The sequence below is a fragment of the Aquipuribacter aurantiacus genome, assembly GCF_051216895.1.
In the GTDB taxonomy this organism is placed as follows: Bacteria; Actinomycetota; Actinomycetes; order Actinomycetales; family JBBAYJ01; genus Aquipuribacter.
Map to the genome: position 1 here is coordinate 282,094 of NZ_JBPKAO010000004.1, position 57,671 is coordinate 339,764.

Here is a 57,671-nt window from a genome sequence, read left to right on the forward strand (position 1 = left end):
CACCCGTGGTCGAGTAGACCTGCAGGAGGTCAACGATGCCTGCACTGACAAGGACGGTCGCCGCGACGGCGGGGGGGACGCGCTTCGACGCACGTCCGGGCACCCTCGACCCTGGACGTGCGCCACGGTGGTGGACCAGCGACGCCCCGTCGACGTCTGGAGGGGTGTGAAAATGCGCGACCCGTCCACGCCGCACTGCGACCCCGGTGGTGGGGCGTCGGCCCCTACCTCCGCGTGGTTGCGGGAGCACTTCCGGGCCGCATTCGAGCGCTCGCCGGTGCCGCAGGCCACTGTCGACCGGCTGGGCCGGCTGAACCTGGTGAACGACGCACTGTGGCACCTGCTGGGCCGCAGCCGGCAGGAGCTCGTCGGCCTACAGTCCGAGGCGCTCGGCCATGGTGACGACAGCGGCGAGGGTGCTGTCGTGCTCGCGAGCCTGCTCCGGGGACAGACCGAGACCGGCCGGTGCGAGCGCGTCCTGCGCCACCGCGACGGGAGTGCTGTGCCCGTCGGCATCGACGTGAGCGTCTTGCACGATGAGAGCGGTGCCGTCGACGGGGCCGTCGCGCAGTTCCAGGACCTGCGGGCTGTGCGGGCCGCCGAACGCGCCCGCCTCCGCCAGGACGAGATGACAGACGCGTTCGCCCGGCTGGCGAGCGACCTCGCCATCGTCAGCGACGCCGACGGCATGCTGCTGTACGTGTCACCGGCCGTGACCCGCCTCTTCGGGTACGACAGCCAGGACCTCGTCGCCGGATGCGGCTGGGACGTCGTCCACCCCGACGACCTCGCGGCCGCCCAGGACACCTACCACTCGGTGGTCAGCACGGGCGTGTCCGCGACCATGCTCCTGCGGGTCGGGACTCGCGACGGAGAGTGGCGGTGGGTCGAGGAGACCTGTCACAACGTGCTCGACAGCGGCATCGGCGGCATCGTCTGCAACCTCACGGTCGTGACGGAACGCATCCTGGCCGAGCAGGCCCTACGGCGCAGCGAGCACCGCTACCGGACCCTGGCCGAGACCGCCGAGGAAGGCATCTGGGCGGTGGACGCCCAAGGCCGGACGGGATTCGCGAACGCCCGCGTCGCCGACATCCTGGGCGTCAGCATCGAGGAGATCTACGAGCGGAACGCCCTGGACCTGCTGCAGCCCCAGGACTCCGGTCAGATGGCCCTGCGTCTGGCGACGCGTCACGAGCGCGGCAGCGAGCGGTACGAGGTCGCCTACCGCCACCCGGACGGGCGGACACGACAGCTATGGATCTCCGCGGCGCCGTGGACCGACGAAGCCGTAGGCAGGGGGTCCCTCGCCCTGGTCTCGGACATCACCGACGCCCGACGAGCGGAGGCGCAGATCGCGGCGGCCACGCTCCAGGACCACCTGACCGGACTGGCCAACCGTGCGTTGCTGCTCGACCGGCTCGAGCAGGCCACCCGTCGCACGGAGCTGAGCCCGGTCGTCCTGTCCGTCGACCTGGACCACTTCAAGCTCATCAACGACTCACGAGGTCACGCGGTGGGTGACGCCGTCCTGGTCGCGGTCGCCGACCGGCTGCGCGGTGTCATCGGCCCGCACGACACCCTCGCCCGCCCTGGCGGCGATGAGTTCGTCATCGTCATGGAGCATGGGGACGAGGCCGACGGCAAGCGCCTCGCCAAAGACGTGCTCGACGTCCTAGGCCTGCCTGTCGAGATCGCCGAGGGCATGACGGTCGACGTCGCGGCCTCGGTCGGAGTGGCCGTCAGCCCTGGAGCCGGCGCCGACGACCTGCTGCGCTTCGCCGAGATCGCCATGTACGCAGCCAAGACCGCCGGGCGCGGCCGCGCCCGGGTGTTCGACCATGCCCTCGCCGACGACGCCGGGCACCGGTTCGCCCTCGCCGGCGACCTTCGCGCGGCCCTGGCCGCCGAGGTCCTGGAACCGCACTTCCAATCCGTCGTAGAGCTGGCGACTGGTCGCGTCCTCGGCGTGGAGGCACTGGCCCGTTGGACGGACCCACGGCGCGGTCCCGTCCGCCCGGACCAGTTCGTGCCCGTGGCGGAGGCGTCCGGCCTGAGCGGGGAGCTCGACCGGTACATGCTCGCGCGCGCCCTCACCCAGGTCGGCCGACTCCGCTGCGCGGGGCTGTTCCCCCCTGACGCCTTCGTCGCGGTCAACCTGTCCGCAGGCAACCTGCAGAACAGCCAGTTCGAGACGTTCGCCCAGCAGTGGGCGGACAGAGCCGGCGTCCCGCCCCGCTGCGTCACGCTCGAGATCACCGAGACGGCGATCATGGACGAGCCGGAGCACGCCATCGCGGTGCTGCGTCGCCTGCGTGAGGCCGGGTTCGGTATCGCCATCGACGACTTCGGCACCGGCTACAGCAGCCTCGCCTACCTGCGGGACCTGCCCGTCTCCGCGCTCAAGATCGACCGAAGCTTCATCTCGGACCTCACGACCCACCCGGACGCACCGGCCATCGCCGCGTCCATCATCGAGCTGGGGAAGGCCGTCGGCGTCAGCGTCGTCGCCGAGGGCGTGGAGACCGTCGCGCAGGCCTCCCTGCTCCGCCGCCTGGGCTGCGCCACCGCCCAGGGGTGGTTGTGGAGCAAGGCGCTGCCGATCGAGGAGCTCGCGGCCTCCGGGATCCTCATCCGACCCTTCGACGTCCGTATCCCCGACGACGACCTGCGCGGTGACCGCCCAACGACGGCACCCGCCGCGGCGATCGCGCAGTCGACGGCCTCGGCCCGCTCGGGCCGGATGACGGAGCAGAGTCACTCATGACCGCCGGGACGAGAGGGATCGGACCTGTGGGCGGGCCGGGAGATCCTGGCGTGCCGGCAGGACGGTCGCCCGGTGCTCTGCCGCCCTCGCTGGTGGCTGCCCGTCGGGACCGCTCGCGCCAGTCGTCGTACCTGCTCCGCCCCGGCCGGGCCTACCCGCCGACACCGCCGGCGGCCGACCCGGACGCGGTCGCTCACCAGCTGCAGGCGACCCGCGCGCTGCTGCGCGCCCGCACCCGGAGCGAGGTCGTGGACATCCTCGCCACCTTCGTCCACGACCTCGGCGGTGCGGTCCTCCCGGCCCGGCTCGGCGGCCCCGGGATCCTGCCCGTCGACATCTCCCTCGGCCTGTCCGAACCGATGCTGGTCCGCATCGACGACATCAGCATCAGCGCCATGCGGCTGGAGAATCTGCTCGTGGTCCTGCTCGCGGACGCACGTCACGCAGTCGCTCGTCTCCGGCCCGACGCAGCCCCCGAGCCCCGAGCACGCCCGACGGCGGACCCCTTGAGCCAGTACTTCGCAACAGTCCGGGCCGCCGACGCCGACGCCGCCTGCGCGCTCGTCACGGACCTGCTGGGGCAGGGCCACGACGTGGAGAGCGTGATACGCGAGGTGCTCGCCCCGACCCAGGTCGAGGTCGGCCGGCTCTGGCAGCGGGGCTACTGGTCCGTGGCCGACGAGCACGCGGCGACCGCGGTCACCGACCGCGCCCTCTCCGTCCTGACGTCGACGATCGAGCGGCGTGGGTGCGCAGCCCTCGCGACGGACCGTACGCGGGCGCCGCGCGAGCGGCACGTCCTCATGGCCTGCGCGGAGGGCGAGTGGCACAGCCTCCCCGCTCGTCTCGCCGGCGCTGTGGCGAGCTCCCGGGGTGTCCGTGTCACCGTCCTCGGTGGGTCCGTGCCGGCAGAGCACCTGGGCCGGCGCCTGGCTGCAGGCGACATCGACCTGCTTGCGCTCTCCTGCACCCTGACGACGAACCTGCTCGGAGCCCTGCGCTGTGTGGAGGCGGCCCACGCCGCGGGCGTGCCGGTCGTGGCCGGCGGTCATGCGTTCGGTGGCACCCCGGACCGTGCCCTCGCCATCGGGGCGGACGGCTGGTCCGACGACCCGGCCAGCCTGGCCAACGCCGCCCCGGACCTGCGGGGCCGGCCCGCCCCGGTGCCCCGGGAGGTGCTGCTGCTGGACGCCGCCGACGCCGGACTCGTGGTGCAGGCCGTGGCGCTGCTGGACGCCGCCGCCCCGCAGCCCGGCACCGGGGACGACGCGGGCTCGTCACGGACCGGGACCCTCACGAACCTCCTGCGGCACACGGCTGCCGCTGTGCTGACCGACGACGTCGGCGTGCTGTCGGCGATCCTGCAGTGGCACGGCGAGCGGGACACGCGCGTGCTGCCCCGCCACCTGATCGAGTCCGTCGTCCTCACCCTCGCCGAGGCAATCTCTGAGATCGCCCCAGCGGGGGCGGCGGCCCTAGGCGCAGCCGCGAGCGACATGCCGACGCCCTGACACGAATGTGCGTCCTTGCCGCCCCCGTCACGGGCAGACCGCACGTTGAGCGCTGCATGCGTCCCGTGCTGGGATGGGCGGGCGGTCCCTCGGGTCCTTCGCCTCGCTCGGCCGGGGCTGGGCGTAGCCGTGCTGAGGTGGGGCGTGGCACCCGCGACCGTCCGTATCGACGAGGCAGCTGCCGCCGGGCGCCCTTCTCCCGAGTTGTCCGGCCACCTCTGACAGGTGAACGGACCCTGTCGTCGTGGCTGTCGCGCCACGACACCGTCCGGGGTGCGGGTGTCAGCGGACCTCTCAGCCCACGAGCCCGTGACCGCGTTCCTGATCCGGATGAATAGCGGTCCGCCGAAGCGCGTACCGCGTCCCAGATTCGCTCAGCCCTCTCCTGCGGCCGCAGCGCGTCTGACCTGTTCGGATGAAGCTCCGGATCCCCCACGGGGGCGGGAGTGGGGACGTGGACTTCGGCGGGGCGGGCGGCCACCCACGACCGAGCCGGTCGCCGCCCTGGCCAGAACGGTAGTGGTTACCCCGACCGGGTGTCCCGTGCCGCGGCGGGGCGACGACGCCGGACGGCCCCGCCCGACCGCCGGTGAGGCGGACGAGCGGGGCCGTCGGTCGTGCCTGCTGCGGTGCGTCGGTCAGGCGTCAGCCACCTGACGGCGACGGCCGGCGAGCATCGCGCCGACGCCCATCAGGAGCAGCAGCACGCCGCCCAGGGCGACGGTGCCGGCCTCGGCGCCCGTACGGGCCAGGGCGGCCGGAGCCGCCGTGGTGTACGTGGCTGCGGGGGCGGTCACGACCGTGCGGACCGGGGCGTTGACGACGAGGGGGTCGTCGTCGGGGACCGGCTCGTCCGCGGGGGGAGCGGGCTCGCCCTGGACGACGAGGTCGATGTCGAACGGCGCGCCGTCGGCGCCCTGCTCGTTGACCGCGAGGAGTCGGAAGGCGTACTCACCGGGCGGGAGGTCGTCGATGACGATCTCCCGGGTGTCGGCGTCGAACTCCTCGTAGCCGCCGAAGTCGGGACCACTGAGGCCGAGCACGTAGCCGACGATCTCCGAGGTGCCCGAGTCCTCGGGCGCGCCGAACCGGACCGTTACCTGTCCGTCGCCGGTCTGGGTGACCGAGACGTTCGTGGGCACCGACGGGGCACGCCACTCGTTGGTCTGCTCGTCGTCCGACCCGGGCTCCCCGACACCGTCCTCGGTGATCGCGGCGACGGAGAAGGTGTACTCCGTACCTGGGCGGAGCCCGGTGAACTCGTGGCTGCGGACGCTGGCCCCGACGTCCTGGGTCAGCACGTCCGGGGCATCAGCAGCGAGGACGCCGTCGAGGCGCCCGAACAGGGGCCTCGGCGAGGCGGTCACCCGGTAGCCGATGATGGGGGAGTCGCCCTCGGTGGAGGGGGCGGTCCAGAAGACCAGGACCGAGGTGGGGCCGGTCTGCTCGGCCTCGACCTCGATCGGCTCCGAGGGAAGGGCAGGCAGGTCGAAGTCGTACCTGGCGGCCGCGCTGTGACCGAACTCGTTGTTGGCGACCACCGTCACCGTGTGCGCCCCGAGGGCCACGCCGGTGAGCGTGACCTCGCGCTGGGTGACCCGCTGCGGCGTGCCGCCGTCCAGCGTGACGTCGTAGCTGTCGAGCTGGGGGTGGCCCAGGTTCGACGGAGCTGCCCACCGGATGGTCACCCTGCTGCTCCCCAGGCGCTCCGAGGTCACCTGGAGCGGTACGGAAGGGCTGGCGCCGACGTACACCTGAGTGGACGCCGGGGCGCTGTCGCCGTACTCGCTGATGGCGCGGACGCTCACGGTGTGCAACCCGGGGGCGACGCCCGTCAGCGTGGTCGACAGGTCGCCGACGGTCACAGGCACTGCTGCGGCCTCGTCGTCGTCCAACCAGACGGAGTAGCCGTCGAGACCGGGGTGACCGGCGTGCTCCGGGACTGACCAGGAGACGCTGACGCCGTCCTCACCGTCCTGGGTCGCGGTGACCGCGACCGGGGAGGTCGGTGCGGCGGTCACGCTGAAGGCGTCGGAAACCGCACCGCTGATGCCGTGGTCGCTGACCGCCTGGACCCGCACGGAGTGGAGCCCGGGCGCGAGGTCGGGGAACGAGGCGCTGCTGGTCGGGGCCTGGACCTCCTGCGGGGCGCCATCGTCCACGAAGACCAGGTAGCCCGTGACGCTGCTGGTCCCCGGGTCGCTCGGGGCGGACCAGGTGATGACGGCGGCCCGGTCGTCGACGACCACGTCCAGGTCGGTGGGCGGCTGCGGTGCCACGTGCTCCTCGCCCTCGATGGTGACGGTGGTCTGCTCACCGGGGTAGCAGTTGGTGGACAGGTTCACCATGTACTCACCCGCGGGCATGTCTTCGAAGGGGTGCGTGGTGGTCCCGCGTGGCAGCTCGACGTTGAAGCTCGGAGGCCCCTCGGTCTCCGTAGGTCCCTCGATGTACAGAGGTTCTTCGTTGCCCGGAAGACCTCCGATGTACAGCCACATCTGGTAGGTGTCGCGGCACGGGTAGTTGAGGGTGGCCCAGTGGTCGATGGTCCAGGTGACAACGACGTCACCGTCGGCGCTCGCGGTGGCGAGCAGGTTGAGCGGGCCCGCCGCCGCTTCGACGTCCTCCTGGGCCGTCACCGACCCGTCGGGCTCCGACCCCCCTCCACCGGCCTCGTCGGCGGCGTCCACGCCACCCGTCTCGGTGGGAACGGGCGCGTCCGGACTGGTCGCCGGTGTGTCGAGGCTCGGCTCGGCGGCGACGTCCGGCTCCTCGACCACCGCCACCTCGGGGTCCACGGCCGGGTCGGTCTCGGTGGGCGCCTCGACGGGCTCCTCGGGCTCCTCGATGACGGGCACAGGGCCGGGGTCGACGTCCTCGGTGGCGTCGGCCGCCTCAGTCACCTCCGGCGCGGCGGCGACCGCCTCGGGGTCGACCGTCCCGGCCAGCGCGCTGGGGATCCCCGAGGCGCCGACGACGACGACCGCAGCCAGCGCGGCGATCGTCCTCACCCGTCGGGACGACCGGCCCGGCTTCGTAGTTCTAGCGACCATTGATGCGTGTCTCCTGAGTCCGGGGCCCGGCACGGGACCAGGGCCGGGGGGCTCATCGACATCCGCCCGGAGCACCTGAGCGGTCCGTGACGGGCCCCACCCGCTCGGAGCAAGGGGTGGCGCTGCTCCTGGCGGTGTTACGTCATCGGTCGCGGCCCGAAACAGCGGTGACACCTGACGCGGGTTGTATCGGGCACCCCACCCCTGATCACCCGGAGGAACCCGTGGCACCCACCCCACCCACCGATGCCGAGCTCGACACGATGATCATCGCCCGCCTGGCGTCGATGGGCCTGGACATCACCCAGCTCCCGCCGGGCTCCACGGCGGACCCGGTGACCGGCAGCCCCGGTCAGCTGTCCGTCCTGGCCAGCCTGCGCTCGTTCGTGCGCGGCACCGTCACCACCCTCAGCGCCTACACCGTGCCCGGCCCCGGGGGCAGCCTCGACCCGCGGCTGTCCCAGCAGGGACCCGCGCCGCTGCTGTACCCGTCCGTCACGACCGCCTGGACCGACCGGTGAGCGCCCCCACCGTCGGGACCGGCGGCGGCCTGGACACCGACCAGCCGACCGACCGTCACGTCGACCGTCGCTCCTTCCTGACCCGGATGAGCGTCCTGGCCGCGGTCGGGGCCTCCGCCGTCTCGCTGCCGGCCGTCGCCCACGCCGCGCCGACGGCCGTGCCCAGCGCGGTCGCCGCGAGCATCCGTCCCGAGGCGCTGGCCGACATCACCGAGCTCACCCTGGCCGAGGCCGCGACCCTCATCAGCCGGGGACGGCTGACCTCGGAACGGCTCGTCGAGGCCTACCTGGACCGGATCGGCGCCTTCGACGACACCTACCAGGCGTGGAACACCGTGGTCGCCGACGCCGCGCTCGCCCGCGCCCGCTCGCTGACGGACCCGCCGCGGCGCTCGCTGCTGTACGGCGTGCCCCTGGCCGTCAAGGACAACTACTTCACCGCGGGGATCGAGACCACGGCCAGCTCGTTCGCCTTCGAGGGGTTCGTGCCGGACTTCGACGCCACGTCGGTCGCCAAGCTGCTCGACGCCGGGGCGGTCGTGCTGGGCAAGACGCAGATGGGGCCGCTGGCGACGAGCCGGGCGACCACGCCCGCGGGTGTCGTCACCACCGTCAACGCGTGGACGCCGAACAACCCCGCGACCAACCCCGGCGGCTCCTCCACCGGCTCCGCGACCGCGGTCGCCGCCCGGATGGCCGCCTCCAGCATCGGCACCCAGACCGGGGGCTCGATCACCGGCCCGTCCAACGCCCAGAACCTGACCGGTCTGAAGCCGACCATGGGCCGGGTGTCGCTGTACGGCATCGTGCCGCTCACCTACACCCGCGACCACCCCGGTCCGCTGGCCCGCGACGCGATGGACGCCGCGATCATGCTGCAGACGATGGCGGGGGAGGACCCGGCCGACCCGCGGACCCAGGGCCTGCCGCCGGTGGCGGACCTGGTCCGGGCCGCGACACCGGTCAACCGTGGTCGGCGCGTGCGCTGGAGCACCCGGGTCGGGGTCATCCCCGGCTTCACCTCGGGCACCAGCGAGACCGCGCAGGCGCGCACGGCGTTCCTGGACGCGCTGGCCGACGTGTCGGGGATCGACGTCGTGGACGTGACCCTGCCGGAGGAGTGGGACCTGCTCACGGGCGGGGCGTTCAACAACGTCCGCCTGCCGGAGCGGACCGAGCCGTTCCTGCAGATCATGCGCCAGGACCTGCGCCTGCTGGGCGTCTCGGTGACGAGCTGGCTGCAGGGCGCGCTGCTGGGCGGTGTCGAGTTCATCACCGGTCAGCGGGCCAAGAACCTGCTGCTGGAGCGGGTGCTCGACGACCTCTTCGCGCAGTGCGACGTCGTCGTGCAGACCAGCCCCGTGCCGTTCGACATCCTCGGCCTGCCCGAGCTGGCCCTGCCGATCGGCTTCAGCGGCGGCGGTGTTCCGATCGGCACCATCCTCGGCGGCCTGCCGTTCGCGGAGGACCGGTTGCTGGCCGTCGCCGCCGCCTACCAGGCCCAGACCGACTGGCACCTGCGGCGTCCGGAGGACCCGGACGCCGACGGCCCGGCGCCCACCCCGCTGGGGACCCCGCGCCGCCCGTACACGCAGCGACCCGCAGGGGTGCGGACGGCCGCGCGGCCCCGTCCGGAGCGCGGCCGGCTGAGCGCGGACGAGGTGGCCACCCGGACGCAGTGACGGAGGGCCACGACCAGGGTGCCGTGACGCCGGTCCGCCCCGCACGACGGGGCGACCGGGGTCACGGCGCCCGTGACCGGACCTGCCCGGTCCCGTGCACAGCGGGGCGGGCCCCACAAACTCTCCGTGATCTCCAGCGAGTCCATTCGCCCTGGGAACGCGCTGCGGGCAAGGTGTGAGGGTGACCACCGGTGACGGCTCCTCGCTTGTCGGCGCCCTGGGGGCGCTGCGTGCCGAGCTCGACACCGTCGACCTCGCCTACGAGACCCCGGGCGTCGCTGCTGCGCGCGCCCAGGTGGTCGGTGTCTGCCGCCAGGTCGACGACTACCTGCTGCCCCGCCTGGAGCGCCTGGACGCCCCCCTGCTGGTCGTGGTCGGCGGGTCCACCGGCGCCGGCAAGTCGACGCTGGTCAACAGCCTGCTCCGCCGCGAGGTCTCCCGCTCCGGCGTGCTCCGACCCACCACCCGGGCCCCTGTGCTCGTCCACCACCCCGACGACGCGCACTGGTTCACCGACCAGCGGGTCCTCCCGGGCCTGGCCCGCGTCCACGGCCCCGAGGAGGACCTGCCGCCGGACCGGCCCATCACCACGGTCCGCCTGGTCGCCGACGAGGGCCTGCCCACCGGTCTGGCCGTCCTGGACGCGCCCGACGTGGACTCCGTCGTCGACTCCAACCGTGAGCTCGCCGCCCAGCTGCTCGCGGCCGCCGACCTCTGGCTGTTCGTGACGACCGCGGCCCGCTACGCCGACGCGGTGCCGTGGGGCCTGCTGCACGAGGCCGCCGCCCGCGCGGCCGCCCTGGCCATCGTCCTCAACCGGGTGCCGGAGAAGGCGCTGACCGAGGTCCGCGACGACCTGGCCGGGATGCTGGCGGCCAACGGTCTGGGCGCCTCGCCGATCTTCTCCGTCGTCGACTCCGAGGTGGAGGCGGGCCTGCTGCCCCGACGTGCCGTCAAGAGCCTGCACGCCTGGCTCACCGGTCTCGCGTCGGACTCCGCCGCCCGCGGCGTCGTCATCCGCCGGACCGTGACGGGCGCGCTCAACACCCTGGACGAGCGCGTCCGGGGGATCGCCGACGCCGCCGACCAGCAGAACGCCGCCGCGACCGAGCTGCGGGCCGTCGCCCGCGACCGCTACCAGCTGGCCCGACGCAACCTGGACACCTCGCTGTCCGACGGGTCGGTGCTGCGCGGCGAGGTCCTGACCCGCTGGCAGGAGGCGCTCGGCACCGGTGAGCTGTGGCGCGGGTTCGAGGCCGGCGTGTCCCGGGTCCGCGACCGCCTGGTCGGCCTGGTGCGGGGCAAGCGCGCCCCGGTCGAGAAGCTCGGCGAGGCCCTGCAGTCCTCCACCCACGCGCTGCTGCTGTCGGAGATCACGGCCGCGGCCGGGGACGTGGCCAAGGAGTGGCGCGGGCGTCCCGCCGGTGCGGCGCTGCTGCTGCGCGACCCGTCGCTGGCGCGGCCGGCCGACGGCACCGACGAGAAGATCCAGCGCCTGGTCCGGGACTGGCAGGGCTCGGTCATCGAGCTGGTCAACGACCTCGGCGAGGGCAAGAAGACGCAGGCCCGGGCCGTCAGCCTGGGCGTAAACGGCGTCGGGTTCGTGCTCATGCTCGCCGTGTTCAGCCAGACCGCCGGCCTGACCGGCGGCGAGGTCGCCACCGCGGGCGGCACCGCCGGCCTCAGCCAGCGGCTGCTCGCGGCCATCCTCGGTGACGAGGCCGGCCGCACCCGGGCCGCGCAGGCCCGGGCCGTCAGCCTGGGCATAAACGGCGTCGGGTTCGTGCTCATGCTCGCCGCGTTCAGCCAGACCGCCGGCCTGACCGGCGGCGAGGTCGCCATCGCGGGCGGCACCGCCGTCCTCAGCCAGCGGCTGCTCGAGGCCATCCTCGGTGACGAGGCCGTCCGCACCCTGGCCGCGCAGGCCCGGGCCGACCTGCTCGACCGCGTCAACGCCCTGCTGGAGTCCGAGCGACGACGGTGGGTGGAGGCCGCGCCCGTGGCCGACGCCGGCGCCCGCATCCGGGTCGCGCTGGAACAGCTGGAGGAGGCCCGGTGAACGGGGCCACCCCGACCGACGACGACACGACCACCCGCCGCGGTCGGCTGCGTCGGGGGGACCGCAAGCAGCGCACCCCCGAGGTCGACCCGGCCGTCGAGGTGCCCGACCTGATCTCGCGCATCGACGACGCCCTCACCGTCGCCGGCGACCGGTTCGACCCCGATCTGGTGGAGGCCGCCCGGGCCGAGATCGCGCGGACCGGGGTGCGCGCCGGTCTGGGCACCCAGCACACCGTCGTGGCGCTCGCCGGGGCGACGGGCTCGGGCAAGTCGAGCCTGTTCAACTCGGTCGCCGGGTTCCAGATCAGCACGGTGGGGGTCCGCCGACCCACGACCTCGCACCCGGTCGCGTGCGTCTGGGGCGAGGGGGCCGACCCGCTGCTGGACTGGCTGGAGGTCCCGTCACGGCACCGCACGGTCCACGACAGCGAGCTGGGTCGTGGCGGCGGGTCGGCGCTGGAGGGCCTGGTCCTGCTCGACATGCCGGACCACGACTCCCGCGAGACCGCCCACCGGATGGACGTCGACCGGCTGGTGGACCGGATCGACCTGATCGTCTGGGTCGTCGACCCGCAGAAGTACGCCGACGAGACCCTGCACGCGGACTACCTGCGGCGGCTGCGCGGCCACGACGACGTCCTGCTCGTCGTCCTCAACCAGGCCGACCGGCTCACACCCGAGGACCGCGACGCCGTCCTGGCCGACCTGCAGCGCCTGGTCCGTGAGGACGGGTTGCCGCGCGCGACGGTCATGGCCACCTCGACCGTCACCGGTGAGGGCGTCGAGGACCTGCGCGGCCTGTTCGCCGACGCCGTCGCCTCCCGCGCGATGGCCCTCGGTCGGGCCCGCGCCGCCCTCCGGGAGACCGCGGCGGGGCTGCGTCGCGGCGTCGCCGACGACGAGCCCGGCATCGACGAGGTCGGCGGCGACGACCGGTTGACCGACGCCCTGGCCGGTGCGGCGTCCGTCCCGGCCGTGGTCTCGGCCGTCGAGTCCTCCTACCGCCGCGATGCCAGCGCGTACATCGGCTGGCCGTTGACGCGCTGGGTGTCCCGGTTGCGACGCGACCCGCTCAAGCGCCTCCGGCTGGAGGACCCACGGCTGAGCGGCGACCTGACCGGACTGGCCCGGTCGTCGGTGCCCGAGCCCACGAGGGCGCAGCTGGCCCGCGTCGACCTGGCCGAGCGCCAGCTGCTGGGCACTGCGACCGAGGGTCTGCCCGAGCGGTGGGCCGAGTCGGTCCGGCAGGCACCGGTGCGCACCGACGACCTGCGCGACGCCCTGGACCAGGCGGTGCTGTCGACCGACCTCACGTTCAAGCGCCCCGCGTGGTGGGTGCTGGTCGGGTTCCTGCACGTCGTGCTGGCGGCCGCCGCCCTGGTGGGCCTGCTCGGCCTGCTGGCCCTGTTCGTCCTGGACTTCCTGCAGGTGCCCTACCCGGACCTGCCCACCGTCCCCGGCCTGCCGGCCTGGCTGCCGCTGCCCCTGCCGACGGCTCTGACGGTGATCGGCCTGCTGGGCGGGGCCCTGCTCACGCTGCTCGCCGGCACGTTCGTGCCCGGACGGGCCAGGGCGCGCGCCGAGACGGCCCAGCTGAGGCTCGAGGTCGCCGTCGGCAAGGTCGCCCGCGAGCGGGTGCTCGTCCCGGTCGCGGACGTGCTCGCCGACCACCGACGCTGCCGGGACCTGCTCACCCCCTGACCCGGACCCGGTCCCGCGGCGTCCCCACCCCGGCCCGCGTCCGGTGTCCACAGCCCCGCGAGGGCCTGCCCGTCCACAGGGGCCCCGGCCGGGGACCCGTCGTCAGGGTCGTCCCGGCCATCGTCGTGGTGTCGCCGGCGCAGCGCCGGCACACCGACGAAGGGGAGCCAGATGCTGAACGAGACCAAGGTGGCGCTGCGGGGCAACGTGGCCACGGAGCCCGCGCTGCGGGTGACCAGGAACGGCACCACGGTGTGCAGCTTCCGGGTCGCGGTCACCTCCCGCCGCTACTCCCAGACCGACAACAAGGTCGTCGACGCCGAGACCAGCTGGTACACCGTCACCTGCTGGCGCGGGCTGGCCGAGAACGTGGTCAGCAGCGTGAGCAAGGGGCAGGGCGTCCTGGTGCAGGGTCGGCTGCGGGTCAGGGACTTCGTCCACGACGACCAGCCGCGCACCAGTGCCGACGTCACCGCGGAGGTCGTCGGCCACGACCTGACCTGGGGGACCACGTCGTTCACGGCCAACCGCCGCTCCCGGGCCGAGGAGGCCCGCGACGACGTCGACCGCACGGACGCCGACGCGCTCGCCCGTGAGGTCAGCGTCGAGCCGGTCGACGACACGGCCGCCGGGTCGTTCGTGGACACCGGCACCGGCGAGCTGGTCGAAGAGGAGGACGACGAGGGGGTCGGCACCGACAGCCTGCGGGCCTCTGCCGCGCGGCAGGCCGAGCCGGCGTTCTGACCGGGCCGGGCGGCCCCGCCCGGGAGGCGTGACCGGGCTGCGGGCGGTGGCAGCCCGGTCCACCCCCTAGCCTGGGGACCGTGGCGGAATTCATCTACACCATGTACAAGGCCCGCAAGGCCCACGGCGAGAAGCTGATCCTGGACGACGTCACGATGTCGTTCTACCCCGGCGCGAAGATCGGCGTGGTCGGGCCCAACGGGGCCGGCAAGTCGACGATCCTCAAGATCATGGCCGGCCTGGACACGCCGTCCAACGGGGAGGCCCGGCTGTCGCCCGGCTACAGCGTCGGCATCCTGCTGCAGGAGCCGCCGCTGAACGAGGAGAAGACGGTCCTCGGCAACGTCGAGGAGGGCCTGGGCGAGATCAAGGCCAAGCTCGACCGGTTCAACGAGATCAGCGCCCTGATGGGCGAGCCCGACGCCGACTTCGACGCCCTTATGGCCGAGATGGGTGAGCTGCAGGAGGCCCTGGACCACGCTGACGCGTGGGACCTGGACAGCCAGCTCGAGCAGGCGATGGACGCCCTGCAGTGCCCGCCGCCGGACGCCGACGTGACGATCCTGTCCGGGGGTGAGCGGCGCCGGGTCGCGCTGTGCAAGCTGCTGCTGTCCAAGCCGGACCTGCTGCTGCTCGACGAGCCCACCAACCACCTGGACGCCGAGAGCGTGAACTGGCTCGAGCAGCACCTGGCCGCCTACGCCGGTGCCGTCCTCGCCGTCACGCACGACCGGTACTTCCTCGACAACGTCGCCCAGTGGATCGCCGAGGTCGACCGCGGCCGGCTATACCCCTACGAGGGCAACTACTCCACCTACCTGGAGAAGAAGCAGGAGCGGCTGAAGGTCCAGGGCAAGAAGGACCAGAAGCTCGCCAAGCGGCTCAAGGACGAGCTCGAGTGGGTCCGCATGAACGCCAGCGGTCGCCAGACCAAGTCCAAGTCGCGGCTGGCCCGCTACGAGGAGATGGCGCTGGAGGCCGAGCGCACCCGCAAGCTCGACTTCGAGGAGATCCAGATCCCGCCGGGCCCGCGCCTGGGCAGCGTGGTCATCGAGGTCGACGACCTGCACAAGGGCTTCGACGAGCGCGGCGAGCTCATCTCCGGGCTGTCGTTCACGCTGCCCCGCAACGGCATCGTCGGCGTCATCGGCCCGAACGGCGTCGGCAAGACCACGCTGTTCAAGACCATCGTGGGTCTCGAGGACGCCGACGCCGGCACCGTCAAGGTCGGTGACACCGTCAAGATCAGCTACGTCGACCAGTCCCGCGGTGGCATCGACCCCAAGAAGACGCTGTGGGAGGTCGTCTCCGACGGGCTGGACTACATCCAGGTCGGCAACGTGGAGGTGCCGTCCCGGGCCTACGTGTCGGCGTTCGGCTTCAAGGGGCCCGACCAGCAGAAGCCCGCGGGCGTGCTGTCCGGTGGTGAGCGCAACCGCCTCAACCTGGCGCTGACGCTCAAGGAGGGCGGCAACCTGCTGCTGCTCGACGAGCCGACGAACGACCTGGACGTCGAGACCCTCGGCTCGCTGGAGAACGCGCTGCTGGAGTTCCCCGGCTGCGCCGTGGTCATCAGCCACGACCGCTGGTTCCTCGACCGGGTCTGCACCCACATCCTCGCCTACGAGGGTGACGAGAAGGAGCCGGCCAAGTGGTACTGGTTCGAGGGCAACTTCGCCTCCTACGAGGCCAACAAGGTCGACCGGCTCGGCATCGACGCGGCCCGGCCGCACCGGGTCACCCACCGCAAGCTCACGCGCGACTGACGCGGGAGACCTGAGCACGCACGAGGGGCGGCAGGCCCGGGCCTGCCGCCCCTCGCTGCGTCCGCCCCCGGACGTGCTCGCCCCCTGATCGCCGCGCCCGCTCCCGCTCCACTCCCACCCCGCTCCCACCCCCGCCCCACTCCCGCCCCCGCCGGCTCCTCGCCGTTCTCGTTTGTGGGACCGGATCGGGCCGTCCTGGCCCTCGCGACCCCGCGGTGGTCCCACAACCGGCCGTGGGTGCCCGTGGGGTGGCCGTAAGTGCCCGTGGGTGCCCGTGGGGTGCCAGTGGGGTGGCCGTGATGCGGCTGTGGCGGCGCGTGCGGCGCGCCTGAGCGGCGGGCGCTCCGACGGTCGGGACCATGTCGGCATGGCTGTGCTGGTCCGACTCCGCGAGACGTTCTGGCTGGTCCCGGGGCTGCTGTGCCTGCTCGCGGCCGCGACCGCCCAGGGCCTGATCGCGCTGGACGAGTCGTTGGACTCCGACTCCTGGGAGGGCGCCGGGACGATCGTGTACCTGGTCGGCGCGGACGGCAGCCGCGACCTGCTGTCGGCCATCGCCGGCTCCATGCTCGCCGTGGCCTCGACCACCTTCTCGATCACCATCGCGGTCCTGGCCCTCACGTCGTCCAGCTACGGCCCGCGCCTGGTCCGCAACTTCATGGCCGACCGCGGCAACCAGCTGGTGCTCGGCACGTACGTCGCGACCTACCTCTACGCCCTGCTCGTGCTGCGGTCCATCCGGACCCTGGACGGCGGCGACGAGGAACCCTTCGTCCCCCAGCTGGCCGTCAACGGGGCCGTGCTGCTGGCGGTGATCAGCATCGGGGTCCTCGTCTGGTTCATCCACCACATCAGCGAGTCCATCCAGGTGTGGACGCTCGCCAAGCGGGTCCACGGTGAGTTGCGGACGGTCGTCGAGGACCTGTACCCCGAGCAGCTGGGCGACGGTCCCCTGCCGCCGGAGACGCCCGGACTCGTGGCCACCGCCCTGGCCACGACGCCCGTCACGACCGTCCGCGCCGGCCGTGGCGGTTACGTCCTGCGGGTGAGCACCGACGACCTGCTGGAGCGGGCGACCGATGACGACGTCGTCATCGAGCTGGTGGTCCGTCCCGGCTCCTACGTCACCGAGCAGGGGGTGCTGGCACGGGTCCACGGGAGGGTCGCCGACGAGGAGGCCGTGACCGCCGCCGTCCGCCGGTACCTTCCCCTGGCCGCGGCCCGGAGCCCGTTCCAGGACGTCGAGTTCGCCACCCAGCAGCTGGTCGAGCTGGCGGTGCGGGCGCTGTCGCCGGGCACCAACGACCCGTACACGGCCGTCAACGCCCTCGACGACCTCTCGGACGGCCTCGCCGCGATGGCCCGCCGTCGGATGCCGTCACCGGCCCGGCTCGACGAGGACGGCGCCGTCCGGGTGGTCGCGCCGGCCGTGGTGCTGACCGACCTGGTCGAGATGCTCGTCGACGCCATGCGCGCCTATGCCCTCGACCACCCGGACGTCGTCATGCGCACGGTCGACGTCCTCGGCCGTGTCGGGGCGGGCGCCGACGCGTCGACCCGCGCCCACCTGGTCGAGCAGCTCGAGCTCCTCGTCGCCCACTTCGAGCGAGGGGACCCGCACCCCCACGACCTCGCACGGGTCAGGGCGCGGGCCACCGGCACGCTGCTTGACCTGCGCGGACCGGTCGCGGTCTGAGCCGGCGGGGCGGGCTGGGCTGACCCGAGCCGGCCGCCCCGAGCCGCCCCGATCCGCCCCGAACCGAGGCCGAGCCGCCCCGAACCGAGGCCGAGCCGAGCCGACCTGGCCCGACCCGGCGCCGGCAGCGTCAGGCGACCCCGCGCGGACGCAGCTGGACGCTGATCCGGGGCCCCACGGCGCGGGCCGTCTTGGGGATGCTGTGGTCCCAGGTCCGCTGGCACGACCCACCCATCACCAGCAGGTCGCCGTGGCCGAGCACGTGACGGACGGTGTCGCCGCCGCCGACGGGCCGCAGCAGCAGGGCCCGCGGGGCCCCGAACGACACGATCGCCACCATGACGTCCTCGGAGCGGCTGCGCCCGATCCGGTCGCCGTGCCAGGCGACCCCGTCGCGACCGTCGCGGTAGAAGCACATCCCCGCCGACACGAACCGCTCGCGCTCACCGGCCTCGTAGTAGGCGTTCAAGGCGTCGCGCGCCTGCTCGAGCAGGTGGTCCGGCCAGGTGTCCTGCTCGCCGTACCAGGACAGCAGCCGTGGGACGTCGACCACCCGGTCGTACATCTGCCGCTTCTCGGCCACCCACGGCACCCGCTCGACCAGGCGCGAGAACACCTCGGCGGAGTCGCTCACCCAGCCCGGCCGCACGTCCACCCAGGCGCCCCCGGACAGCACGGTCCGCTGCACGGTGCCGCCGAGCACGCCCAGCGACGGCCCCGCGTGCTCGGCCGTGGCGTCGACCTCGTCGAACAACGACGGCTGCAGGGCGATCTCCATGACGACACCGTACGCCTCGTTCGAACAGGTGTACTAGTCCTGCGGGTGTGTCGGGGCGTCCCCGGGGTCAGCCGCGGGAAGCGATCCTGACCATGCCCTCCTGGGCGACGGTGGCCAGCAGCCGGCCCGACCGGTCGAACATCGACCCCTGCACGAGCCCGCGCGCGTTCGACGCCGACGGGCTGTGGTGGGTGTAGAGCAGCCAGTCGTCGGCCCGGGCCGGCCGGTGGAACCACATGGCGTGGTCGAGGCTCGCGATCTTCAGCCGGGGGTCGGACCACGCGACGCCGTGACGGCGCAGCACGGCCTCCAGCAACGAGTAGTCGCTGGCGAAGGCCAGCACGGCCGCGTGGAGCAACGGCTCCTCGGGCAGCCCGGCCGTGGTCCGCAGCCAGACGGCGCTGTCGGGGGAGCGGTCCTCGGCCGGTCGCAGGAAGATCGGCGCGTCGACGTTGCGGATGTCCATCGGCCGCTCGTGCGACCAGTAGGCCGCCGCCGGGTGGTCGATGCCCGCCAGCACCTGCGCCGTGGTCGGCACGTCCTCCGGGGCCGGTGCGTCGGGCATGGGGTCGGAGTGCTCGACGCCGGTGTCGGGCAGCTGGAACGAGGCGATCATCGACAGGATGGGTCGACCGTGCTGCAGGGCGTGGGTCCGGCGGGCGCTGAACGACCGGCCGTCGCGCAGCCGCTCGACCGAGAACTCGATCGGCACCTCGGGGTCCCCCGGGCGCAGGAAGTACGCGTGCAGGCTGTGGGGGGCCCGGTCGGCCTCGACGGTGCGACCGGCGGCCATCAGGGACTGGCCCAGCACCTGACCGCCGAACACCCGGCCGAACGGCTGGAGCACGTTCTGACCGACGAACCGGTCCGGGTCGTCGGTGGCCTGCAGGCGCAGGTCGCTGACGAGGCTGTCGCGGAGGGACTCGGGGGAGGGGCGCTCGGTCACGCCCGCGAACCTACCGGGCGCCCGTCCCCCGACCGCCTCAGGTGCGGGGGTCTGCCACCACGTGCATGGCCGCCTCCTCGGCGCTGGCCGCGCCGCCGTCGATCCCCACGTCCTCGGCCACCAGGTCGGCGTCGGTGTCCTGGCGCACGCCCTCGTCCGGCTCCACCAGGCGGCCGGCGCGCAGGTCGCCGACCTCGGTGTCGTCCTCGTCGGTCACGACCAGGTCCTCCGCGGACACGTCCTCGCCCATCGCGTCGGTGAGCGGCTGGTCGCTCGGCAGCACCTCGTCGCCGGGGCGCTCCCCGTCGACGTCCGGCAGCTCGGCGGCCACCCGCTCCTCCAGGCTGCTGCCGTCGTGCTGCTCCTGCGCGGTGGTGCCGTGCTGGCCCACAGCCAGCGGTCGGTCGTTGGGGACGTAGCTGCGCTGGGCCACGTCCTCCTCGCCGTCCTCGCCGAGGGCCAGGTCCTGGTCGTAGGACACCTCGTCGGGGTCCAGGGACGCGACGGCGTCGGAGTCGATCTGGTCCATCTGCTCGGGCTGCTCGCTCATGAGGACGGGGTACCCCCTTCGTGGGTCCACCATGCGTCGGTGGTCGTCCTGGGGCAGAGACCCTGACAGGATCGGCGGATGCCAGCCGTCTCCGTCCCCGTCGCCATGCGGTGGTCCGACATGGACGCCTACGGCCACGTCAACAACACCGAGTTCTTCCGCTACACCGAGCAGGCCCGGATCGAGGCGTTGGCGCTGGTCAAGGCCCGTCCGGACACCGGGACCCTGGTGGTCCGCCACGAGGTCGAGTACCTGGTGCCGCTGCAGTACCGCTCCGACGGCGTGCACGTGGACGTGTGGGTCACGCGGATCGGCGGGGCGGGCTTCGACCTGGGGTACGAGGTGGCCACGAGGTCCGGGGACGAGCGGACGGTCCATGCGCGCTCGGCCTCGACCATGGTCATGTACTCCTTCTCGGCCGCGGCGCCGCGACGGATCACCGGCGAGGAGCGCGAGTTCCTGCAGACCCTCACCGGTCCCGACGTGCAGTTCCGGCGCGGCAGCCGCTGAGGAGGACGCCCCCCGGACCGCAGCGGGTCCGAGGGGCGTCGGGGGCGTCGCCGGCCGACGACGCCCCGGTCAGCTCGTGCGCAGCCAGACGGTGGTGTCGGTGGGCACCCGGCCGTCGCCGTCCAACGGCCCCGACGCGAGCAGGAGCTCGGCGCCGGCCGGCACGGCCAGCGGCTCGCCGTCGAAGTTGACCAGCACCAGGACGTCGCCGCGACGCAGGCCGAGGCTCTGCTCACCGCAGCGGTCCTCGACCCAGTCCAGGCTGTCCCCGAGGCCCAGCCCGTGCTCGCGGCGCAGCCGCAGCGCCGCCTTGTACAGCTCCAGCGTGGAGCCCTCGACGCCTTCCTGCCGGTCGCGGGCCAGCTCACCGTAGACGGCGGGCTGCGGCAGCCAGGTGCCGGCCGTGGCGCCGAAGCCGAACGACGGGGCGTCGGCCTCCCACGGGATCGGGACACGACAGCCGTCCCGGCCGGTGTCCTCGCCGTTCGTGCGGTGCCAGGACGGGTCCTGCCGCACGTCACCCGGCAGCGTGGTGTGCTCGGGCAGGCCGAGCTCCTCGCCCTGGTAGAGGTACGCGGAGCCGGGCAGCGCGAGCATGAACGCGGTGGCGGCCCGGGCGCGGCGCAGGCCCAGGACGGGGTCCGGCTGCGGGTCGTCCGGCCCGATGCCGCCGAGGCCCCGCGACGCGGGCGGGAACCCGAAGCGGCTGGCGTGCCGGACGATGTCGTGGTTGCTCAGCACCCACGTCGCGGGGGCCCCCACCGCGGTGGACCCCTCGACCGACGTCGTCACCACGCCGCGCTGGTCCGCGGCCCGCCACGGCGCGACGCAGTGGTCGAAGTTGAACGCCTGGTGCAGCTCGTCGGGACGGGTGTAGCGGGCCAGGCGCTCGTAGGGCGTCACCCACGCCTCGGCGACGAGCATCCGGTCACCGTCGTAGGAGTCGACGATCTTCCGCCACTCGCGGTAGATCTCGTGGACGCCCTCCTGGTCCCACATCGGGGGCCGACGGTCCTCGGTGATCTCGGCGGTGCCGCCCATCGGGCTGTCGTCGTCCTCCCAGTCCGGGAGGTCCGCCTCCTTGATCATGGAGTGCGCGACGTCGATGCGGAACCCGTCGGCCCCGCGGTCCAGCCAGAACCGAAGCGTCTCGGCGAACTCCTCGTGGACGTCGGGGCTGTCCCAGTTGACGTCGGGCTGGGTGGAGTCGAACAGGTGCAGGTACCACTGGCCCGGGGTGCCGTCGGGCTCGGTGACCCGGGTCCAGGCCGACCCGCCGAACACCGAGCGCCAGTTGTTCGGCGGCTGCGACCCGTCCTCGCCGGCGCCGTCGCGGAACATGTACCGGTTGCGCTCGACGCTGCCGGGAGGGGCCTGCAGCGCGGCCTTGAACCAGCGGTGCTCGCTGCTGGTGTGGTTGGGCACGATGTCGACCACCACGCGCAGCCCGAGACCGTGCGCCGTGCCGATCAGGTCGTCCGCGTCGTCCAGGGTGCCGAAGATCGGCTCGACGTCCCGGTAGTCCGACACGTCGTAGCCGGCGTCGTTCTGCGGGGAGGGGTAGAAGGGGGACAGCCACACCGCGTCGACACCCAGCTCGGCGAGCGCGGGCAGCCGGGAGGTGATGCCCGGCAGGTCACCGATCCCGTCGCCGTTCGCGTCCGCGAAGGACCGCGGGTAGACCTGGTAAACAACAGCGTCGCGCCACCACTCAGTCACGGGCGACGAGGGTGGCACAACGGTGCAAGCGCTGTCATCACGGCTGGTGGAGGGCCTGCCGGCGGCAGGTGGAGGCTCAGGCCGGGTCGTCGAACGTGTTGAGCATCGAGTGGGCGGCCCGCTCGAGGTAGTCCCACAGCACCGCCTCGTGCATCGGCGCGAGGTCGAGGGAGTCCACGGCGACCCGCATGTGCCGCAGCCAGCGGTCCCGTGCGTCGGGCGTCACCCGGAACGGTGCGTGCCGCAGCCGCAGCCGCGGGTGACCGCGCTCCTGGGAGTACGTCGTCGGCCCGCCCCAGTACTGCTCGAGGAACATCCGCAGCCGGTCCTCGGCCGGGCCGAGGTCCTCCTCGGGGTACATCGGCCGGAGCACCTCGTCACCGGCGACCCCGACGTAGAACTCGTGGACCAGTCGGCGGAACGTGTCCGCGCCGCCCACGCTGTCGTAGAAGCTCTCCTGGCGGCGCAGGTCGTCGGGGGCGGTCATCGCGGGTCTCCTGCCGGGCCGTCGGTCGGGCGGGTGGTCCGCCGGTCCCTTGCGGCGTCCTGCACCGCGGCGTCCTCGACCGCGGCGTCCTCCGCGAGCCGCCCGCCGAAGGACCACCGTGACCTGGCGCGGGGGGGAGCCTCGGCCGACGGCCGTCCGGCGGCCGCCTTGCGCTCCATCAGGGCGCGGGTCACGGCGTCGCGCTGGCGGCGCAGGACGATGAAGGACAGCAGCATCGCCAGGACCAGGGCGATCACCAGCGAGAGGATCCCGCTGACGCCGAGGACGCGCAGGATCAGCAGCGCCGCCAGGAACAACCCGAGGCGCAGGGCCGAGTAGACGGCGACCGGTCGCATGCCCCCAGGGTAGGTGCGCCGGCAGAGGCGCCGGTGCAGGCCCACCCGTACCCTGGGGGGATGCTCCGCCTGCTCGTGGTCCTCGTCGTCGTCGGTCTGCACGTCTATGCGCTCATCGACTGCATCCGGACCTCGCCGACCCAGGTGAGGGGGCTGCCGTTCGCAGCGTGGGTCCTGGTGGTGCTGCTGGTCCCCGTCATCGGCCCGTTGCTGTGGCTGTGGAGCGGTCGGCCCGAGGCGTTCGACCCGGTGGGCCGGCGCCGCTGAGGCGATCCCGGCCCGGTGCTCCGGGCCGTCGCCCGCCGCGACGCGTCAGCCCAGCGCCAGGCCGACGCCCAGCAGCACGCCGAACACCAGGCTGTACCGCCCGGTGGCACCCAGGGCCGGCACCAGCCCGCGCCCGGTGGCCCCGCTGTTGACCACCCGCAGCGGTGTGACGGCGAGCGGCACGGCGAACAGGGCGAGCTGCGACCAGGGCGAGGCCAGGACGGCCACCAGCGTGCACACGACCGGCGTCAGCAGCAGCAGCACGAACAGCCGTCGGGTCCACCGGTCGCCGAGGCGCACCGCCAGGGTCCGCTTGCCGGCCACCGTGTCGGTGGGGATGTCGCGCAGGTTGTTGACCACCAGCAGCGCGCAGGCCAACGACCCGACCCCCACGGCGCCGGCCCAGGCCCCCACGTCGACGGTGCCGGCCTGGGTGTAGGTGGTGCCGAGCACCGCGACCAGCCCGAAGAACACGAAGACCACGACCTCGCCCAGGCCGGCGTAGCCGTACGGCCGTGGCCCGCCGGTGTAGAACCAGGCCGCCAGGATCGCGACCGCGCCGACCAGCAGCAGCCACCACTGCCCGCTGCGGGCGACCAGCGCGAGGCCGGCCACGGCGGCCACGGCGAACGACACCCCGGTGGCGGTCAGCACGGCGCGTGGTGCGGCCAGGCGCTGGCCGACGAGGCGGACCGGGCCCACCCGGTCCTCGTCCGTGCCGCGCACCCCGTCGGAGTAGTCGTTGGCGTAGTTGACCGCCACCTGCAGCGCGAGCGCGACGACCAGGGCCAGCGCGGCGGCCGGCACGTCCATCGCGTCCAGCCCGGCGGCGGCCCCGGTGCCGGCCGCCACGGGTGCCACGGCAGCCGGGAGCGTCCGGGGTCGCGCACCGACGACCCACTGGGTGACGGTCGTCACGGGCGGCGGTCGTCCTGACCGGCCGGGCCCTCGTGGCCCTCGTGCCCCTCGTTCGTGTCGTGCCCGTCGGTCGGCCCGTCGGCGTCGGGCCGCGAGGCCGGGGGAGCGGGAGGCGCCGGTGCCGCGGGAGGCGGGTCGACGGGCTCGACCGGGGCCACGGGGGAGGGGCGGTCGATCGTCCGCAGGAAGTCCGCGTCGTCGTCCGGGCCGAGCACCCGAGGCTTGGGACGGGCGATCCGGTCGGCGCCGGGGACCTTGGTGCCGCGGGGGCGGCCGGCCAGGAACCACGCGGCCCCACCGGCGACCGGGAACAGCAGCACGACGAACACCCACGGCAGCCGGGGCAGGCCGCGGATTCCGGACTCCTCCGACCGCAGCACGTCGATCAGGCAGTAGACCGTGAAGGCGAGGACCAGCGCCGGGATGATCAGGTTTCTCACGCGGTGGGCTCCTCGGGTCGGTGGGTGCTCGGCCCCACATCGTCCCCCAGTCCGGGCCGTGCTGCGTCCCGGGGGCCCTGCAGCACCACCCGGACGGCGGCGGCGCGGTCCGGTTTGCCCACCCCCGTGAGCGGCAGGGCCTGGACCCGCAGGACCGTCCTGGGGACCGCGGCGCGGCCCAGGGCGGCGCGCACGGCGGCGCGCAGGGCCTCCGGCGAGGGGCCGGTCGAGCCCGGCTGCGGCTGCACCAGGACCGCGACCGTCCGGCCCCACTCGGGGTCCGGGACGCCGACGGCGAGGCAGTCGGCCACCCCGGGCAGGCCCAGGACGCACCGGGCCACGGCGTCCAGGGCGACGTTGACCCCGCCGCTGACCACGACGTCGTCCATCCGCCCGTGCAGCACCAGCCGGCCGTCCACGAGCTCGCCCCGGTCGGCCGTCCGGAACGACCGCCGCCCCCGATCCCGACCGGCGAAACCCTCGCCGTCGGGGTCCTCGCCGGTGAGGCAGGCGGCCTCTGAGCCGTCGACCCGGGACCCGGCGACCGCCGGCCCGCGGCGGTACCCCCGGGCCACCACCGACCCGCTGAGCACCACCCGCCCGGGGCCGTCGCCGGTCGGGGCCACGACGCTCACCTCGACCCCGGGCAGCGCGACGCCGTCGTAGACGCAGCCCCCGCAGGTCTCCGTCATTCCGTAGGTGGCGACCACCCGGACCCCGGCGTCGTCGGCCCGCCGGCGCAGCGCTGGGTCGAGGGCCGCGCCGCCGACCAGGACCGCGTCGAACCCCCGCAGCGCCGCCGCCGCGCCCGTCGACGGCTCCGCGTCCAGCAGGCGTCGCAGCTGGGTCGGGACCAGCGAGGTGTACCTGCGCCCGGGGCGGGCCCCGGGCACCGACATGGTGGACGCGGCGGCCACGAAGCCCGCGGCGTCGAACCCGGCCGTCAGGTCCATCACCTCCGGTCGGGTGCCCGCGACCAGCGACCGCACGACCACCTGCACCCCGGCGACGGTGTGGGCGGGCAGGGCCAGCAGCCAGCGGCCGGCCCCGCCCAGGTGGTCGTGGGCCGCCGCGGCGGAGGCGAGCAGCGCGGAGGCGGGCAGCAGCACGTGCTTGGCGGTGCCGGAGGAGCCGGTGGTGGAGACGACGGCGGCGACGGGGTCGGTGCTGTCGTCCTCGGTCGTGGCGAGAGGGGCGACGGCCGTCGGGGCCGGCGTGGTGCCGGCGGCGTGCGGGTGCACCGCCGGACCGGCCCCGGACATCGCCGCACGGAGCGGGTCGAGCAGGACCAGGCCGTCCGCCCCGGTCACGGGCACGGCCTGCACCGCCCGGGGCGGCACGCCGTCCGTGCTCACACGCCGTCCGGGGTCACGATCGGGGCCGGGTCAGACCCGGGCCTTCGACAGCGGGCAGGAGGCGCAGGCGCTGGTCCCGGCGTGGTCGCAGGTGCTGCCGCAGGTCGTGTGGTCGTGACCACCGGCCGCGGTGCCGGCGGTCCCGCCGGGCACCGGGGTGGCCGGGTCGCCGGGGACCGTGGTGAACGTCGCGGTGCCGGTGGCGTCGTGGTCGTGGCCCCCGCAGCCGCAGCCGGCGGTGTGCCCGGCGCCGGGCACCGTGCGGACCAGGCCGAGGGTGGCGACGACGACGTGGATCGCCACGGCGGCCAGGACGCTGCCCACCAGCACGACGACGAGGCCGAGGGCGAAGCCCAGCACGGTCGCCAGCACGAGGCCGAACGTCCGGCTCCCGGGGCCGGCGCGCCAGGCCTGCAGCAGCCCGGTGGCGACCGCGGCCACGAGCACGGCGGCCGTCACCGGCCAGCCCGCGGCGTCGAGCAGGCCCAGCAGCAGGCCGCGCAGGAGGACCTCGGTCGCCACGGCCGTGGCGACCACGGCGAGCAGGGCCCGCCGGTCGCGCGGGAGCCGGTTGCGCCGGGCGGCCCAGCCCACGCACCCGCCCGCGACCAGCAGCAGCGCACCCGTCACGACGGCGCCCAGCGACGGGGTGGCCACCGCGACCGGGGACCACCACAGGGGGACCTGCACCAGGGCGGCCAACGCGACCGCCAGGCCGACCAGGCCGAGGTGGGCGACGACGCTCAGCCGGTGGGCGCCGGCCACGGCGGCGTTGCGGGCGACCAGCGGTCGCCGGTCCCGCCGCAGCCGTGCGGCCATCGAGGACTCCCACGCCGTCCACCCGGCAACAGCGGCGAGCGCGACAACGGCCGCGAGCAGGATGTCCACCCCTACAGCCTAAGAACGTTCAGTCGGCCCCACGAACCGGGGAGGCCCCTTCCGGGTAACGGTTCGTCAACCCTTCGGTAACGGTCTGTCCGAGCCAGCCCGCGAGCCAGTCGGGGTACACCCGGTCGGGGGTCGTGACGAGCTCCGCGGCGCTCCACCAGCGCCAGCGCAGGACCGACCTGACCTCCAGGTCGGTGTGCGCGACCGGCGCCACGAGCACCTCCGGGTCGGGCAGGACCACGGCGAAGTAGAGCTCGTGCTGGCGGTACAGCAACCCGTCGAACGCGAACTCGCTGCGGCGCTCGGCCACCGGGCCGGTGAGCGACTGGTCCCGCAGCCCGGTCTCCTCCCACAGCTCCCGGTGGGCGGCCTCCTCGGCCGACTCCTCGCCCTCGATCCCGCCCCCGGGCGTGAACCACCATGAGCCGCCCTCGCGGTGGGCGGGGTCCAGCCCCTCGAACAGCAGCACCCGTCCCCGGCCGTCGACCACGAGGACCCGGGCCGCCTCGCGGTCGAGGACCTGCATCGGCACCCGCGGTTCGTCCACGAGTCAGTAGTACCAGGGGAACGCGGACCAGTCCGGTGCGCGCTTGTCGAGGAACGCGTCGCGGCCCTCGACGGCCTCGTCGGTCATGTACGCCAGCCGGGTCGCCTCGCCCGCGAACACCTGCTGGCCCATCAGGCCGTCGTCGGTGAGGTTGAACGCGAACTTCAGCATCCGCTGCGCGGTGGGGGACTTGCCGTTGACCTCGGCCGCGACCTGCAGGGCCTCGCGCTCGAGGTCGACGTGCCGGGCGACGACGTTGACCGCGCCCATCCGCTGCATGTGGTCGGCGTCGTACGTGCGGCCGAGGAAGAAGATCTCGCGGGCGTTCTTCTGCCCGACCATCTTGGCCAGGTAGGCCGAGCCGTAGCCGGCGTCGAAGCTGCCGACGTCGGCGTCGGTCTGCTTGAACCGGGCGTGCTCGCGGCTGGCCACGGTGAGGTCGCACACCACGTGCAGGGAGTGCCCGCCGCCGGCGGCCCAGCCACCCACCACGGCCACGACGACCTTGGGCATGGTGCGGATCAGCCGCTGCACCTCCAGCACGTGCAACCGGCCCCCCTCGGCCGCCGTGCGCCGGGCGTCCACGGTCTCCGCGGTGTCACCGTCGGCGTACTGGTACCCGGTGCGACCGCGGATCCGCTGGTCGCCGCCGGAGCAGAAGGCCCAGCCGCCGTCCTTGGGGCTGGGGCCGTTGCCGGTCAGCAGGACGCAGCCCACGTCGGCGCTGCGGCGGGCGTGGTCCAGGGCGGCGTAGAGCTCGTCGACGGTGTGGGGGCGGAACGCGTTGCGGACCTCGGGCCGGTCGAAGGCGATCCGCACCGTGCCGCGGGCCGGACCGGGCAGCACGCAGCGGTGGTAGGTGATGTCGGTGAGGGCATCGCGGCCGAGCTCCGTCGGGTCGACCTCGCGCCACACCTGGGGGTCGAACGTGTCGGAGACGTGAGGCAACGAGGGCACGGCGTGAGCCTACGGCCGCGTCGGACCCGGGGACCCGCTCCCCTCACACTGGGGTGGTGACGCTGCCGGACCCCACGACGCCGGACCTGCCGGACCCCGACCGGGTGCACGTCGTCTCCCTCCCGCTGAGGACCCGCTTCCGGGGCGTCGGCGTGCGGGAGGTCCTGCTGGTCGACGGGCCCGCGGGCTGGGGCGAGTTCGCCCCCTTCGTCGAGTACGACGACCACGAGTCCGCCCGCTGGCTGGCCGCGTGCCTGGAGGCTGCGCACCACGGCTGGCCGGCGCCGCTGCGCGCCACGGTCGAGGTCAACGCCACCGTCCCGGCCGTCGCGGCCGCCGACGTCGCCGCTGTGCTGGCCCGCTTCCCCGGCTGCACCACGGCCAAGGTCAAGGTGGCCGAGCGGGGGCAGACCCTGGCCGACGACCTCGACCGGGTGGCGGCGGTGCGCGCCGTGCTGGGGGCCGACGCCGCGATCCGGGTCGACGCCAACGGTGCCTGGGACCTGGACCAGGCGGTCGACGCGCTGACCGCGCTCGCCGCGTACCGGCTCGACTACGCCGAGCAGCCCGTCGCCGAGGTCGCCGACCTGGCCCGGCTGCGGGTCCGCCTGGCCGCGGCGGGCCTCGACGTGCCGGTGGCGGCGGACGAGTCGGTCCGACGCGCCGAGGACCCGTTCGCAGTCGCGCTGGCCGGGGCCGCCGACGTCGTGGTGGTCAAGGTCGCCCCCCTGGGGGGTGTGCGACGTCTGCTCGAGGTGGCCGAGGTGCTGCAGGCCCGGCACGGCGTCGGCCTCACCGTGTCCTCGGCGCTGGACAGCTCGGTCGGCCTCGCCGCGGGGGTGGCCGCCGCCGCAGCGCTCCCGGGGGCGCCCAGGGCGGCGGGCCTGGGCACCGCGGCGCTGCTCGCCGCCGACGTCACCACCGCGCCCCTGCTGCCCGTCGACGGGCAGGTCCGGGTCGGACCGGTCGTCCCCGACCCCGACCTGCTCGCCCGTCACGCGGTCCCGCCCCCGCGGCAGCAGTGGTGGCGCGAGCGGCTCACCCGTTGCCACGCCGTGCTGCGGGGTGCCGGCGACGATGCCCGGGTGGGGGAGCGGGCATGATCGGCGGGTGAGCGACAACCCCTCGACGCGTGCGGCCCGGGCCATCGTCCAGGGACTCGTCGACGGCGGGGTCGAGCACGTGGTGCTGTGCCCCGGGTCCCGCTCGGCCCCGCTGGCCTACGCGCTGCACGCCGCGGAGTCCGCCGGCCTGCTGAGCGTCCACGTCCGTGTCGACGAGCGCTCGGCCGCGTTCACGGCCCTCGGCATCGGCAAGGGCACGGGGCCGGCGGCCGTGGTCACCACGTCGGGCACCGCGGTGGCCAACCTCCTCCCGGCCGTCTGGGAGGCCCGGCACGGACTGGTGCCGCTGGTGGTGCTGACCGCGGACCGGCCGGAGGCGCTGCGCGGCACCTGGGCCAACCAGACCACGCCGCTGCAGGCGGGGGCGTTCACCGACGCCGCCCTGCTGTCGCTGGACCTGCAGGCCTCCGACGAGGCCGTCGACTGGGCCGCCGTGGTGGCCCGTCTGGTCGACCGGGCCTCCGGCCACGACGAGCAGGGCCGCTACGACTGGGCGTCCGGCCCCGTCCACCTGGACGTGGGCTTCGACGACCCGCTGGTGCCCGACGACCTCACGTGGACCCCGGCCGGACCGCAGCCCGACGAGCCGGGCACCCCGGACCCCGAGCTCGACGAGGTGATGGCCGAGGCCGAGGCCATCCTCGTGGAGGCCGTGGACGGCGCGGGTGAGGACGCAGCCACCCCGGACCCGGACGTCCCCGACGACGCGGACGACGACGCCGACGAGCTCGACACCAGCTACCTGCCGGAGCGCCCGGGCGGACAGCTGCTGATGTGGTCGCGGCGCCGCACCGTCGTCGTCGCCGGCGACGGCGAGGGGTACGAGGCGCGCTTGCTGGCCGACCCCAGCGCGTTCCCGCTGCTGGCCGAACCGGGCTCCGACGCCGGTCCCAGCACCGCCGCCGTCTCCGCCTACCGCCACCTGCTCGACCTGCCCGGCCTCGGCGCCGACGTGGAGCGGGTGGTGGTCTACGGCCGGCCGACCCTCACCCGGCCGGTGACCCGGCTGCTCGCCCGCCCCGACGTGGAGGTGGTCCACGTGCCGCTGACCGGACAGGGTGGCCCCGGCCGGGAGCACCGCCGGGTGGCCGCCGTGATGGCCCGCATGGCGCTGGCCGCGGACCTGGAGTGGCTCGAGCGCTGGGTGCTGGCGGGGCGGCGGGCGAGGCAGGCCGTCGACGTCGTCCTCGACACCTGGGGCGGGCTGAGCGGGTTGCACGTGGCGCGCTCCGTGGCCCGCGCGCAGGAGGGGCTCCCGGTGGACGGCCCGAACCTGTTCGTGGGCGCCAGCAGCGTGGTGCGCGACCTGGACCTGGTGATGGACCACTCGGTCGAGCAGCCGCTGGTCCACGCCTCCCGCGGGCTGTCCGGCATCGACGGGTCGCTGTCGACCGCGTCGGGCATCGCGCTGGGCCGGGCGACGCCGGTGCGCGCCCTGGTGGGCGACCTGACGTTCCTGCACGACGCCAACGGCCTGCTGGTGGGCCCGACCGAGGAGCGGCCCCCGGTCCAGGTGGTCGTCGCGAACGACGGCGGTGGCGGCATCTTCGGCCTGCTCGAGCACGGCGAGGACCGGTTCGCGGAGGTCCACGAGCGCTTCTTCGCGACCCCGCAGGACGTCGACGTGGCCGCCCTGTGCCGCGCCCACCACGTCCCGCACCGCCTCGTCAGCACCGAGACCGAGCTGGACGAGGTGCTCCAGGACTGGGACGGCAGCAGCCAGGTGCTCGAGGTCGCCGTCGACCGCAGCCGCACGCGGGTCCTGTCCCGGGCCGTCGCCGACGCCGCCCGGGCCGCCGCCCTCGACTGAACGGCCCGTCCCGTCGGGACCGGACCGCCCCGTCGGCAGGGTCGCGTGGGACGCCGGGGGTCAGCGGGCGACGGGCAGGTGGTCGCGGTTGGCGTTGGGGGAGGTGTGCAGCACCGGACCGGTGGTGCCGCGCACGATCAGCTCGGGGGCGAACAGGTACTCCGTCGTCGGGTGCTGGCCGGTGCGCAGCTGCTCGACCAGGGCGGTGATGGCCACCGACGCCATGTCGCCCACCGGCTGACGCAGGGACGTGAGCGGCGGGTCCATGAACGCGTTGACGGGGGAGTCGTCGAAGCCGATCACCGACACGTCGTGGGGGATCGACAGCCCCATGCTGCGGGCGGCGCGGATGACCCCGAGCGCCATCGGGTCCGACGCGCAGACGATTCCCGTGCACCCGGCCTCGATCAGCCGTCGTCCGGTCGCCTGGCCACCCTCGATGGTGAACAGGGAGTGCTCGACGAGGCCCACGACCGGGTCGCCGGTACGGGCCCGCGCGGCCACCAGGCGCTCCAGCGCCGCGGCCTTGCGCACGACCGGGGTGTAGCGCTCGGGACCGACCGCCAGGCCGATCGTGCGGTGGCCCAGGGTCAGCAGGTGCTGCACGGCCATCTCGACGGCGGTCTGGTCGTCGGTCGCGATGAAGGTGGCGTCCAGGTCGGGCACGAAGCCGTTGACCAGCACCAGCGGCACCCCGAGGCGACGGAGCCGGTGGTAGCGGTCCGGCGGTGCCGTGGTGTCGGCGTGCATCCCGGACACCACGACCAGCCCCGCCATCGACCGGCCCAGCATGAGCTCGACCCACTCGTCCTCGCTGACCCCGGGCGTGAACTGCGACCCGACGAGCGGGGTGTACCCCTGCTGCACCAGCAGCGTCTGCATCCGCTGGACGAAGGCCGGGAACACGGGGTTGTCCAGCTCGGGGACGATCAGCCCGACGACGTCGGTGTCGATGCCCGTGCTCCGCTTGCTGGCCACGTACCCGGCCGCCTCGGCGGCGGCCAGGACGCGTTGCCGCACGGCCTCGCTCACGCCGTTCTTGCCGCGCAGCGCGCGGCTGACGGTGGCGGGGCTCACCCCGACCTCGGCCGCGATGACGTCGAGGGTGGTCATCCCGCGAATCTGGCACCAAACGCAACGCCAGCGCAAGGACAATGACCCGCGGCGGGTCGAGGAGGTCAAGATCGGGTAACGCAATCGAGGATGTGCGCGCAAGACCCTTCTGTCTTGCGTAGGTGGTTGCTACGTTGCGCCAAGCCGCTCGACGGACGAGCGGGCCGATCAAAGGAGATCCCCGATGCGACGACGCATCCCGGTCGTGGCGGCCCTCGCCGGCCTCACGCTGCTGGCCACCGCCTGCGGCAGTGGTGACACCGACCCCGTGGACGACCCCAGCGCGGCCCCGGCGGCCGAGCCCAGCGACGAGGCGGCGGCCGAGTCGTCGCCCGAGGGCAGCGAGGCGCCGATCGAGCGCGCCGACGCCGACCTCGTCATCTGGACCGACGACACCCGCGCCCCGATCGTGCAGGAGATCGGCGACGCCTTCGGCGAGGAGAACGACCTCACCGTCGCCGTGCAGCAGCTCGACTTCGGCATCATCCGCGAGAGCCTCATCACGCGCGGCCCCGTCGGCGAGGGCCCGGACATCATCGTCGGCGCCCACGACTGGCTCGGCCAGCTGGTCACCAACGGCGCGGTCTCCCCGCTGGAGCTCGGCGACTCCGCCGGCAACTTCTCCGAGGTCGCCGTCGAGGCGATGAGCTACGAGGGCCTCACCTACGGCCTGCCGTACGCGGTGGAGAACATCGCGCTGTTCCGCAACACCGCCCTTGCGCCGGAGGCCCCCGCCGACTTCCAGTCGATGCTGGAGGAGGGCCAGGCGCTGGTCGACGCGGGCGAGGCGGACCTGCCGGTGGCGCTGCAGGTCGGCGACGCGGGCGACGTGTTCCACTTCTACCCGATCCAGACCTCGTTCGGCTCGAGCATCTTCGGCACCAACGCCGACGGCAGCTACAACGCCGACGACCTGCAGATCGACAACGCGGGCGGCCTGGAGATGGCGGCCAAGCTGGGCGAGTGGAGCGAGGCCGGCTACCTCAACGCCGACGTCACCTTCGACATCGCCAGCGAGGCCTTCGCCAGCGGCCGCGCGCCGTACGCCATCACCGGCCCCTGGAACGTCGCGGCCTTCCAGGAGGGTGGCGTCGAGTTCGTCGTCGAGCCCATCCCGGCCGCCAGCAGCGAGCCCTCGCAGCCGTTCGTGGGCGTCCAGGGCTTCATGGTCTCCGCCTACGCCGAGAACCCGCTCGTCGCCAACGACTTCGTCCTCAACCACCTCGGCACCGAGGACGTCGCCCGGTCGCTGTACGAGAACGGCCAGCGCCCGCCGGCGTACACCTCCGTGTTCGACGAGGTGGCCTCCGACCCGATCATCGCCGGGTTCGGCGAGTACGGCGCCGAGGGTCAGCCCCTGCCCAACATCCCCGCCATGGACAGCGTCTGGGGCGACTTCGGCAACGCGCAGCGGGACATCCTGCTCGGCGCGGGCGACCCGGCCACCCTCGTCACCGACGCCGCCACCCGGATCCGCGAGAACATCGCCGGCTCCTAGGCACCTCCTGCACCTCCTGCACCACCTGAGCCGCCCCGGGGTCGCGGTCCCGTACCGCGACCCCGGGGTCACCACGCCAGGCCCCCACGCCCGGCACCCACGCACCCCCTCGACGAAGCGGAGGCCGTGTTGTCCGGCACCCTGACGCCCGCCCGCCCGGCGGGCGACCCGCCCTCGGCCCCGCCGCCCGGTGAGCCCCCCGTCCCGAGCCGCCGCCCCGGCGGTCGACCGCCGGGCTTCCTCACCGGCCTGCTGCTCAAGTCCGTCCTGATGGCCGTCGTCAACGCGCTGGGCGTGTTCGCGGTCTTCGTCGCGGTCGGAGCGCAGAACTGGGGCTTCGTCGCGTTCCTCACCCTCGCCCTCGTCGTGGCGGACTACGTCTACTTCAGCAGGCGGAACGTCCCGGCCAAGTACCTGTACCCGGGCCTGCTGTTCCTGCTCGTGTTCCAGGTCTTCGTCGTGCTCTACACCGGGTTCATCGCGTTCACCAACTACGGCGACGCCCACACCATCAACCAGACGACCGCCCGCGAGCAGATCCTCGCGGTCTCCGAGCAGCGGGTGCCGGACAGCCCCGCCTACGCCGTGACCGTCCTGGTCCGCGAGGGCGGCGCGGCCCCGGCCCCCGGGGTCGGCGCGGACGTCGACGACCCCGCCGCCGAGCCGGGCGTGGGTGCGCAGCCCGACGCGGGCGACGACCCGGCCCTGGACGCGGGCGCCGACGACGAGGAGCTGGCGTTCCTGCTCACCGACCCCGACGGCGTCGTCGGCCTCGGCACCGCGGCGGGCCTGCAGGAGGTCGCCGAGGACGACCTGACCCTGGACGACGACGGCCGGGCCACCGCGCTGGCCGGCTGGCAGAGCCTGGCCCTGTCCGACCTGGCCGACCGGCAGCAGGCCGTGGTCGGCTTCCGGGTCCCGCTCGACGCGGACGACCCGGACCAGGGCAGCCTGCGCACCCAGGACGGTCGGGTCGCCTACGTCAACCTGCCGCTGCTCAGCTGGGACGAGGCCACCGACACCCTCACCGACTCCCGGGACGGCACCACCTACTCCGCCGACCAGACGCGCGGCTTCTACGTCGACGGGGACGGGCAGGCGCTCACCCCCGGCTGGCGGGTGGGGGTGGGCACCGCCAACTTCGAGCGGATGTTCACCGACGACCGGCTGCGCGGGCCGTTCCTGCAGGTCCTGGCGTGGACGTTCGCGTTCGCGGCGCTGTCGGTGGTCCTCACGTTCCTGCTCGGGGTGGCCCTGGCCATGGCCCTGGACAACCCGCGGATGAGGGGCCGGAAGGTGTACCGGTCGTTGCTGCTGCTGCCCTACGCCGCGCCGAGCTTCATGTCGATGCTGCTGTGGGCGGGCTTCCTCAACCCGAGCTTCGGGTTCGTCAACCAGGTCCTGCTGGGCGGGGCGGAGATCCAGTGGCTCAACGACCCCTGGCTGGCCAAGGCCAGCATCCTGCTCGTCAACCTGTGGCTGGGCTTCCCGTACATGTTCCTCGTCTGCACGGGGGCGCTGCAGAGCATCCCGAACGACGTCAAGGAGGCGGCCCGGGTCGACGGGGCCAGCGCGCTGCGGGTGTTCCGCTCCATCATCCTGCCGCTGCTCATGGTGAGCGTCGCGCCGCTGCTCATCGCCAGCTTCGCCTTCAACTTCAACAACTTCACGCTCATCTACTTCGTGACCGGGGGCGGCCCGAACATCCCGACCGCGCCCATCACGATCGGCAGCACCGACCTGCTCATCCACGTCGTGTACACGCTGGGCTTCGAGAGCGGCGGCGGCCAGCAGTGGGGCTTCGCCTGCGCGATCAGCGTGTTCATCTTCGCCATCGTCGCGACGATCTCGGCGCTCGGCTTCCGTCAGACCCGCTCGCTCGAAGAGATCAACTGAGGGGCTGGACATGACCAAGTGGTTCGCCGACACCGGCTGGCGTCACCTCGTGGGCCTCGCGGCCCTCGTGTTCGCGCTGTTCCCCATCGTCTTCGTCGTCAGCGCGTCGCTGAACCCCGCGGGCACGCTCACGGCCAGCAACGCGCTGTTCAGCGACATCAGCCTCGAGAACTACCGCGACCTGTTCCGCTCACCGGTGTACCCGTACGCCAACTGGTACGTGAACACGCTGTTCGTCGCCACGGTGACGGCGGTGGCGCAGGTGTTCGTCGCCAGCCTGTCCGCGTACGCGTTCAGCCGGTTCCGCTTCGCCGGTCGGCGCGTGGGGCTGCTGGGCCTGCTGCTCATCCAGATGTTCCCGCAGATCCTCGCCGCCATCGCGATCTTCCTGCTCGTGTTCGAGATCGGCCAGCTGTTCCCCGGCATCGGCCTCGGCACGACGGTCGGGCTCATCCTCGTCTACATGGGCGGCGCCCTCGGGGTGAGCACGTTCCTCATCAAGGGGTTCTTCGACACCATCCCCAAGGAGCTCGACGAGGCCATGAAGGTGGACGGGGCGGGTCACGCCCGGGTGTTCTTCACCATGGTGCTGCCGCTGTCCGCCCCGGTCCTGGCCGTGGTCGTGCTGCTCGCGTTCATCACCACGCTCAACGAGTTCCTCGTCGCCAGCATCCTGCTCACGGCCCCGGAGTCGCAGACCCTCGCCGTCGGGCTCTACCAGCTGGTCAGCAGCCAGCTGAACGCCAACTGGGGCTTCTTCGCGGCCGGGGCGCTGCTCGGCACCATCCCGCCCGTGCTGCTGTTCCAGTGGCTGCAGAAGTACATCGTCTCCGGGCTGACGGCGGGCTCGGTCAAGTAGGGCGACCCCGCACCGGTCAGGACCCGGGGCGGCGCCCCCGTCCGCGGCCCCCAGGACCGGGTCGGGCCGATTAAGCGGGGACGACGACCCCCGGCTGCCGCGCGGCGCCCAGGGCGTGCGCGAGCTCGGTCTCCAGCCCCAGGTGGGCCACCGGGTCGGCCACCGCCGCGACCTCGCGCTCGAGCTCGCGCACCAGCGGGATGACCCGCTCGCCGAAGGCCTGCACCTCCTCCCGGACGTGCAGGAACCCCAGCAGCAGCAGGTCGACGCCGATGAGCCGGTAGGCCAGCACCCGCCGGGCGACCTGCTCCGGGGTGCCGATCAGCCCGGTCCGGAACCCGTCGTTGTACTGCACCAGGTCCGTGAGGTCGCTGTCGGCCCACATGCCCCTGCCGTCGCGCGTGCTGCTCCCGGCCTGCTGCACGGCGTCGCGGAACCCCTCGACCTTGGCCACGTCGGCGTGGGCGACGATGTCCTCGACGACCTGCCGGGCCTCGGCCTCGGTGTCGCGGACCACCGCGAAGCCGTTCAGGCCGAACCGCACCCGTCGGTCGGCGGCCGCGGCGTACCCACCCACCTCCGAGACCTGCTCGGCGACCGCGTCGAACCCGGCCCCGTTCATGAGGTACCAGTCGCTGGCCCGCCCGGCCATGTGCCGGGCGTCGGTCGAGTTGCCGCCCTGGAAGATCTCCGGCAGCACGTCCGGTCGTGGTCGGAACGTCAGGTCCCGGGTCCGGAAGTAGTCCCCGCGGTAGGTGAAGTCGTCCGTGGTCCACGCCCCGCGCAGCACGTCGATGAACTCCTCCGACTGCCGGTAGCGCTCGCCGTGCTCCAGCCAGGTCGCGCCCAGGCTGAGGGCCTCACCCTTGAACCAGCCCGACACGACGTTGAGCGCGAGGCGTCCGCCCGTCAGCTCCTGGGCCGTGGCGGCCCACTTGGCCAGGACGGTCGGCGGCCAGAAGTACGGGTGGACGGCCGCGATGACCGTCAGCCGCTCGGTGGCCAGCAGCAGCGCCAGCGAGAACGAGGTCGACTCGTGCTGGGAGTCCGCCCCGTAGGAGGCGCCGTAGCGGACCTGGGTGAGGGCGTAGTCGAAACCCGCGGCCTCGGCCGCCCGGGCGGTGTCGACGTTGTAGGCGGGGGAGTGCTCGGTGCGCTGCGGCAGCGTCGACACCACGAGCCCGCCGGACACGTTGGGCACCCAGTAGGCGAAGCGCAGCGGCTCGGAGGGGGCGTCGGGACGCGAAGACGGTGTGCTCATGCGACGGCTCCGGTCAGCTGTGCGGCGGGCGCCGCGGTACGGGTGTAGCGGCCGTCGTGGTGGACCAGCGGCCCGGACCGGTGGGCCGGCCGGACGCCGTACCCGCCCCGGGCGAGGTGGGGGTCGGCGGGTCCGGGGAGGTCGAGGTCGTCGCGGACGTCGTGGACCTCCCCGAGGACGACGAGGGAGTCCCCGGCGTCGACGAGTCGCAGCACGGCCCCCGACACCCGGGTCACCGTCCCGTGGACGTGGGGCAGGCCGTCGTCGGCCCAGGACCAGGTGGTCTCCTCGGTGAAGCGCCGGGAGGCGTCGGCGGCGAACCGGCGTGCGACGTCCTCCTGGTCCGCTGACAGCAGGTGGGCGGCGTAGCGGCCCGAGCGCAGCAGCGTGCCCAGGCTGGAGGAGGTGCGGGACACGTTGAACGACAGCAACGGCGGCGAGATCGACACCGAGGCGACGGACACGGCGGTGAACCCGACGGGTGAGCCCTCGTGCGCGGACGTCACGACCCAGACGCTGGAGGCGTCGAGCCGGAACGCGCGCCGAAGGTCCACCGCGGGTCCACCCCAGGCGGGGGTGGTGGTCACGGTGAGCTCCTTGGTCCCGGGCGCCGTGGCGGCCCGGGCTCGTGCGGTCAGGTGGTCCGGTGCAGGTCCGAGCGAGGTGGTCGGCTCAGGACGGACAGACCGCGGAGCAGGTGTGCAGCAGGTCGACGGCACGTCGACGCACGAGAGGGGTGCTGAACATCGGTTGCTCCTCCATCGGTCCTGGCGGAAGCACCCGCACCCGTTGCCGGGGGTTGCTGCGACGTCTACGAGCCAGGTCTCTCGGTCGCTCTGGATGGTTGCAGGACGAAGGTGGCAGACCGGGCGGGTCCTGTCCAGGTCCCGGTCGATCCGTCTCGGCGTCTGGGACGGCGGTCGTGCCGGTCGGGTCAGCCGTCCCCGCGCAGGGTCAGCACGACCTCGTCGAGGAAGTCGTCGACCTCGTCCTGGTCGTAGCCGGTGCGGAACTTGGTCGGGGCGAACCGGACGGCCACCACCTCCTCCGCGGTGAGGGTCGTGGGTCGGCCCACGTGGACCTGCTGCAGCGCGTCGGCGACCCGGTCGAGGAACGCGTCCACCTCGTCGGCGGCGTAGCCCTCACGCCACTTGGTCGTCGTGAACGTCCGGCTGCGGACGGCGTCCACGGTCAGGGTCATGGCCCCGATCCTCTCGCGCCACGGCCGGGTGGGGCGGCGGGACGGGCCCGACGGTGCCCGGTCCCATCCGTTCGGCTCAGCCGGCCAGGGCGTCGCGCATCGGCACGAACTTGGCGGTCGACTCCGCGAGCTCGGCGGCCGGGTCCGACCCCTCGACGATGCCGCAGCCCGCGAACAGGCGGATCTCGTGGCCGTCCGGGTCGAGCTGGCCGCACCGCAGCGCGATGCCCCACTCGCCGTCGCCCGCCGCGTCCAGCCAGCCCACCGGCCCGGCGTAGCGACCGCGGTCCATGCCCTCCAGCTCGGCGATGAGGGCGGCCGCGGCCGTCGTCGGCGTCCCGCAGACCGCGGCCGAGGGGTGCAGGGCGGCCGCCAGGTGCAGGCTCGACACGTCGTCGCGCAGGACGCCGGTGACGTCGGTGGCCAGGTGCATGACGTTGGCCAGGTGCAGCACGAACGGCGACTCCGGGACGTTGGTGCCGGCGCAGAAGGGGGTGATGGCCTCGACCACGCTGCGGACGGCGTACTCGTGCTCGCCCAGGTCCTTGCTCGACCGGGCCAGCGACGCCGCCAGGGCCAGGTCGTGGGCGTCGTCACCGGTGCGGCGGATGGTCCCGGCCAGCACGCGCGAGGCGACCAGCCGCATCTGCGTGCGGACGAGCATCTCCGGGGTGGCGCCCACCAGTCCGTCGACGCTGAACGTCCAGGTGGAGGGGTAGGCGTCCGCCAGGCGCCGCAGCAGCGCGCGCGGGTCCAGGGGGGACCCGGTGCGGGCCAGCAGGTCCCGGGCCAGGACGACCTTGGCCACCTCGCCGGCCTCGATGCGGCGGACGGCGGCCTCCACCAGTGCCTCCCAGGCGGCGCTGCTCACCGCGCCGTCGGCGAACGCGACCGGGCCCGGTCGTGGTGGGGCGGGCGCCACGGGCGGCGGCCCGTCGACCGGTCCCGGGATCACGCCGTCGGTGTTGCCGTCGGTGAGGGTGGTCCTCGTCAGCCACCAGCGCCCGTCCCGGTGCCCGACGACCGTCGCCGGGACGACGAGCTGGCTGGTGCTGGGCGAGCCGTCGGCGAACGCGAACGACCCGAAGGCCACCGGACCGGTGCCCCGCAGGCCCACGTCGTCGCGGACCACGGCGCCGGCCAGCAGCCGCTGCCACCGCCGCTCGGCGGCGGCGAACCGGTCGGGGCCGGTCGTGCTCACCCGGGCGGTCTCGCCCCAGCCCACGAGACCCTCGCCGCGCCGCACCCAGGACAACGGGGCCTGCCCGGGGGGCAGCAGCTCCAGCAACGGGCCGGGGTCGTCGATCTCGACGGTGCGTGACACGAGCCGGGCGCCAGGACGGGCGGCCGGCTCGGCGTGGTCTGCCATGGTGCTCGACATCGTGATCACAGGGTAGGTCGCCACCGGTCGTGCCCGCGCCCCGGGCGTCGTGGGACGATCTGCAGGTGCCCGACACCCCGGTCCGCGCCCAGCTGGACAAGCGTCCCGACGAGGTCTCGTCGATGTTCGACGGGGTCGCCGAGCGGTACGACCTGACGAACACCGTGCTGTCGCTCGGCTCCGACCGCCGCTGGCGTCGCATGGTGATGCGCGACCTGGACGCCCGCCACGGCGAGCGGGTCCTCGACCTGGCCGCCGGCACCGGGACGTCGACCGAGCCGTTCGCCGACGCGGGGGTGCGGGCGGTGGCCTGCGACTTCTCCCTCGGCATGCTCCAGGTCGGCCGGCGTCGTCGACCGGACATGTCGTTCCTGGCCGGTGACGCAACCCGGCTGCCGTTCGCCGACGCCTCGTTCGACGCCGCGACCATCTCCTTCGGCCTGCGCAACGTGGTCGACCCCGACGCCGGGCTGGCCGAGATGCTGCGGGTCGTGCGTCCCGGTGGCCGCCTCGTCGTCTGCGAGTTCAGCCACCCCACCTGGAAGCCGTTCCGGGCCGTCTACGACCGCTACCTGCTGCGGGTGCTGCCCGCGGTGTCGCGCGTGGCCTCGTCCAACCCGGAGGCCTACGACTACCTGGCCGAGTCGATCCAGGCCTGGCCCGACCAGCAGGCGCTCGCCGAACGGATCCGGGCGGCCGGCTGGAGCCAGGTCACCTGGCGCGACGCCAGCGCCGGCATCGTCGCCCTGCACCGCGCCGTCCGCCCCTGACCCGGCGGGCCCGCACCGGTCCGGCCGTCCTGACCGACGGGTGGCACACGGACTGGTCGTGATCCGGCCGCTCCACCCCCCCGATCACATCACCTGCGTGTGCCACCCCCGCCCGGCCCGCCCGGCCCGCCCGGCCCGCCCGGCCCGCCGGCCCGGGCCACCCGTCCGGCGGGGCGGCCGGCCCCGTCGTACCCTTGTGAACACGTGCACAAGTCCGGTGCGCATGTCCCTGGAGGTCCACGCGTGAGCACCCTGACCGAACAGCCCGTCACCGCGGTCGACGACGTCCCCGCGGAGGCCGACGTCGTCGTGGTCGGCGCGGGCCCCGCCGGCGCGACGGCCGCGGCCTACCTCGCCCGGACCGGCCTGCACGTGGTGCTGCTGGAGAAGACGGCCTTCCCGCGCGAGAAGGTCTGCGGCGACGGGCTGACCCCGCGCGGGGTCAAGGAGCTCGTCGCCCTCGGCGTGCAGCACCGCGAGGAGGACGGCTGGATCCGCAACAAGGGCCTCCGCATCATCGGTGGCGGCCAGCGGCTGCAGCTGGACTGGCCCGAGCTCACCGGGGTGCCCAGCTACGGCCTGGTCCGCCCCCGCGCCGACCTCGACGAGGTGCTGGCCCGGACCGCGCAGCGGGAGGGCGCGCAGCTGTTCGAGCAGACCTCGGTCACCGGCCCGGTCCTGGACGCCACCGGCCGCATCACGGCCGTCACCTGGGCCCGCCACGACGAGCGGGGCCGCAAGACCGGCCTGACCGGCACCGTCAGGGCCAGGCTGGTCGTCGCCGCCGACGGCAACTCCAGCCGGCTCAGCCTGGCCATGGGCCTGATCAAGCGCGACGACCGTCCGCTCGGGGTCGCGGTGCGGACGTACTACACGTCCCCGCGCACCCACGACGACTACCTGGAGTCCTGGCTCGAGCTGTGGGACGGCCCGCCCGGGCAGTCCACGCTGCTGCCGGGCTACGGCTGGGTGTTCGGCGTCGGGGACGGCACGAGCAACGTCGGGCTCGGCATCCTCAGCAGCTCCAGCGCCTTCGGCAAGGTCGACTACAAGGAGCTGCTGCAGCGCTGGGTCGCGACGATGCCGGCCGACTGGGGCTTCACCCCCGACAACCAGACGATGGCCATCAAGGGCGCGGCCCTGCCGATGGGCTTCAACCGCACGCCGCACTACACCAAGGGCCTTCTGCTGGTCGGCGACGCGGGCGGCATGGTCAACCCGTTCAACGGCGAGGGCATCGCCTACGCCATGGCCAGCTCCCGGATCGCGGCCGGGGTGATCGCCCAGGCGATGGCCATGCCGGAGCACGCCCGCGAGCGCGCTCTGCAGGCCTACCCCAAGGCCGTCGAGGCCGAGATGGGCGCCTACTACGCGCTGGGCCGGGTCTTCGTGAAGATCATCGGCAACCCCTGGGTGATGGCCACGGCGACCCGCTACGGGCTCCCGCGCCCGCTGCTCATGCAGTTCGTCCTCAAGCTGCTCGCCAACCTCTACGAGGACACGGGTGGCGACCCGGTGGACAAGGTCATCCAGCAGATGGAGCGGTTGTCCCCGGTGGCGTCGCGCCTCGCATGAGCCCCCGCCCCCGCACCGCCGGTCACGGATGCATTTCGTCAGCGACCGGTGACGTAAACGTGCTGGTGGGGGGCGAGCCCCAGGTCTCGGAGCGGCACGAGGCGACCCCTAGGATGTCGCCGACCGTGCATGCGCGAGACGGCCGCGTCCCAGGCGCGACCCGACGAGGAGACCTCACGTGAGCCCCTATCTGCCGCTGGTGATCATGCTGGCGATCGGCGTCGGCTTCGCCGCCTTCTCCATCGTCGCGACGTCGCTCACCGGTCCCTCGCGCTACAACCGGGCCAAGCTCGAGGCCTACGAGTGCGGCATCCAGCCCACCCCGCAGGCCGCAGGCGGGGGCCGGGTGCCGATCAAGTTCTACCTGATCGCCATGCTGTTCATCGTCTTCGACATCGAGACGGTCTTCCTGATCCCGTGGGCGATCGCCTTCAACCAGCTGGGGCTGTTCGCCCTGGTCCAGGTCCTGCTGTTCGTCGGGGCCATCCTCGTCGCGTACGCCTACGTCTGGCGTCGTGGCGGGCTCGACTGGGACTGACGGACCAGCACGCGCACCAGTCCTGAGCACCAGCACGTACCGGCACCGCACGCACCACCGACAGGAGCAACAGCATGGGTATCGAGGAGAAGCTCCCCGCCGGGATCCTCCTGGGACAGGTGGAACAGCTCGTCGGCCTGGTCCGCAAGGCGTCGGTCTGGCCGGCCACCTTCGGCCTGGCCTGCTGCGCCATCGAGATGATGGCCGTGGGCGGGCCCAAGTACGACATCGCCCGCTTCGGCATGGAGCGGTTCTCCGCCAGCCCGCGTCAGGCCGACCTGATGATCGTCGCGGGCCGGGTGAGCCAGAAGATGGCCCCGGTCGTGCGGCAGGTCTACGACCAGATGCCCAACCCCAAGTGGGTGATCGCGATGGGCGTCTGCGCGAGCTCCGGCGGCATGTTCAACAACTACGCGATCGTCCAGGGCGTCGACCACATCGTCCCCGTCGACGTGTACCTGCCCGGCTGCCCGCCGCGCCCGGAGATGCTGCTGGACGCGATCCTCAAGCTCCACGAGCAGATCAAGGGCGAGAAGCTCGGCCCCCACAAGAGGGCCGCCGAGGTGGAGGCCGAGGAGAAGGCCCTCGCCGCCACCCCCACCATCCAGATGAAGGGCCTGCTGCGGTGAGCGACGCCACGGAGCCCGCGGGCGGCAAGGACCCCAAGGACAAGGCCCCCGTCGACGAGCCGGCGCCCTCGGGCGACCGCGACCCCGGTACCTCCGCGCCCGGTGTGGCCGGCACGGAGGACAAGGGCCTCGACCCCACGACCAAGGTGTCGACCGACCCGGTCGTCGAGGACACCACCGAGGCCGAGGACACCCCCGGCACCGACGCCTCGTCCACCCGGGCGACGACCGCGGGCCTCGAGCCCAGCGGCACGCCCTCGGCCGCGACCCCCGTCACCACCCGGACCGGCTTCTTCGGCGTCTCCGGCCCCGGTGACACGTCCGGCTACTCCGGCCTGGTGCGGACCTCCACGGTGTCGGTGCCCACCGCGCGCCCCTACGGCTCGTACTTCGACGAGGTCGCCGACCTGCTGGGCGAGAGCCTCGACGAGGTCGGCCTCGGGTTCTCCAGCGCGTCCGGTGCGATCGAGAAGGTCGTCGTCGAGCACGGCGAGATGACGCTGCACGTGCGGCGCGAGCACCTGCTCGAGGTCTGCCGCCGGCTGCGCGACGAGCCCGACCTGCGCTTCGAGCTCAGCCTGGGCGTGTCCGGCGTGCACTACCCGGAGGACACCGGTCGCGAGCTGCACGCGGTCTACCACCTCAAGTCGCTGACCCACGTGCGCCGGGTCCGCCTCGAGGTGTCGGTGCCCGACTCCGACCCGCACATCCCCTCGACCACGAGCATCTACCCGACCCACGACTGGCACGAGCGCGAGACCTGGGACTTCTTCGGGATCCAGTTCGACGGCCATCCCGCGCTCACCCGGATCCACATGCCCGACGACTGGCCGGGCCACCCGCAGCGCAAGGACTACCCCCTCGGCGGCATCCCGGTCGAGTACAAGGGCGCCACCGTCCCGGCGCCCGACGAGCGGAGGCAGTACACGTGAGCAGCGACACGAGCAGCCCGACCAGCACGAGCGCGGGCAGCACCCGGGCTCCCGACGCCTACGGCGCCACCGACCACGACGTCCTCGAGGGCTCCGTCGTCACCGTCGGCGGCGGCGACTGGGACGACGTGGTCGACACCGCCCGCATGGGCGAGGAGCGCATCGTCGTCAACATGGGCCCGCAGCACCCGTCGACCCACGGCGTGCTCCGGCTCATCCTCGAGGTCGAGGGCGAGACGGTCACCGAGGCCCGCGCGGGCATCGGCTACCTGCACACCGGGATCGAGAAGAACATGGAGGTGCGGTCCTGGACCCAGGGCGTCACCTTCTGCACGCGGATGGACTACCTGTCCCCGATCTTCAACGAGACCGCGTACTGCCTGGGCATCGAGAAGATGCTCGGCATCACCGAGCAGGTCCCCGAGCGCGCCAGCGTGCTCCGCGTCCTGACGATGGAGCTCAACCGGATCGGCAGCCACGCCGTGGCGCTGGCCACCGGCGGCATGGAGCTCGGCTCCACGACGATGATGACCGACGGCTTCCGGGAGCGCGACAAGGCCCTGGAGATCCTCGAGGAGATCACCGGCCTGCGGATGAACCACGCGTTCGTCCGCCCGGGCGGCGTCGCGCAGGACATCCCGCCCGGTGCGCTGGACTCCATCCGCGAGTTCATCCCCAGCATCCGGCGCGGCATCCGCGACCTGGAGAACCTGAGCGCCCAGAACCCCACGCTCAAGCAGCGCCTCGTGGGCACCGGTTACCTGAACCTGGCCGGCTGCCTCGCGCTGGGCATCACGGGGCCGGTGCTCCGCTCGACGGGCCTGCCGAACGACCTCCGCAAGGACGAGCCGTACTGCGGCTACGAGGACTACGACTTCGAGGTCATCACCCGCACCGACATGGACAACTACTCCCGGCTGCGGATCCGCATCGACGAGATGTACGAGTCGGTCCGGATCATCGAGCAGTGCATGGAGAAGCTGCAGGTGCTGGGCAACGGGGCGGTCATGGTCGACGACCCCAAGATCAAGTGGCCGTCGCAGCTGGCGCTGGGCGGGGACGGGCTCGGCAACTCCCTCGACCACATCCGCACGATCATGGGCACCTCGATGGAGGCCCTGATCCACCACTTCAAGCTCGTCACCGAGGGCTTCCGGGTCCCGGCCGGGCAGGTCTACACCGCCGTGGAGTCCCCGCGCGGCGAGCTGGGGGCCCACCTGGTCTCCGACGGCGGCACCAAGCCGTACCGGGCGCACTTCCGCGACCCGTCGTTCACCAACCTGCAGGGCGTGTCCGTGATGTGCGAAGGCGCCCAGGTCGCCGACGTCGTCGCCTCGGTCGCGGCCCTCGACCCCGTCATGGGAGGCGTCGACCGCTGATGGCCTACAGCCCCGAGACCCTGGACCAGCTGCGCACCGACGCGGCCCAGATCGTCGCCCGCTACCCGCAGGAGCGGTCCGCGCTGCTGCCCCTGCTGCACCTGGTGCAGTCGGTGGACGGCTTCGTCAGCCCCGACGGCATCGCGTTCTGCGCGCAGACGCTGGGCCTGTCCAACGCCGAGGTGTCGGCGGTGGCGACGTTCTACACGCAGTACAAGCGCCACCCCAACGGCCGGTACACCGTGGGCGTCTGCACCAACACGCTCTGCGCGGTGATGGGCGGCGACGAGATCTACGCCGCCGTCAGCGACCACCTGGGCGTGGGCCACGACGAGACCACCGAGGACGGCGCGGTCACGCTGGAGCGCGTCGAGTGCAACGCGGCCTGCGACTACGCCCCCGTGGTGATGGTCAACTGGGAGTTCTTCGACAACCAGACCCCGCGATCGGCCTGCGGCCTGGTCGACCGGCTCCGGGCCGGGGAGAAGGTGCGCCCCACGCGCGGCGCGGACGAGGTCGTCGAGTTCCAGCCGATGTCCCGCGTCCTGGCCGGGTTCTCCGACGGTCGCGCCGACGAGGGCCCCGGCGCCGGCGACGCCTCGCTGGTCGGGCTCAAGCTGGCCCGCGAGAAGGGCTGGCGCCCCCCGCCGGTCGAGTTCACCAACCCGTCCGGCGACCGCGACAGCAGGAGCGAGTGATGGTCGACACCCTGACCCCCGTCCTCTCGGCGTTCTGGGACGCCCGGCAGAGCTGGACCCTGAAGACCTACGAGGCGCACGACGGGTACAAGGCGCTGCGCAAGGCGCTGATCACCCCGCGCAGCGAGATCGTCGACGCCGTCAAGGCGTCCGGCCTTCGCGGCCGCGGCGGCGCCGGGTTCCCCACCGGCCTCAAGTGGAGCTTCCTGCCCCCCGACGACGGACTGCCCCGCTACCTGGTGGTCAACGCCGACGAGTCCGAGCCGGGGACCTGCAAGGACACCCCGCTCATGATGGCCAACCCCCACGTGCTCATCGAGGGCGTCATCATCTCCAGCTTCGCGATCGGTGCGAAGAAGGCCTTCATCTACCTGCGCGGCGAGGAGCTCCACGTCTACCGCCGCCTGCTCAAGGCCGTCGAGGACGCCACAGCCGCCGGGTACATCGGCAGCGACGTCCTCGGCTCGGGCTTCGACCTGGACGTGGTCGTCCACGCCGGGGCCGGGGCCTACATCTGCGGGGAGGAGACGGCGCTGCTGGACTCCCTCGAGGGTCGCCGCGGCCAGCCGCGCCTCAAGCCGCCGTTCCCCGCCGTCGCCGGGCTCTACGCCCGTCCGACGGTGGTCAACAACGTCGAGTCCATCGCCAGCGTCCCCTCGATCGTCCTCAACGGCGCCGACTGGTTCGCGGGCATGGGCACCGAGAAGTCGGCCGGCTACGGCCTGTTCTCCGTCTCCGGCCACGTCAAGCGGCCCGGGCAGTACGAGGCCCCGCTCGGCATCACCATGCGCACCCTGATCGACCTCGCGGGCGGCATGCGCGACCCCGAGCACCCCCTCAAGTTCTGGACCCCGGGCGGGTCGTCGACGCCGCTGTTCACCGACGAGCACCTCGACGTCCCGCTCGACTTCGAGTCGACGATGGCCGCCGGCTCGATGCTCGGCACCCGGGCGCTGCAGGTGTTCGACGACACCACGTCGGTGGTGCGCGCCGTGCTGCGCTGGACCGAGTTCTACGCCCACGAGTCCTGCGGCAAGTGCACCCCCTGCCGCGAGGGCACGTACTGGATGGTGCAGATCCTGCGCCGCATCGAGGCCGGCAAGGGCACCACCGAGGACATCGACACCCTCCTGGACACCTGCGACAACATCCTCGGGCGCTCCTTCTGCGCCCTCGGCGACGGGGCGACCAGCCCGATCACGAGCGCGGTGAAGTACTTCCGCTCGGAGTTCGAGGCCGGCGCCACCACCCCGGCCTGGGAGCTGTTCCCGTACCGCGCGGCGACGGTCTTCACCGACGACCAGCGAGTCCACACGAGCGAACCGGCAGGTATGGCATGAGTCTGTCCACCGGCCACGAGAAGACCGGCAACCCGGTCGAGGCCGCCGACCCGGGAGACCAGGTCACCCTCACGATCGACGGCATCGAGGTCGAGGCCCCCAAGGGCAGCCTGCTGATCCGGGTGGCCGAGGAGCTCGGCATCGCCATCCCGCGCTTCTGCGACCACCCGCTGCTCGAGCCGGCCGGTGCGTGCCGGCAGTGCCTGGTCGAGGTGTCGATGCCCGACCGCGAGGGCAACGTCCGCAAGATGCCCAAGCCGCAGGCCAGCTGCACGATGACGGTCGCGCCGGGCATGGTCGTGCAGACCCAGAACACCTCGCCCGTGGCCGACAAGGCGCAGCACGGGATCATGGAGCTGCTGCTGGTCAACCACCCGCTGGACTGCCCGATCTGCGACAAGGGCGGCGAGTGCCCGCTGCAGAACCAGGCGATGAGCAACGGTCGGGGCGAGTCCCGGTTCGTCGACGTCAAGCGCACCTTCCCCAAGCCGATCAAGATCTCCACCCAGGTCCTGCTCGACCGCGAGCGCTGCATCCTGTGCCAGCGCTGCACCCGGTTCAGCAAGGAGATCGCGGGTGACACGTTCATCGACCTGCAGAAGCGCGGCGCCAAGCAGCAGATCGGCACCTTCGACACCGCGGTGCTCGACTTCGCCGGGGCGCCGCTGACCGAGGGCGCGGCCGAGCTCGACGAGGCCGGTGCGCCGTTCGCGTCGTACTTCTCGGGCAACACCATCCAGATCTGCCCCGTCGGGGCCCTGACCGGTGCGGCGTACCGCTTCCGTGCCCGGCCCTTCGACCTGGTCTCCTCGGAGACCGTCTGCGAGCACTGCAGCTCCGGCTGCGCCGTGCGCGCCGACCACCGCCGTGGCGTCGTGCTGCGCCGCCTCGCCGGCGAGGACCCCGTGGTCAACGAGGAGTGGAACTGCGACAAGGGCCGCTGGGCGTTCACCTACCCGACGCTGCCGGACCGCCTGCAGGTCCCGATGGTCCGCGACGAGGTCAGCGGCGAGCTGGTCGAGACCTCGTGGCCGGACGCCCTCGACGTCGCCGCCCGCGGCCTCGCCGCGGCCCGTGACTCCGCCGGCGTCGGCACCCTCGTCGGTGGCCGCGTGACCGTCGAGGACGCCTACGCCTACGCCAAGTTCTCCCGCGTCGTGCTGGGCAGCAACGACGTCGACATGCGTGCCCGCCCCGGCTCCGCCGAGGAGGAGCAGTTCCTCGCCGCCCACGTCGGCGGCAGCGGGATCGGCGTCACCTACGCCGACCTCGAGCAGGCCCGGGCCGTCGTGCTGGTCGGCTTCGAGGCCGAGGAGGAGTCGCCGATCCTGTTCCTGCGCCTGCGCAAGGCGGTGCGTCGCGGCAGCCTGACCGTGACCTCCGTCGCGCCGCTGGCCAGCCGCGGGCTGGCCAAGCTGGACGGCCTGCTGGTCCCGACCGCCCCCGGCGACGAGGCGCAGGTGCTGTCCGCCGCCGCCCGCGCCACGGCCGCCGACCCGGTGGCCACCGCGTGCCGCACCGAGGGCGCCGTCCTGCTGGTGGGGGAGCGCCTGGCCACCGTGCCGGGCGCGCTGTCGGCCGCCGCCGCCCTGGCCGAGGCCACCGGGGCCCGGCTGGCCTGGGTGCCGCGTCGGGCGGGGGAGCGCGGGGCCGTCGAGGCCGGTGCGCTGCCCAACGTCCTGCCCGGTGGCCGCCCGCTGGCCAGCAAGGCCGCCGTCGTCGACGTGGCCGCCGCGTGGGGGGTGACGCGCCTTCCCGGCACCGAGGGCCGCGACACCGTCGCGATCCTGGCCCACGCCGCCGAGAAGGGCGCCGGCCTGCTGGTGGCCGGTGTCGACGTGGACGACCTGCCGGACCCGGCCGCCGCCCGGGCGGCCCTGGCGGCCGCGTCCTTCGTGGTCAGCCTCGAGGTGCGTCGCAGCACGGTGTCCGAGCATGCCGACGTGGTGCTGCCGGTGGCCCCCGTGGCCGAGAAGACCGGCTCGTTCATGGACTGGGAGGGACGGCTCCGGCCCTTCGAGTCGGTGCTGAGCACCGACGCCCTCAGCGACCACGGCGTGCTGGACGAGCTGGCCCGCCTGATGGGTGTGGAGCTCGGCGCGGCCAAGGCCCTGCAGCTGCGCGACGAGCTGTCGCAGATCGGCTCCTGGGACGAGGCCCGGCCGGCCGCGCCGACCGTGGCCCCGGGCACCGCGCTGCAGCCCGGCGTCGGGCAGGCCGTGCTGGCCACCTGGCACCTGCTGCTGGACGCGGGGAGCGGTCAGGACGGCGAGGCCTACCTGGCCGGCACCGCCCACCGGGCGCACGCCCGGGTGTCGCCCGCGACGGCCGGCTCGCTGGGTCTCGCGGGATCGGCCTCGGTGCAGGTCGTCGGCCGTGCCGGCGCCGTCGTGGTGCCGCTGGTGCTGGACGCGTCGGTCGTCGACGGCGTGGTCTGGCTGCCGACCCGTTCGCGCGGGTCGGAGCTGGCTCGGCAGTTGGGAGCCGGGGCCGGTGACCTGGTAGGAATTGGTCCCGCACCCGACCAGCTCGTGACAGGAGACCAGGCGTGAGCCACGTCGCTGGGCCGCTCTCGGCCCTGCCCTCGCTCGGCGGTCTCGAGGGACCGGCGTCGGACTTCAGCAACGACACCTGGCTCGTGGCCCTCATCAAGGCCGTCGCCGTGTTCGCGTTCCTGGTCGTCAACGTCCTGGTCGCGATCTGGGCGGAGCGGCGGGTCCTGGGACGGATGCAGCAGCGTCCCGGCCCCAACCGCCACGGCCCGTTCGGCCTGCTGCAGAGCCTCGCCGACGGCGTCAAGCTCGCCCTCAAGGAGGACATCGTCCCCGAGGGCGCGGACAAGCTGATCTACGTCCTGGCCCCCGCGATCTCCGTGGCGCCGGCGTTCGTGGCCTTCGCGGTCATCCCGCTCGGTCCCGAGGTGACGGTCTTCGGCCGCACCACCCCGCTGCAGGTCACCGACGTGCCCGTGTCCGTCCTCTTCGTCCTGGCCGCGGCCAGCGTCGGGGTCTACGGCCTGATCCTCGCGGGCTGGTCGTCCGGCTCGACCTACCCGCTGCTGGGCGGGCTCCGCTCGACCGCGCAGGTCATCAGCTACGAGCTGATCATGGGTCTGGCCCTGGTCGGCGTGTTCATCTACACCGGCTCGATGTCCACCTCGCGCATCGTCGAGGCCCAGGCCGACCTGTGGCTGTTCATCCCGCTGCTGCCCAGCTTCCTGCTGTTCTTCGTGGCCATGGTCGGCGAGACCAACCGCGCCCCGTTCGACCTGCCCGAGGGCGAGGGCGAGCTGGTCGGCGGGTTCCACACCGAGTACTCCTCCCTGAAGTTCGCGCTGTTCTTCCTGGCCGAGTACGTCGCCATGTTCACGGTGTCCGCCCTGGCCGTCACCCTGTTCCTGGGCGGCTGGATGGCCCCGTGGCCGCTCGCCCCGTTCAGCGTGTTCGGCTTCGAGCTGCCCTACCTGGGCAACGGCTGGTTCGGCGCCGAGGTCTGGTTCAACACCGGGTTCTGGCCCGTGCTGTGGTTCACGATCAAGATGTGGGGCATCGTCTTCATCTTCTTCTGGCTCCGCGGCGCCCTGCCCCGGCTGCGCTACGACCAGTTCATGAACCTGGGCTGGAAGGTCCTCATCGAGGCCGCCTTCGCGTGGGTCATCTTCCTCGGTGTCGTCCGCGGCCTGATCCAGTACGAGGTCCTCACCGAGCAGCAGATGTACATCGTCGTCGCCGCCATCGGTCTGCCGCTGGTCGTCATCGTCTGGTACGTCAGCGGCAAGGTCATCAGCGACGACGAGGAGGCCCCCGGCGAGGTCGACCCGTTCGCCGACGGGTTCCCCGTGCCGCCGCTGCCCGGCGAGACCATCACCCGCTCCCGCGGCACGCTCGGCGGCACGGCCACCCCGGCCCGTCGCGAGCCCGTCGCCGTCGCGGCGGCCCCCGCGGAGCCCGCGGGCTCCGGGTCGGCCCCCGCCACCACCCCCGATGAGGAGGCTCCGCGTGGCTGACGCCCCGGACCGCACTGACGAGCACGGCTGGCTGTCCGAGCTGCTGGCCCCGGTCGCCGGCTTCGGCGTCACGTTCTCGACGATGTTCACCAAGGTGCTGAGCGAGGAGTACCCCGAGGGCCCCAAGGGCAAGGGCCCGCGCCCGACGCAGCCGCGCTACCACGGCCGCCACCAGCTCAACCGCTGGGCGGACGGGCTCGAGAAGTGCATCGGCTGCGAGCTGTGCGCGTGGGCCTGCCCGGCCGACGCCATCTACGTCGAGGGCGCGCAGAACACCGACGAGGCGCGCTACAGCCCGGGTGAGCGCTACGGCCGCGTCTACCAGATCAACTACCTGCGCTGCATCTTCTGCGGGCTGTGCATCGAGGCCTGCCCGACGCGGGCGCTCACCATGACCAACGAGTACGAGCTCGCCGACCACACCCGCGAGGCCACCATCTTCACCAAGGAGCAGCTGCTCGCCCCGCTGCTGGAGGGCAACCTGCCCGCGCCGCACCCGATGGTCGAGGGCACCACCGAGAAGGACTACTACCGCAACGAGGTCACCGGCCCCACCGAGGCCCAGCGGGCGTGGGTCTCCGACCGCGAGAAGGCCCAGGCCGCCGCGCAGCAGGCCGAGCCGCAGCAGGCCGGAGCGTGAACGCCGCGCTGCTCCCGCTCGCCGGGGCCGCCGACGTGGTCGAGCCCGGCACCAGCACGGGCGACGCGGTCGTGTTCTGGGTCCTCGCCCCGCTCATGGTGCTCGCCGCCTGCGGCCTGCTCTTCGCCCGCAAGGCGGTCTACGCCGCGCTGTCGATGGCCGTGGTCATGGTCAGCCTCGGCGGGGTCTACGTCGCGCTCGAGGCGCCGTTCCTGGGCATGGTCCAGGTGTTCGTCTACACCGGCGCGGTGATGATGCTGTTCCTGTTCGTCCTCATGCTCGTCGGGGTCGACTCCTCCGACTCCCTCGTGGAGACGATCCGCGGGCAGCGTCTGGCCGGGGCGCTGGCCGCCGCCGGGTTCCTGGTCTTCGTGCTGGTCGCGCTCGGCCGGACGGCCTGGCCCGTCCCGGTCGGTCTGACCGCCGTCAACGACGCCGGCAACATCACCGGCATCGCCGCGCGCATCTTCAGCCGCTACGTCTTCGCCTTCGAGATGACGGCGGCCCTGCTGGTCGTCGCCGCCATCGGCGCCATGGTGCTGGCGCACCGCGAGCGCACCGGCGAGCGGGCCACGCAGCGCACCATCTCCGAGAACCGGCTCCGGCGCGGCCAGCGGATGACGCCGCTGCCGCCCCCCGGCGTGTTCGCGCGCCACAACGCGGTCGACACCCCGGCGCTGCTGCCCGACGGCACCCCCAGCGAGCTGTCGGTGTCCCGCGTGCTGCAGGCCCGCGGCCAGACGCTCACCACGGGCACCCTGGTCGAGCACGTCCCCGCGATCCAGCAGGACATGGACCCGGACGGGCGAGGCAGCCGCACGCACGCCGCCCGCCTGGACGGCGCACCCGACGACACCCGGCCGAGCAGGCCCGAGCCGCACGAGCCCGCCGAGCGCACCGACGAGGAGGGCTGAGCCATGGACCTCATGTACTGGGTCTACCTGTCCGTGGTGCTGTTCACCATCGGGGGCGCGACGGTGCTCATCCGTCGCAACGCCATCGTGGTGTTCATGGGCGTCGAGCTCATGCTCAACTCCGCCAACCTGGCCTTCGTCACCTTCGCGCGCATGCACGGCGACCTCGACGGCCAGACCGTGGCCCTGTTCGTCATGCTCGTCGCCGCGGCCGAGGTCGTCATCGGCCTCGCGATCATCATGGCCATCTTCCGAGCCCGCAGGTCCGCGTCGGTCGACGACGCCAACCTGCTGAAGTACTGAGAGGGCCACCAGTGTCCGCCGTCATCCCGATGTCGGGGCTGCAAGCAGTCCCCGCCACCGGCGTCGAGTCCCTCGCGTGGCTGCTCGTCGTCATCCCGCTCGTCAGCGCCGGGGTCCTGCTGCTCTCCGGTCGCGCCGCCGACCGCTGGGGCCACTGGCTGGGCCTCGCCGCCTCGGCCGCCGCGTTCGTCGTCGGCGCGCTGGTCTTCTTCTCCGTGCTGGGTCACGGCGCCGAGGAGCGGGCGCGTTCCGTCGCCGGGTTCTCCTGGGTGCCGGCCGGCACGTTCCAGGTGGACGCCGGGCTGCTCGTCGACCCGCTGAGCCTCAGCTTCGTCCTGCTCATCACGTTCGTCGGCACCCTCATCCACGTCTACTCCGTGGAGTACATGGCCCACGACGTCGACCGGCGCCGGTTCTTCGCCTACCTCAACCTGTTCATCGCCGCGATGCTGCTGCTGGTCCTGGCCGACAGCTACCTGCTGATGTACGTCGGCTGGGAGGGCGTCGGTCTGGCCTCCTACCTGCTGATCGGGTTCTGGAACCACCGCATCGAGTACGCGGTGGCGGCCAAGAAGGCGTTCGTCGTCAACCGGATCGGTGACTTCGGCCTGTCCCTGGCGATCATGGCCATGTTCGTGTCCTTCGGGTCCGTGCAGTTCGACGACGTGCTGACCGGGGCCGCCGGCGCCAGCGAGACCTGGCTGACGATCATCGGCCTGCTCCTGCTGCTCGCCGCCTGCGGCAAGTCGGCGCAGTTCCCGCTGCAGTCCTGGCTGGGCGACGCCATGGCCGGCCCCACGCCGGTGTCCGCGCTGATCCACGCGGCGACCATGGTCACGGCCGGCGTCTACCTCGTCATCCGCTCCGGCCCGATCTTCGAGGGCGCCCCGGCGGCCACCCTCGCGGTCGCCGTCGTGGGTGCGATCACGCTGCTGTACGGCGCGATCGTCGGCTCGGCCAAGGACGACATCAAGAAGGCCCTCGCCGCGTCGACCATGTCGCAGATCGGCTACATGATGCTGGCGGCCGGGCTGGGCCCGATCGGCTACGTCTTCGCGATCTTCCACCTGCTCACCCACGGCTTCTTCAAGGCCGGCATGTTCCTGGGCGCCGGCTCGGTGATGCACGGGATGAACGACGAGACCGACATGCGCCGCTTCGGCGGGCTGCGCGGGGCGATGAAGATCACCTGGATCACGTTCGCCGCGGGCTGGCTGGCCATCATCGGGTTCCCCCCGCTGTCCGGCTTCTGGTCCAAGGACGAGATCATCCACGCCGCCTTCCGGGGCGAGGGCTGGCAGCCCTGGGTCTTCGGCACGGTCACCGTGATCGGGGCCGGCATCACCGCGTTCTACATGACGCGGTTGTACTTCATGACCTTCCACGGAAAGCGCCGCTGGCACGACGGCACCGACGCGCCCGCCCCGCACCCGCACGAGTCGCCCTGGCTGATGACGCTGCCCATGGTCGTCCTCGCGATCGGCTCCGCGTTCCTCGGCGGCGTCCTGTACTGGACCGGCGCCCTGGAGGCGTGGCTCGAGCCCGTGTTCACGACCCCGGCCGACCTCGACCCCGTCGTCGACCTCGACCTGGTGACCGTCGTCGTGCTGGTGCTCATCGCCGTCGGCGTCCTGCTGGCCTACCTGCAGTACCTGCGCCAGGACGTCCCGGTCGTCGCACCCCGCGGCAACGCGCTCACCCGCGCGGCCCGGGCCGACCTGTACCAGGACGACGTCAACGACATCGCCTTCGTCACCACCGGCACCGCGTTCGTGCGCGGCATGGGCGAGCTTGACGACGACCTGGTCTCCCGTGGCGCCGTCGGCGGCCTGACGCGCAGCATCCGCGCTGCCGGCGCCGGACTGTCGCGCCTGCAGACCGGGTTCGTGCGCTCCTACGCCCTGTCCATGTTCGCCGGCGTGGCCCTCGTGGTCGGCGCCCTGCTGATCACGCAGATCTGAGAGGCGAATCGTGTTCCCCTGGCTGACCACAGCCCTCGTCCTCCCCCTGGTGGGGGCCGTCGTCGTCGCAGTGCTGCCCAAGGCACGCCTCGACGCCGCCAAGCTCGTCGCCCTCGGCTTCTCGCTGGCCACGCTGGTCCTGGTGATCGTGCTGGCGCTGCGATTCGACGTCGCCGACGCCGGCACCTACCAGTTCACCGAGCAGGTGTCGTGGATCCCGCAGCTGGGCGTCAGCTACGCGCTGGGCCTGGACGGCATCGCGCTGTCCATGGTCGCGCTCACCGCGGTCCTCGTGCCGGTCTGCCTGCTGGCGTCCTGGCGTGACCTCGGCCCCGCCGCCGGTGGCCGCGTGGACGGGCAGTTCCTCGTGCTCGTGCTCGTGCTGCAGGCGCTCGTCATCGGCGTCTTCACCGCCCGGGACCTGTTCCTGTTCTACGTGTTCTTCGAGGTCATGCTGCTGCCGATGTACCTGCTGATCGGCCGCTACGGAGGGCCCAAGCGCCGCGAGGCGGCCACGACCTTCCTGGTCTACTCCCTCGCGGGCGGTCTGGTCATGCTCGCCGCGGTCATCGGGATCTACGTCACGGGCCCCGGCGGGAGCGACGGCTTCCTGCTCGACAACCTCGTCGCCCTCGACGCCGTGCCCGGCAGCCGCTGGCTGTTCCTCGGCCTGTTCGTGGCCCTGGCCGTCAAGGCGCCGCTGTGGCCGGTGCACACCTGGCTGCCCGACGCGGCCGCCCAGGCCCCGCCCGGTGCGGCCGTGCTGCTGGTCGGCGTGCTGGACAAGGTCGGCACGTTCGGCATGCTGACGATCCTGCTGCCGATGTTCCCCGAGGCGTCCCGCTGGGCCGCGCCGGTGATCATCGTCCTGGCGCTGGTGTCCATCATCTACGGCGGCCTGGTGGCGCTGGCCCAGAAGGACGTCCTGCGCCTCATCGCCTGGACGTCGATCAGCCACTTCGGCTTCATCGTCCTCGGCATCTTCGCCATGACGACCGCGGGCCAGAGCGGTGCCGCGCTCTACCAGGTCAACCACGGCTTCTCCACGGCCGCGCTGTTCCTGGTCGCCGGCATGCTGGCCACCCGTCGTGGGTCGAGCCTGATCGCCGACTTCGGCGGCGGTCAGAAGGTCATGCCGCTGCTGGCCGGCGCGTTCCTCGTCGCCGGTCTGTCCAGCCTCGCGCTTCCGGGCCTGTCGAGCTTCGTCTCGGAGTTCCTGGTCCTGGTCGGCACCTTCGAGCGCTACCCGTGGGCCGCGGTCGTCGCCACCCTCGGCATCATCCTGGCGGCGCTGTACGTGCTGTGGACCTACCAGCGGATGATGACCGGCGAGACGGTGCCCGCCCTGGCCGACCCGCCCGGCGCCAAGCCGCGCAGCCGTGACATGGTCCCGCGGGAGGCGTTCGTCGTGGCCCCGCTGCTGGCCGTCATCATCGGCCTCGGCTTCTACCCCAAGCCCGTGCTCGACATCCTGACCCCCGCGGTCGAGCGGACCATGGAGCAGACCGGCATGACCGACCCCGCCCCGCTGTTCGTCGCCGAAGGGAGTGACGGGTGAGCGCCCTCGCGTCCCTCGTGACCGTTCCGTCGTCACTGCCGTCGGCGCTGACGCTGCCCCTGTCG

49 protein-coding genes, 2 pseudogenes and 1 riboswitch (1 of these 52 running past the window's edge) are annotated in these 57,671 nt (G+C 73.2%); of the genes and pseudogenes, 32 read left to right on the plus strand and 19 right to left on the minus strand.

The genetic code is table 11. The annotated features are described in order from the left end of the window. Positions 1-172 precede the first annotated feature (172 nt). Positions 173-2,767, plus strand: coding sequence for a sensor domain-containing protein (locus ACR80Q_RS08015; protein WP_435377067.1), 2,595 nt, complete (start codon positions 173-175; stop codon positions 2,765-2,767). 92 nt (positions 2,768-2,859) lie between these two features. After that, on the plus strand, positions 2,860-4,278 hold the full coding sequence (locus ACR80Q_RS08020) for a cobalamin B12-binding domain-containing protein (protein WP_435377068.1): 1,419 nt from the start codon (positions 2,860-2,862) through the stop codon (positions 4,276-4,278). Between the two features lie 638 nt (positions 4,279-4,916). On the opposite strand, the gene ACR80Q_RS08025 is transcribed toward ACR80Q_RS08020, so the two are convergent. Then, on the minus strand, positions 4,917-7,289 hold the full coding sequence (locus ACR80Q_RS08025; protein ID WP_435377069.1) for a fibronectin type III domain-containing protein: 2,373 nt from the start codon (positions 7,287-7,289) through the stop codon (positions 4,917-4,919). Positions 7,290-7,555: 266 nt separating this feature from the next. On the opposite strand from ACR80Q_RS08025, the gene ACR80Q_RS08030 reads away from it, so the two are divergent. The 7 genes from ACR80Q_RS08030 to ACR80Q_RS08060 all read left to right on the plus strand — a co-directional run bounded on the left by ACR80Q_RS08030 (position 7,556) and on the right by ACR80Q_RS08060 (position 17,502). Then, complete coding sequence (locus ACR80Q_RS08030; RefSeq protein ID WP_435377070.1) at positions 7,556-7,852, plus strand: hypothetical protein; 297 nt, start codon at positions 7,556-7,558, stop codon at positions 7,850-7,852. After that, entirely contained in the window at positions 7,849-9,534 is a 1,686-nt protein-coding gene (locus ACR80Q_RS08035) for an amidase (protein WP_435377071.1), read from the plus strand. The genes ACR80Q_RS08030 and ACR80Q_RS08035 overlap by 4 nt, the downstream gene beginning before the upstream one ends. Before the next feature lie 181 nt (positions 9,535-9,715). Next, positions 9,716-11,593 carry a dynamin family protein gene (locus tag ACR80Q_RS08040; RefSeq protein WP_435377072.1) on the plus strand — a complete coding sequence of 626 codons (1,878 nt, stop codon included), beginning with the start codon at positions 9,716-9,718 and terminating at the stop codon, positions 11,591-11,593. After that, complete coding sequence (locus ACR80Q_RS08045; protein ID WP_435377073.1) at positions 11,590-13,296, plus strand: GTPase; 1,707 nt, start codon at positions 11,590-11,592, stop codon at positions 13,294-13,296. Before ACR80Q_RS08040 ends, ACR80Q_RS08045 begins: the two co-directional genes overlap by 4 nt. Before the next feature lie 171 nt (positions 13,297-13,467). Continuing rightward, a complete protein-coding gene (locus tag ACR80Q_RS08050; protein WP_435377074.1) occupies positions 13,468-14,040 on the plus strand; it encodes a single-stranded DNA-binding protein in 573 nt (190 codons plus the stop codon). A gap of 80 nt (positions 14,041-14,120) precedes the next feature. Continuing rightward, positions 14,121-15,806, plus strand: a complete 1,686-nt coding sequence (gene ettA / locus ACR80Q_RS08055; RefSeq protein ID WP_435377075.1) for an energy-dependent translational throttle protein EttA — start codon at positions 14,121-14,123, stop codon at positions 15,804-15,806. A 367-nt stretch (positions 15,807-16,173) separates the two neighbouring features. Next, positions 16,174-17,502 (plus strand): DUF2254 domain-containing protein, encoded by a 1,329-nt coding sequence (locus tag ACR80Q_RS08060; protein ID WP_435377076.1) that lies wholly within the window; start codon positions 16,174-16,176, stop codon positions 17,500-17,502. Between the two features lie 130 nt (positions 17,503-17,632). Here the strand turns inward: ACR80Q_RS08060 and ACR80Q_RS08065 are convergent, their stop codons facing one another. From ACR80Q_RS08065 to ACR80Q_RS08075, 3 genes are all read right to left on the minus strand, one after another. Continuing rightward, a complete protein-coding gene (locus ACR80Q_RS08065; protein ID WP_435377077.1) occupies positions 17,633-18,280 on the minus strand; it encodes an alpha-ketoglutarate-dependent dioxygenase AlkB in 648 nt (215 codons plus the stop codon). Positions 18,281-18,347: 67 nt separating this feature from the next. Beyond that, positions 18,348-19,226 carry an acyl-CoA thioesterase gene (locus ACR80Q_RS08070; RefSeq protein ID WP_435377078.1) on the minus strand — a complete coding sequence of 293 codons (879 nt, stop codon included), beginning with the start codon at positions 19,224-19,226 and terminating at the stop codon, positions 18,348-18,350. A 37-nt stretch (positions 19,227-19,263) separates the two neighbouring features. Then, a complete protein-coding gene (locus ACR80Q_RS08075) occupies positions 19,264-19,776 on the minus strand; it encodes a DUF5709 domain-containing protein (protein ID WP_435377079.1) in 513 nt (170 codons plus the stop codon). Positions 19,777-19,854: 78 nt separating this feature from the next. On the opposite strand from ACR80Q_RS08075, the gene ACR80Q_RS08080 reads away from it, so the two are divergent. Further along, on the plus strand, positions 19,855-20,286 hold the full coding sequence (locus tag ACR80Q_RS08080; RefSeq protein ID WP_435377080.1) for an acyl-CoA thioesterase: 432 nt from the start codon (positions 19,855-19,857) through the stop codon (positions 20,284-20,286). 69 nt (positions 20,287-20,355) lie between these two features. Here the strand turns inward: ACR80Q_RS08080 and ACR80Q_RS08085 are convergent, their stop codons facing one another. The 3 genes from ACR80Q_RS08085 to ACR80Q_RS08095 all read right to left on the minus strand — a co-directional run bounded on the left by ACR80Q_RS08085 (position 20,356) and on the right by ACR80Q_RS08095 (position 22,848). Then, positions 20,356-22,005 carry a glycoside hydrolase family 13 protein gene (locus ACR80Q_RS08085; RefSeq protein WP_435377081.1) on the minus strand — a complete coding sequence of 550 codons (1,650 nt, stop codon included), beginning with the start codon at positions 22,003-22,005 and terminating at the stop codon, positions 20,356-20,358. A gap of 76 nt (positions 22,006-22,081) precedes the next feature. Then, positions 22,082-22,492, minus strand: coding sequence for a globin (locus ACR80Q_RS08090; protein ID WP_435377082.1), 411 nt, complete (start codon positions 22,490-22,492; stop codon positions 22,082-22,084). After that, entirely contained in the window at positions 22,489-22,848 is a 360-nt protein-coding gene (locus ACR80Q_RS08095) for a DUF4229 domain-containing protein (protein ID WP_435377083.1), read from the minus strand. The genes ACR80Q_RS08090 and ACR80Q_RS08095 overlap by 4 nt, the downstream gene beginning before the upstream one ends. Positions 22,849-22,908: 60 nt before the next feature. On the opposite strand from ACR80Q_RS08095, the gene ACR80Q_RS08100 reads away from it, so the two are divergent. Further along, positions 22,909-23,115, plus strand: a complete 207-nt coding sequence (locus tag ACR80Q_RS08100; RefSeq protein WP_435377084.1) for a PLDc N-terminal domain-containing protein — start codon at positions 22,909-22,911, stop codon at positions 23,113-23,115. Between the two features lie 45 nt (positions 23,116-23,160). On the opposite strand, the gene ACR80Q_RS08105 is transcribed toward ACR80Q_RS08100, so the two are convergent. The 6 genes from ACR80Q_RS08105 to ACR80Q_RS08130 are packed head-to-tail and all read right to left on the minus strand — an operon-like array spanning position 23,161 to position 28,220. After that, the gene (locus ACR80Q_RS08105; protein WP_435377085.1) at positions 23,161-24,033 is read right to left on the minus strand and encodes a 1,4-dihydroxy-2-naphthoate polyprenyltransferase; all 873 of its coding nucleotides are present in this window, start codon (positions 24,031-24,033) and stop codon (positions 23,161-23,163) included. Further along, positions 24,030-24,473 (minus strand): PLD nuclease N-terminal domain-containing protein, encoded by a 444-nt coding sequence (locus ACR80Q_RS08110; RefSeq protein ID WP_435377086.1) that lies wholly within the window; start codon positions 24,471-24,473, stop codon positions 24,030-24,032. Before ACR80Q_RS08110 ends, ACR80Q_RS08105 begins: the two co-directional genes overlap by 4 nt. Then, positions 24,470-25,828 (minus strand): AMP-binding protein, encoded by a 1,359-nt coding sequence (locus tag ACR80Q_RS08115; RefSeq protein ID WP_435377087.1) that lies wholly within the window; start codon positions 25,826-25,828, stop codon positions 24,470-24,472. The genes ACR80Q_RS08110 and ACR80Q_RS08115 overlap by 4 nt, the downstream gene beginning before the upstream one ends. 30 nt (positions 25,829-25,858) lie before the next feature. Continuing rightward, positions 25,859-26,716 (minus strand): CPBP family glutamic-type intramembrane protease, encoded by an 858-nt coding sequence (locus ACR80Q_RS08120; protein ID WP_435377088.1) that lies wholly within the window; start codon positions 26,714-26,716, stop codon positions 25,859-25,861. Positions 26,717-26,735: 19 nt separating this feature from the next. Next, positions 26,736-27,263 carry an NUDIX hydrolase gene (locus ACR80Q_RS08125; protein ID WP_435377089.1) on the minus strand — a complete coding sequence of 176 codons (528 nt, stop codon included), beginning with the start codon at positions 27,261-27,263 and terminating at the stop codon, positions 26,736-26,738. A 3-nt stretch (positions 27,264-27,266) separates the two neighbouring features. Next, a complete protein-coding gene (locus ACR80Q_RS08130) occupies positions 27,267-28,220 on the minus strand; it encodes a 1,4-dihydroxy-2-naphthoyl-CoA synthase (RefSeq protein ID WP_435377090.1) in 954 nt (317 codons plus the stop codon). Between the two features lie 62 nt (positions 28,221-28,282). On the opposite strand from ACR80Q_RS08130, the gene ACR80Q_RS08135 reads away from it, so the two are divergent. Next, entirely contained in the window at positions 28,283-29,323 is a 1,041-nt protein-coding gene (locus tag ACR80Q_RS08135) for an o-succinylbenzoate synthase (protein WP_435377121.1), read from the plus strand. 7 nt (positions 29,324-29,330) lie between these two features. Continuing rightward, entirely contained in the window at positions 29,331-31,154 is a 1,824-nt protein-coding gene (gene menD, locus ACR80Q_RS08140; protein ID WP_435377091.1) for a 2-succinyl-5-enolpyruvyl-6-hydroxy-3-cyclohexene-1-carboxylic-acid synthase, read from the plus strand. A gap of 60 nt (positions 31,155-31,214) precedes the next feature. Here the strand turns inward: menD and ACR80Q_RS08145 are convergent, their stop codons facing one another. Next, entirely contained in the window at positions 31,215-32,267 is a 1,053-nt protein-coding gene (locus ACR80Q_RS08145; protein ID WP_435377092.1) for a LacI family DNA-binding transcriptional regulator, read from the minus strand. 184 nt (positions 32,268-32,451) lie between these two features. On the opposite strand from ACR80Q_RS08145, the gene ACR80Q_RS08150 reads away from it, so the two are divergent. The 3 genes from ACR80Q_RS08150 to ACR80Q_RS08160 all read left to right on the plus strand — a co-directional run bounded on the left by ACR80Q_RS08150 (position 32,452) and on the right by ACR80Q_RS08160 (position 36,520). Further along, complete coding sequence (locus ACR80Q_RS08150; RefSeq protein WP_435377093.1) at positions 32,452-33,765, plus strand: sugar ABC transporter substrate-binding protein; 1,314 nt, start codon at positions 32,452-32,454, stop codon at positions 33,763-33,765. Between the two features lie 129 nt (positions 33,766-33,894). Then, a complete protein-coding gene (locus ACR80Q_RS08155; protein WP_435377094.1) occupies positions 33,895-35,661 on the plus strand; it encodes an ABC transporter permease subunit in 1,767 nt (588 codons plus the stop codon). Between the two features lie 10 nt (positions 35,662-35,671). After that, complete coding sequence (locus ACR80Q_RS08160) at positions 35,672-36,520, plus strand: sugar ABC transporter permease (RefSeq protein WP_435377095.1); 849 nt, start codon at positions 35,672-35,674, stop codon at positions 36,518-36,520. Positions 36,521-36,590: 70 nt separating this feature from the next. Here ACR80Q_RS08160 and sfnG read toward each other — a convergent pair whose 3' ends face one another. From sfnG to ACR80Q_RS08185, 5 genes and pseudogenes are all read right to left on the minus strand, one after another. Further along, positions 36,591-37,781: a dimethylsulfone monooxygenase SfnG gene (sfnG, locus tag ACR80Q_RS08165; protein ID WP_435377096.1), complete on the minus strand. Its 1,191-nt coding sequence runs from the start codon at positions 37,779-37,781 to the stop codon at positions 36,591-36,593. Continuing rightward, entirely contained in the window at positions 37,778-38,368 is a 591-nt protein-coding gene (locus ACR80Q_RS08170) for a flavin reductase family protein (RefSeq protein WP_435377097.1), read from the minus strand. Before ACR80Q_RS08170 ends, sfnG begins: the two co-directional genes overlap by 4 nt. A 168-nt stretch (positions 38,369-38,536) precedes the next feature. Then, positions 38,537-38,628, minus strand: a riboswitch (SAM riboswitch). 99 nt (positions 38,629-38,727) lie between these two features. After that, positions 38,728-38,856, minus strand: a pseudogene (locus ACR80Q_RS08175) (DivIVA domain-containing protein); the annotation flags it as partial. A gap of 24 nt (positions 38,857-38,880) precedes the next feature. Further along, positions 38,881-38,982, minus strand: a pseudogene (locus tag ACR80Q_RS08180) (DivIVA domain-containing protein); the annotation flags it as partial. A gap of 76 nt (positions 38,983-39,058) precedes the next feature. After that, positions 39,059-40,363 carry an isochorismate synthase gene (locus tag ACR80Q_RS08185; RefSeq protein ID WP_435377098.1) on the minus strand — a complete coding sequence of 435 codons (1,305 nt, stop codon included), beginning with the start codon at positions 40,361-40,363 and terminating at the stop codon, positions 39,059-39,061. Between the two features lie 122 nt (positions 40,364-40,485). On the opposite strand from ACR80Q_RS08185, the gene ACR80Q_RS08190 reads away from it, so the two are divergent. From ACR80Q_RS08190 to nuoN, 16 genes are all read left to right on the plus strand, one after another. Continuing rightward, complete coding sequence (locus ACR80Q_RS08190) at positions 40,486-41,133, plus strand: demethylmenaquinone methyltransferase (RefSeq protein WP_435377122.1); 648 nt, start codon at positions 40,486-40,488, stop codon at positions 41,131-41,133. Between the two features lie 243 nt (positions 41,134-41,376). Further along, positions 41,377-42,708, plus strand: a complete 1,332-nt coding sequence (locus ACR80Q_RS08195; RefSeq protein ID WP_435377099.1) for a geranylgeranyl reductase family protein — start codon at positions 41,377-41,379, stop codon at positions 42,706-42,708. A 178-nt stretch (positions 42,709-42,886) separates the two neighbouring features. Next, positions 42,887-43,246, plus strand: a complete 360-nt coding sequence (locus ACR80Q_RS08200; protein WP_435377100.1) for an NADH-quinone oxidoreductase subunit A — start codon at positions 42,887-42,889, stop codon at positions 43,244-43,246. Positions 43,247-43,320: 74 nt separating this feature from the next. Then, positions 43,321-43,875: a NuoB/complex I 20 kDa subunit family protein gene (locus ACR80Q_RS08205; RefSeq protein WP_380166531.1), complete on the plus strand. Its 555-nt coding sequence runs from the start codon at positions 43,321-43,323 to the stop codon at positions 43,873-43,875. A gap of 146 nt (positions 43,876-44,021) precedes the next feature. Beyond that, complete coding sequence (locus ACR80Q_RS08210) at positions 44,022-44,807, plus strand: NADH-quinone oxidoreductase subunit C (RefSeq protein ID WP_435377123.1); 786 nt, start codon at positions 44,022-44,024, stop codon at positions 44,805-44,807. Beyond that, positions 44,804-46,186 (plus strand): NADH-quinone oxidoreductase subunit D, encoded by a 1,383-nt coding sequence (locus tag ACR80Q_RS08215; RefSeq protein WP_435377101.1) that lies wholly within the window; start codon positions 44,804-44,806, stop codon positions 46,184-46,186. The genes ACR80Q_RS08210 and ACR80Q_RS08215 overlap by 4 nt, the downstream gene beginning before the upstream one ends. Further along, positions 46,186-46,884 carry an NADH-quinone oxidoreductase subunit NuoE gene (gene nuoE / locus ACR80Q_RS08220; RefSeq protein WP_435377102.1) on the plus strand — a complete coding sequence of 233 codons (699 nt, stop codon included), beginning with the start codon at positions 46,186-46,188 and terminating at the stop codon, positions 46,882-46,884. The genes ACR80Q_RS08215 and nuoE overlap by 1 nt, the downstream gene beginning before the upstream one ends. Continuing rightward, complete coding sequence (gene nuoF / locus ACR80Q_RS08225; RefSeq protein WP_435377103.1) at positions 46,884-48,224, plus strand: NADH-quinone oxidoreductase subunit NuoF; 1,341 nt, start codon at positions 46,884-46,886, stop codon at positions 48,222-48,224. The genes nuoE and nuoF overlap by 1 nt, the downstream gene beginning before the upstream one ends. Further along, a complete protein-coding gene (locus ACR80Q_RS08230; RefSeq protein ID WP_435377104.1) occupies positions 48,221-50,776 on the plus strand; it encodes an NADH-quinone oxidoreductase subunit G in 2,556 nt (851 codons plus the stop codon). The genes nuoF and ACR80Q_RS08230 overlap by 4 nt, the downstream gene beginning before the upstream one ends. Next, positions 50,773-52,230: an NADH-quinone oxidoreductase subunit NuoH gene (nuoH, locus tag ACR80Q_RS08235; RefSeq protein WP_435377105.1), complete on the plus strand. Its 1,458-nt coding sequence runs from the start codon at positions 50,773-50,775 to the stop codon at positions 52,228-52,230. Before ACR80Q_RS08230 ends, nuoH begins: the two co-directional genes overlap by 4 nt. Beyond that, entirely contained in the window at positions 52,208-52,870 is a 663-nt protein-coding gene (gene nuoI / locus ACR80Q_RS08240) for an NADH-quinone oxidoreductase subunit NuoI (RefSeq protein WP_435377106.1), read from the plus strand. Before nuoH ends, nuoI begins: the two co-directional genes overlap by 23 nt. Next, positions 52,867-53,784 carry an NADH-quinone oxidoreductase subunit J gene (locus ACR80Q_RS08245; RefSeq protein WP_435377107.1) on the plus strand — a complete coding sequence of 306 codons (918 nt, stop codon included), beginning with the start codon at positions 52,867-52,869 and terminating at the stop codon, positions 53,782-53,784. Before nuoI ends, ACR80Q_RS08245 begins: the two co-directional genes overlap by 4 nt. Positions 53,785-53,787: 3 nt before the next feature. After that, complete coding sequence (nuoK, locus tag ACR80Q_RS08250) at positions 53,788-54,087, plus strand: NADH-quinone oxidoreductase subunit NuoK (RefSeq protein WP_435377108.1); 300 nt, start codon at positions 53,788-53,790, stop codon at positions 54,085-54,087. Between the two features lie 29 nt (positions 54,088-54,116). Then, positions 54,117-56,048: an NADH-quinone oxidoreductase subunit L gene (gene nuoL, locus ACR80Q_RS08255; RefSeq protein ID WP_435377124.1), complete on the plus strand. Its 1,932-nt coding sequence runs from the start codon at positions 54,117-54,119 to the stop codon at positions 56,046-56,048. A 10-nt stretch (positions 56,049-56,058) separates the two neighbouring features. Then, positions 56,059-57,606 (plus strand): NADH-quinone oxidoreductase subunit M, encoded by a 1,548-nt coding sequence (locus tag ACR80Q_RS08260; RefSeq protein WP_435377109.1) that lies wholly within the window; start codon positions 56,059-56,061, stop codon positions 57,604-57,606. Beyond that, positions 57,603-57,671, plus strand: partial view of an NADH-quinone oxidoreductase subunit NuoN gene (gene nuoN / locus ACR80Q_RS08265; RefSeq protein ID WP_435377110.1) — the start only. 1,539 nt of this gene lie beyond the right edge of the window; 69 of the gene's 1,608 nt are visible here — the first part of the coding sequence; it begins with the start codon at positions 57,603-57,605; its stop codon lies beyond the right edge, outside the window. Before ACR80Q_RS08260 ends, nuoN begins: the two co-directional genes overlap by 4 nt.

Excerpts from the sequence above, each read along its gene's own strand:
- ACR80Q_RS08230 (WP_435377104.1), top strand. The coding sequence starts at position 48,221 with ATGAGTCTGTCCACCGGCCACGAGAAGACCGGCAACCCGGTCGAGGCC.
- ACR80Q_RS08080 (WP_435377080.1), top strand. The coding sequence starts at position 19,855 with ATGCCAGCCGTCTCCGTCCCCGTCGCCATGCGGTGGTCCGACATGGAC.
- ACR80Q_RS08090 (WP_435377082.1), bottom strand. The coding sequence starts at position 22,492 with ATGACCGCCCCCGACGACCTGCGCCGCCAGGAGAGCTTCTACGACAGC.
- ACR80Q_RS08065 (WP_435377077.1), bottom strand. The coding sequence starts at position 18,280 with ATGGAGATCGCCCTGCAGCCGTCGTTGTTCGACGAGGTCGACGCCACG.
- ACR80Q_RS08160 (WP_435377095.1), top strand. The coding sequence starts at position 35,672 with ATGACCAAGTGGTTCGCCGACACCGGCTGGCGTCACCTCGTGGGCCTC.
- nuoF (WP_435377103.1), top strand. The coding sequence starts at position 46,884 with ATGGTCGACACCCTGACCCCCGTCCTCTCGGCGTTCTGGGACGCCCGG.
- ACR80Q_RS08060 (WP_435377076.1), top strand. The coding sequence starts at position 16,174 with ATGGCTGTGCTGGTCCGACTCCGCGAGACGTTCTGGCTGGTCCCGGGG.
- nuoE (WP_435377102.1), top strand. The coding sequence starts at position 46,186 with ATGGCCTACAGCCCCGAGACCCTGGACCAGCTGCGCACCGACGCGGCC.
- nuoI (WP_435377106.1), top strand. The coding sequence starts at position 52,208 with ATGAGGAGGCTCCGCGTGGCTGACGCCCCGGACCGCACTGACGAGCAC.
- sfnG (WP_435377096.1), bottom strand. The coding sequence starts at position 37,781 with ATGAGCACACCGTCTTCGCGTCCCGACGCCCCCTCCGAGCCGCTGCGC.
- ACR80Q_RS08095 (WP_435377083.1), bottom strand. The coding sequence starts at position 22,848 with ATGCGACCGGTCGCCGTCTACTCGGCCCTGCGCCTCGGGTTGTTCCTG.
- nuoK (WP_435377108.1), top strand. The coding sequence starts at position 53,788 with ATGGACCTCATGTACTGGGTCTACCTGTCCGTGGTGCTGTTCACCATC.
- ACR80Q_RS08015 (WP_435377067.1), top strand. The coding sequence starts at position 173 with ATGCGCGACCCGTCCACGCCGCACTGCGACCCCGGTGGTGGGGCGTCG.
- ACR80Q_RS08185 (WP_435377098.1), bottom strand. The coding sequence starts at position 40,363 with ATGTCGAGCACCATGGCAGACCACGCCGAGCCGGCCGCCCGTCCTGGC.
- ACR80Q_RS08205 (WP_380166531.1), top strand. The coding sequence starts at position 43,321 with ATGGGTATCGAGGAGAAGCTCCCCGCCGGGATCCTCCTGGGACAGGTG.
- nuoL (WP_435377124.1), top strand. The coding sequence starts at position 54,117 with ATGTCGGGGCTGCAAGCAGTCCCCGCCACCGGCGTCGAGTCCCTCGCG.
- ACR80Q_RS08075 (WP_435377079.1), bottom strand. The coding sequence starts at position 19,776 with ATGAGCGAGCAGCCCGAGCAGATGGACCAGATCGACTCCGACGCCGTC.
- ACR80Q_RS08100 (WP_435377084.1), top strand. The coding sequence starts at position 22,909 with ATGCTCCGCCTGCTCGTGGTCCTCGTCGTCGTCGGTCTGCACGTCTAT.
- ACR80Q_RS08190 (WP_435377122.1), top strand. The coding sequence starts at position 40,486 with ATGTTCGACGGGGTCGCCGAGCGGTACGACCTGACGAACACCGTGCTG.
- ACR80Q_RS08050 (WP_435377074.1), top strand. The coding sequence starts at position 13,468 with ATGCTGAACGAGACCAAGGTGGCGCTGCGGGGCAACGTGGCCACGGAG.
- ACR80Q_RS08150 (WP_435377093.1), top strand. The coding sequence starts at position 32,452 with ATGCGACGACGCATCCCGGTCGTGGCGGCCCTCGCCGGCCTCACGCTG.
- ACR80Q_RS08145 (WP_435377092.1), bottom strand. The coding sequence starts at position 32,267 with ATGACCACCCTCGACGTCATCGCGGCCGAGGTCGGGGTGAGCCCCGCC.